Consider the following 57671-nt stretch of genomic DNA (forward strand, 5'->3'; position numbering starts at 1 on the left):
ACGAGCCGCATATTCCATGTTTCGGGCTTATTTTGATAATGCACATTATCGTACGCAATAGACAAAATGGCGGCATCGTTAAGTAAAGCAAGCATCACTATCATCACGGCTGTTAACGGATAAAAGTTAAAAATTAATATCGCCATGGTCATAAACAGTAATACGCGAAGTGTTTCTGCAACGCGGTAAATTGCATAACTGTTCATGCGTTGAAAGATTTTTCGGCTCTCTTTAACTGCATCAATAATAACCGACAAGCCATCGGTCATTAATACGATTGATGCCGCTGAACGCGCTGCATCTGTAGCACCCGATACAGCAATACCACAGTCAGCTTTTTTAAGTGCTGGCGCATCATTTACGCCATCTCCGGTCATACCAACAATGTGCCCTCTATGCTGTAGCACATCAATAATATGGTATTTATGCTCAGGGAATACTTGCGCAAAACCATCCGCGCTCTCGATAGAGTCATCTAGCTGCGTTGTTTTATGATGCTCAACGGCACCAAAACCACTGGCATCTAAAATATTCGTTCCTAAACCGAGTTTACTGGCAGTTTCGCGTGCAATCGCCACTTGGTCGCCGGTGACCATTTTAACGCTCATACCCATTTCTTTTGCATCGGCAATGGTTTGTATTGCCTCTTCACGCGGTGGATCAAAAAGCGGCAATACACCTATAAATTGCCATTTATCCTGACCGTCTGTTTTAGCAACCGCTAAAGAGCGAAACCCACGTGCTGCAAATTCATCTATTGACGCCTCAACTTGAGTTTTAACTGTCTCAATATTAGCCGACAAAGCTAAAATAACCTGCGGTGCACCTTTGGTCACTTTAAACGTTTTGCCATCAGCATTTTTAACTGACGCTTCAGTGCGTTTGCTTATAGGATCAAATGGTTGAAAATGCTCTATATGGTAGGAATCTAGATGATGCTCAGCTTTTACACTTTGTAATACTGCTAAGTCAATCGGATCGTTATTTTCTGAGCGAGATGCTAATGCGGCGTTCAATATAACGTCATCGCGGGTTACTCCATTAAGTGCATTATCAACACAGAACGGGTCGCCTAACGTTAATAAATTTTGCGTAAGTGTGCCTGTTTTATCAGAGCACAAAATATCAACACCCGCTAGCTCTTCAATTGCAGCTAAGCGCGTTACAACCACTTGCTTTTTAGCCAATAAACGAGCGCCTACAGCCATGGTAACTGATAGCACTGTTGGCATGGCGACTGGTATTGCCGCAACGGTTAATACGAGTGCAAACTGTAATGTGGTGATCATTGGATCATCGCGAAACAAAGCAACAATAACTATAAGCAGTACTAAAGCCGCAGCAAGCATTATTAAATAATTACCAATTTTAAGCACTGCTCGCTGAAAATGACTTGCAGTTCGCTCCCCTTGTACTAACTGTGCTGTTTTACCAAAAAAGGTATTTGCACCGGTCGCGTATACTATTGCCTCTATTTCACCTTGGCGGATAATAGAGCCAGAATAAACAGTTTCACCCGCCGACTTTATAACCGGTAACGACTCACCCGTAAGTGATGATTGATCGACCTCTACTGTATCGCCATCTAACAAACGCGCATCAGCAGGCACTATATCGCCCATACGCATTCTTATAACATCGCCTGGCACAAGGTCACTGGCATTTAAGTTTTGCCATTGAGTATCGCGGCGTACTCTCGCCTTATTTGCTAATTTTGCTTTTAATGCAGCAATTGCATTGCCCGCTTGGTGCTCTTCCCAAAAACCTACCAATACGTTAGATAACAATAAAACCAAAATAATAAAAAAATCAGCCCAGTGTTTAGCAAGTGCCGATAAAATAATAGCGGCCTCGATCATCCACGGTATTGGCCCCCAAAAGTAAGATAAAAATTTGAGTAATAAGTTTGTTTTTTCTTCGACTAGTTCGTTAGGCCCGTATTGTACCAATCTTTGTGTTGCGTCAATTTGGCTTAACCCGTCGGGTGATGTTTTTAGTTTTTCTTGAAATTGTGCTAAATCGAGGTTACTCCATTCATCACTATTTTGATTGTTTGTTGGTTTATTTGCTGAACGATTTAATGACTGATGCGCCGACGAAATTTTGACCTTTTTCATGCAAGCCTTCTATACAACATTGAGTTGAATAATTTTTAAAACCGACTAACCATATAGCTAACATAAACTAAAGCAGTCGATATTGTTCTTAAAAATGTATTAAATTTGATCTAACGCAATATTGAGACTGAAATAAAATGAAAAATTTATTTTAAAAGGATGACTAAGAAATTGGGTTACGAGGAGAATTGCCGAAAGGCTATATACGGGGCCGAAGTAGTAAATAACTTAGCCCCGTGTACTTTTTAGTTACAGCTCTGTCGGCTTATAACGATTAGTTTTGATTACTTTACAGTAAATTTAACGTCTTGGTCACGTAGTAAGTAAAGTGCAAAACACGCTGCCCACATTGGCCACGCTGTAAAGAATAATAAGTTGTTAAAACCGTCTATATACTGATTGTACGAAGAAAGCGTAGATAAGCCGTGCATTACAAAAATGATACCGTAAGTAACGCGCTTTTTAATACCCGCTAAAAATGCCAACACTAAAACAAGTTGAAGAGCACCAATTACATAAGCAACAATATCAGATGAGCCACTAATACCGTAAAAATGTTCAAAAATACGTGCGCTATGACCAGGATTTACGAATTTATCAAACGTCCACATAACCATTACAATAAACACGCCTAAACGCAAAGATAAAAGTGACCATTGTAAACGGCTTTGAACATCAGAATTGATTGAGCCTGTCATAAAACTTCCTTAAATAAATATTAATAAACGATGAAGTAACCTAGACCGTATAACTTAATTTTTATTTCAAAAAATAGTAATTATTTTTATTAACGATCCGCTTTAAGTCTTTGTTGATAAAACTTAAACAGTGCCGTACATGCTTTATAAAAGTATACTATGCTTAAAAATATCTTAAAAAGCAGTTATTTACATAAACGATTAAATTAAAGCACTTAAGTACTACTTTAAAATACTTGCTTAGGCTTATGTTCTAAAAAACAAAAAAGAAACACAAATTAACTGAAAGTTATTTTTATAGCCTTCGGTCTTTATCGCCAACAACATTTTAACCGTAGAGAGAAAACGTTTGAAACACGCATATTTAGCACTTTCCCTAGCCACAATACTAAATACACCACTTAATGCTTTTGCAGCCGAAGAATCAAAAACAACAAAAGATGGCGCAATAGAGCGTATTGAGGTGGCAGGCCAAGTTATTAAATCTCAAGGGCTTTCGGTTAAGGATGCAACAGTTGATGGACCTTTTGGTGACAACTTAGCCCTACAAGATATAGCACGCTCAGTAACGCCTATTTCAAGCGAATTAATAGAACAACTTAATATTACGAGCCTACAAGACGTACTCGCAGTAAGCCCAAATACGTATTCAGCTAGTGGTTTTGGCGCACCCAGTTTACCTACTATTCGTGGACAACTGGGTGAGCTTTTTCAAGATGGTACACGTCGTCAAGCTGGTAATAATGGCTTTGGTGTGCCGTTATCGTTCAACTCTATAGAACAAATAGATGTAGTTAAAGGCGCGCCGCCAGTATTATTTGGCTCAAGCCAACGCAACGGTGGTTTTGTAAACTTACATTCTAAAAAAGCATCTACGGATGAAAGCAAAGGCAAAGCAACTGTATCTGCAGGTCGATGGGATCAATACAGCGTTTTAGTTGATTACAGTGCACCCATTGTAAAAGACAAAGTAGGTTTTAGAGTAAGCGCTGAACATATTGATAACGGCAGTTACTACGACTTTTCGGGCACAAAAAGCGACAGCTTATTTGCATCATTACGTGTATTACCCGATGACAAAAGCAGCTGGGATATTAACTTTGAGTTATACCAAGTTGAATTTACCGATAACGCTGGCATTAATCGCCCTACTCAAGCGCTAATAGATAGTGGCCTTTATATTACCGGCCAAGGCGTGCAAGCAAACGGCAGCACGGTACCAGCAGCAGGTTCAATTATTTCACCTACTGGACAAGTTAAAATTGACCGTAGTACTGTACTTACCGACCCTGATAATCAAAACGAAGCCACCACGTATTTACTGCACAGTATTTATAAGCGTGAGCTTTCTAACAACGCATCAATTAAAAACATTACCTATTTTCAGCACTTACAACGTGAAGAAATTGCGCAAAATAGCTTTGTTGAAATTATAGACGGTGCTGATACAGCGCAAAACCGTACTGAGCTTACTTACCTTTGGAATAGCGAACAGCAAACCATTTTTGCATTTGATGTACGTTACAACCGTGTATTAGGTTACAGCCAATTTACCTCCGAAGCCGACTTACCTATTGACTTAACAGGCCCAATTTCAAATCGTCGTATTCCTTTAACAACAGAACAACAAGCGCGTTTAATTGAAATTAGTCCTGGTGTATTTGTATCTCCAGGTGGTCAGTACGATATTAATAACGACGGCAACGGCGACTTTAACTTATCAGACACGACAGATTCACGTTCATGGCAAACAGGTTTTGCTATTCAGCAAGATTCAGATTGGACAGATAAGTTTCATACGAGTGTTGGCTACCGCATTGATTTTTATGATGTAGACGCACATGACCCAATAGCACCAGAGGGTGAAATTGCAGCCAGCGATAGCATTAACGATAAACTACATTCGGGCCAAGTGAGTTTTAACTACCGATTAAACGCTGATTACACCACTTATGGCGCAGCAAGTTATAACGAAGCCACATCAAATAGTATGGCTGGCGGCACGTCTCTTGGTGGCGACAACACGATTAGCGCGCAAAACTTTTCAACCGAAAATACCTTAGTTGAATTTGGTTTAAAATACGCACCAACCGACAGTGATTGGTACGCCGACGGTGCAGTGTTTAGCCAACGACGCAGCTTACGTAATCGCGATGGGAGTAATACCGGTATTCGTACTACCGGTTTTGAAAGCCAAGTATTTTATGATGCTTACCCTTATTGGCTAAGTGCTGGCTACAGCTATATTGACGCTCGCTACGATAATTCTGCAAGTAGCCAAGATTCAGCACAAGTCGCTGATGCATTTGACAACTCACGTCCAGATATTATTGAAGGTACCAGTGTTGGCGCACCTAGCTTTACCGCTTTTGCACCATCAAACACCCGTGTGCAGGGCATCCCTGAGCAATCGTTCAGCTTTAACGGAAATTATTCAATTAATTCGAAATGGCAAACGGGTTTTTCAGGTCTATATACAAAGAGTTACCCATTAGACTTTTTGGCGACGGTAAAAATTCGTGATCAGTACACACTAAACGTAAATACTAGCTATGCTTTTACACCTAGTACCAAGTTACGATTAGATGTGAACAACATAACGAATCAAAAAAACTGGCGCCCAGTATTTGAAGGCGGTTACTTTGGTGCAACTTTAGCTTTTCCTGAGTTGCCAATAAACGCCAAGCTAACGCTTACACATAGTTTTTAAGAGAGAGAGCATGATTAAAAAAATATTTTTATTATTGATTGCAGCGGCCGCCGTCGGCCTGTTCTTTCATTTTGACTTACACCAACTACTCACGCTTGATGGCTTAAAAGGGTCGATGGATCAGTTTAGCGATTACAAAGAGCAATCACCGCTACTCGTTATTGGTGGGTTCTTTTTATTGTATGTAGTGGTAACGGCTCTCTCTTTACCGGGCGCCGCTATTTTAACACTTGCAGCAGGTGCATTGTTTGGTTTAGTTGAAGGCTTATTGGTTGCATCTTTTGCATCAACTATTGGCGCAACACTTGCCTTTTTAGTATCGCGCTACTTACTACGTGACACTATTAAGCAACGCTTTCCTGAGCGCTTAGCTGCAATTGACGCAGGCGTTGAAAAAGAAGGTGGATTTTACTTATTTACTCTTCGTTTAGTACCGGTGTTTCCGTTCTTTTTAATCAACTTACTAATGGGTGTTACCTCAATAAAGTCATGGACTTATTACTGGGTAAGCCAGCTAGGTATGCTAGCAGGTACATTTGTATTTGTTAATGCAGGTACGCAACTGGCCAAAATAGATAGCTTATCTGGAATTTTATCATTCAACTTAATTTTATCATTCGCTTTATTGGGTATATTCCCTTTCATTGCAAAAGGAATCTTAAACGTGTTTAAAAAACGTCGCGTATACAAAAACTACACTAAGCCTAAAAAATTCGACCGTAACATGATTGTTATTGGTGCCGGCGCAGGTGGTTTGGTAACAAGTTATATTGCTGCTGCTGTTAAAGCAAAAGTAACCCTTATTGAAGCGGGCGAAATGGGCGGCGACTGTTTAAACTACGGTTGTGTTCCAAGTAAAGCCGTTATTAAAAGCGCTAAAATTGCAGAGCAAATTCGCCATGGTGAAAACTACGGCCTAGAAAATGCGACACCGCAATTTTCGTTTAAAAAAGTAATGGCACGTGTACATAAAGTAATTGCAGATGTAGCACCACACGACAGTGTTGAGCGCTACACCGACCTAGGCGTAGACGTAGTAAAAGGTTACGGTAAATTAATAGACCCGTGGACTGTAGAAATTAAGCTTAACGATGGCGGCACGCAAACGTTAACCGCTCGTACCATTGTTATTGCCACTGGCGCACGCCCATTTGTACCGCCACTACCTGGTATTGAAGAAACAGGCTATGTAACAAGCGATACATTGTGGAATAAATTTGCAGAGCTAGATGAGGCACCTAAAAAGCTTGTAGTGCTTGGTGGTGGTCCAATAGGTAGCGAATTAGCACAAAGCTTTGCACGTTTGGGTTCAAGCGTTACGCAAATTGAAATGAGCGAGCGCATCATGATCAAAGAAGACCTTGAAGTGTCTACTTTTGCTCACGAAGCGTTAACCGAAAGTGGCGTTAATATTTTAACATCGCATCAGGCACTGCGCTGTGAAGCCCGCGATGGTAAAAAATTCATTATTGTTAAACATAACGACCAAGAAATCGAGATTGAATACGACGAGCTATTATGTGCTGTTGGCCGAAGTGCGCGCCTTAAAGGTTACGGTCTTGAAGAGCTAGGCATAGAAACAAACCGTACTGTTGTAACTAACGAATACCTAGAAACGTTATACCCAAATATTTTTGCAGCAGGCGATATAGTAGGCCCGTACCAGTTTACACATGTGGCAGCCCATCAAGGTTGGTACGCAGCGGTAAATGGCTTATTTGGTCACCTTAAAAAGTTTAAAGTAGATTACCGTGTTATTCCGTGGACTACGTTTATTGACCCAGAAGTTGCACGTGTTGGCTTAAACGAGCAAGACGCAAAAGACAAAGGCATAGACTACGAAATTACTCGCTTTGAATTTGAAGAGCTAGACCGTGCAATTACCGACAGCGCTACAAAAGGCTTTATTAAAGTAATTACACCCAAAGGCAAAGACAAAATACTCGGTGTTACTGTGGTCTCTGAGCACGCTGGCGACTTAATAGCTGAATTTGTTTTAGCAATGAAACACGGTTTAGGCCTTAATAAAATACTCGGTACTATACACAGCTACCCTACTTGGGCTGAAGGTAACAAATACGCAGCAGGCGAGTGGAAACGCGCTCATGCACCTGAAAAAGTGCTTAACTTGCTTGAAAAATACCATACTTGGCGTCGAGATTAATTATGTTTAAAACACCTCTAAAGGCATTACTCCTTGGCTCGGCTTTAGTTGCAACATCGTTTGCAACGTCATTCGCAGCCCAAGCACAGAGCATGCACGATAGCTGGAATACATTATTAAATAAGCACGTTATCGAAATTAACCAAGGTCACAGTACTGAGGTTGATTACACTGCAATAAAACGTGAGCATGCACAGCTAAAAGCGTATTTAGATTCGTTAACGGCTGTAACGCAAAGCGAATTTGATGCGTGGGAAAAGCCTAAGCAACTTGCGTTTTTAATCAATGCTTATAACGCCTGGACTGTTGAGCTTATATTAACTAAATACCCAGATCTTGAGTCTATTAAAGATTTAGGGAGCTTTTTTAGCTCACCGTGGAGTAAAGAGTTTGTGCCATTACTTGGCAAAACTCGCAGCCTTGATGATATAGAACATGGTTTAATACGTGGCAGCGGTAAATACAACGACCCACGCATTCACTTTGCAGTAAATTGCGCGAGTATTGGTTGCCCAGCGCTTCGAGAAGAAGCGTATACAGCCACTGATTTAGAAAGCCAATTGCAAAAGCAAACAGTGCGCTTTTTATCAGATATGACACGTAATATGGCTCAAGAAAAAACGCTAAGCGTGTCTTCAATATTTAAGTGGTACGGCGATGACTTTGAAAAAGGCTTTAGAGGTGCAAACACGCTACAGCAGTTTTTCTTGCAGTATCCTGATGCCCTTAAATTGATACCCGCTCAACAAAAAGCACTTAAAAATGATGACATGAAAGTTAAATTTTTAGACTACAACTGGGATTTAAATGTTCGCCATTAAGTTTTGGCAAACACTGACGCGATACAGCTTTTGCTGTGTCGCGTTTTGCGTTTGTACAATCGTAAATTTAGCTGTTTTTTCGAGCACCGCGTTTGCTAATACCGTTATTAACTCAAATAGTAAAAGTAATTTAGTAATAAATACACAACAGGGATCTCGCTGGCAACAAGTTAAAACACTTGGTAGCAATCAAGATGTATACTTTTATGCATGGGGCGGCGACGCGCAAATAAATGCTTATATTCAATGGGCTGCGCAGCAAGTTAAAACTAAGTACAACATTAATCTGGTACATGTAAAATTAAGCGATACCAGCGAAGCAGTAAGCCGTGTACTTGCCGAAAAATCAGCAAACAATAACAACCAAGGCAGCGTAGATTTAATGTGGATCAACGGGGCTAACTTTGCCACCATGAGTGAACACTCTCTGCTTTTAAAGCAATGGGCGAATAAACTCCCCTATTTTGCATTAACCGATCCGGCTAATAACCCTGCTGTAACATTTGATTTTGGACTACCTACCAATGGAATGGAAGCACCATGGGGGCAAGCGTCACTTACGTTTTATTACGACAGCATTGCAATAAATGGTAATGCAAACAACAAATTGCCGACTACATTAAACGAATTATTAAACTGGAGCGCACAAAACCCTGGTCGCTTTAGTTACCCAAAGCCGCCTGACTTTTTAGGTATGAGCTTTTTAAAATACGCCTTAGTTGTACTGCATCAGCAAAGCAGCGAAAACATTAAAGCGCAGTTAAACCAACCAGCTACCGCTTTAAATACTGCACAAGTGCTAAACCCTTTGTGGGAGTTTTTAAATAAACTACACCCAACACTTTGGCGTGGTGGCACTCATTTTATGCAAAGTGGTGCTCAAATGCGCCGCCTAGTAGACGATACAGAGCTGAGCTTAGCCTTTACTTTTTCTGCACCAGAAGTACCGGCAGCTGTAAAACGCTATGATTTGCCAAACAGCATTCGCAGCTATGCAATGAGTGATGGCAGTTTAAGTAATACCCATTTTGTGGCAATCCCTTACAATGCAACCCACCAGCAAAGTGCGCAATTAGTGGCTAATTTTTTAATGAGCCCAGAGGCGCAAGCTGAAAAACAAAAAGCGCATATATGGGGCGATAAAAGCGTACTTATTCAATCAACGCTAACGCCTGATCAGCAAGCCTTATTTAAAACAGCTAAACCGCATCCAAGTGCACTGCCTTTAAACAGTATTAAACGCACATTGAGTGAACCTCATCCAAGCTGGGTAAACGCCATTATGCAAGGTTGGCAAACCCGTTATGGAGTAAGCCAATGAGCGTTATTTCAAAAAGTGTCCCGGTAAATACCAAAGCAACAACGCAGTGCAGCATCGATATGTTTACGCGCATTGTAAAATTTAGCCCGCGATTTTTACTCGCTTTACTTATACTACCCGTACTTGGTGGCTTAATTAGCGTATTGCTGCCTGCCTTTGGTTATGCACCCGTACTTGAGCAAACAACGTTTAGCTTGCAAGGTTTTAATGCCCTTTGGCAAACACCGGGCTTTACCCAAATGGTTACCCTAAGCGTTGCAACAGGCTTAATAAGTACTTTGCTTGCATTTATCATTACCTTAATGATTTTAGCTGCGTTTTTTAACAGCCCGTGGCTTGACCGAATACAACGTTTATTGAGCCCTATATTAGTGATACCTCATGCCGCAGCGGCTATTGCAGTAGGGTTTTTAATTGCCCCTTCAGGTATGATTTCACGCTTAGCGTCGCCTTGGTTAAGCGGCTGGGAACTTGCGCCAAACGGCATGTTTCCGCATGATTCGTTCGGTATTAGTATAATTTTGGGCTTAACACTTAAAGAACTTCCCTTTTTATTATTAATGGCACTAGGCGTGCTTGCTCAACCTGAGCTTGGCAAAAAATTACGCCAACAACATAAGGTTGCGCTTAACTTGGGCTATTGCCCAATGACCGCCTTTTTTAAAGTAATACTGCCCAGCCTTTATCCGCTACTGCGTTTGCCCCTTTTAGCCGTATTGGCTTATGCCAGCGCAAGCGTAGAAATGCCTCTTATTTTAGGCCCAAATACACCACCCACGTTGGCCGTTGCAATAATGCATTGGTTTAACGATGTTGATTTAAACCTGCGTATTAAAGCCTCAGCAGGTGCTTTATTACAACTGGCTGTTACAGGCGGGTTATTAGCCCTTTGGCTTGGAGGCGAAAAGGCTGTAAAAGTGTTATTTAGTGACTCTCTTACTAACGGAGTGCGTGAATACGGCGGATTTTATTGGCAAAAAATAACGGTAGTACTCACCGCATTAGTAATTAGCTTTATACTGTTGTCACTTATTGGTTTAGTTATGTGGTCGGTTGCAGGCTTTTGGCGCTTTCCAGATGCAATGCCTGAACAATTTACGCTACTGCATTTTAAAAGTGCGTTAATGCAAATGGGCAGCCCACTTTTTAATACGCTAGCAATTGGTTTAGTAACCACACTATTTGCCATTATCCTTACTTTATTGTGTTTAGAATCAGAGCAGTTGAGTGACAAACCTATTTCTCGTTTTACCAGTTTAATTATTTACTTACCGTTATTAGTACCCAGTATTGCCTTTTTGTTTGGGCTAGTATGGATACAACAACTAGTGAATAACCAAGCCGCATTTTTTAATGTAGTACTTACTCATTTACTGTTTGTGTTGCCTTATGTGTTTTTGTCGCTTGCGAGCAGCTATAGGCGCTTAGATCCTCGTTTTGCTCATGTTGCAGCAAGCCTAGGTGCAGCGCCATGCAAGGTGTTTTTTAAAGTAAAACTACCTCAGTTGTTTGCTCCTATTTTAATTGCAGCCGCACTGGGCTTAGCCATTAGTTTTGGGCAATACCTACCCACGCTTTTAGCAGGCGGCGGGCGCATTGCGACTATAACAACCGAAGCCGTTACGCTTGCCAATGGCGCAAGCAGACGTACCAGTGCCGTGTACGCTATTATGCAAATGGCGTTGCCGCTTATTGGATTTATATTGGCATGGGGTTTACCTAAATACTTTTTCAAAAGCGCACGTATTTAAAAGTGCGCAAATTTAAAGCACCCATGTTTAACATTATCAGGGTTAAGGTTTTTTAATGCAGTCATCATTACAGATTAAAAATTGTCAGCTTTATCGCCAAAAAGAGCTGTTACTTAGCTTAAATGAGCAAGTTAATGGCGGTGAAATTCTAACTATTATGGGCCCTTCAGGCAGTGGTAAATCAAGCTTATTAAATTGGCTTACAGGTACTTTACCAAGTAGCTTTAAGGCCAATGGTGAAGTATGGCTTAACGGCCAAAATATCGATAACACCCCTCCACACTTACGCCATATTGGTGTACTTTATCAAGACGCTTTATTATTTTCGCATTTAACTGTTGCTGGTAACATTGCCTTTGCAATGCCCAAAGGTAATAAAAAACAACGCCTTGAGAAAATAGAACACGCGCTTGAGCAAGTAGGTCTTAAAGACATGGGCAATCGCCACCCCGATAACTTATCGGGCGGCCAGCAAGCCCGTGTTGCATTATTACGCATGCTACTGAGCGAACCTAAAGCCATTTTACTCGACGAACCCTTTAGCAAGCTCGACACCCAACTGCGTGTTGATACACGCGAACTCGTGTTTAGCCAAATACGGGATCACAAACTACCCGCAATAATGGTAACCCACGACCACAGCGACGCAGAAGCTGCGAATGGCACACTCATTACTTTAAGTAACGCACTTTAATACATGACTTTAATACATGATTTTAATACATAGCTTTAAACGCATAAGGCACCAAACATGTTAGACAAATATATTACCCCTGTAATAAAGCCGCTGTTAACCCCGGTTGTAGCGTTAATGCACAAGCGCGGTATAACGCCCGACCAGCTTACCGTAGTTGGCTTTTTAGTGGGGCTATTAGCCGTGCCGTTACTTGCATTTGAAATATGGTATGGCGCATTAGTTGCTATTGCTTTAAATCGAATTTTAGATGGACTTGATGGTGCATTAGCACGCTATGCAAACCAAAGTTCAAGCGCGGGTGGCTTTTTAGATATCACACTCGATTTTTTATTTTACGCGGCTATTCCACTTGGGTTTATTTTGGAAAATCCTGAACAAAATGCGATTGCAGGCGCTATATTGCTTGCCACATTTATTGGCACGGGTTCAAGCTTTTTGGCATTTGCGATTGCAGCCGAAAAATTTAAACTCGAAAAACCGCAATTTAAATACAAAAGCTTTTATTACTTAAACGGTTTGACCGAAGGCACTGAAACAATAGCGCTATTTATTGCATTTTGTATTTGGCCTCAGCACTTTGCGGTTATGGCGAGCATTTTTGCTATTGCGTGTGGCATAACTATTTTTACCCGTATACATGGCGGATATCATACACTTAAGCAACAAGAAGCCGATGCTAACAAAGCAGCTGAAGACACCCTTCGCAGTGCAAATTCTGAGGTAATAAATGACTAACGAAATATGGTGGCGCTTAGGTTTCTTTTTTAGCATTTTAGTTATTATGATGCTGCTTGAATCGCGTATGCCTGCGCGTACATCTCCCATTAAAAGCAGCACTCGTTGGTTTGCTAATTTTGGATTAGTGTTTGCATCATCAGTTATTGCGCGCTTAGTGGTCCCTATTGGGTTAACTGCCGTGGCACTTTATAATCAAGAACACGGCATAGGCTTATTTAATCAAATCGCCATGCCAAGCGTAATAACTATTGTTTTAAGCATGCTATTACTCGATATACTCATTTACTGGCAACATAGGTTATTTCATAACGTGCCTATTTTATGGCGTTTGCACCGCGTACATCACGCCGACGCACACGTAGATACCAGTACAGGCCTGCGCTTTCATCCTATCGAAATTGTGCTGAGCATACTTATAAAACTCATTGCAGTAACTGCTCTTGGCGTACCTGCCATTGCGGTACTTATATTTGAAATAGCACTTAATGGTTTAGCGCTATTTAATCATGCAAATATACGCCTACCTAATGCCATTGAAAAACCACTGCGCTTAATACTAATGACGCAAATATTGCATCGAATTCACCATAGCCAAGTAGTTAGTGAAACTAACTCAAACTATGGTTTTAGTGTAATTTGGTGGGATAAATTATTTGGCAGCTACAAAGATAAAGCAAAAAAAAACGACGCAGATATAAACATTGGCTTAAAAGAATACCCCAGCCAAAAGCAAAATGCCTCGCTTTGGGGTTTACTGTTTATGCCATTTAAGAATAAATGAGTGGTGGACTCATTCGAGAATTAAACTACGCAATTAAACTAGACACACACCCTAATTTTACTGCGCTAGGTAAACTAGCGCCTACAGCAGTGATGTTATATTTGTAGGCGCGGCTTTATGCCGCGTTTTTGGTGCTAGTAATAATTAAACTAAACACTAACCTTAATGAAAGAATTAGGATGGGTGTCACGTTAATTTTTTCACCCATTTTTCTATAATCGTTTTTCTAAAGTGATATCTAAAAACCTAAACCCACCTGTAGGTAACTGAACATTAATCTTCCCATTTGTGATTTTAAACTCATCCCCTGACAAAATATCTTTAATTTTTTTAGGCGATATAGTGTTAAAGGTTACCTCAGCTAGTGCTGTTTGTGGATTAATATAACCACCATCAACCAAAGTTAAACGTAAGTTAGTCGGTGAGGTTTGCGCGACAACCCAAGCTACATTGCCCTTTACTGTAATGGGTAATAGCTTTGATTTATCCTTAATACTTTTTTCTACCGTTTTATAAAATTCTTTTGCTGAAAAACGTTGTTTACCATCTGCAGAAACATACTCTCTACCGTCAGTTAAGTACTCTTGCATAATGTTTTTATAAATAGGGTGTAAATGATCAACTAAAGCACCTCTAGCTGCTTTATCATCAGCGAATACGCCCTTTTGTGGTGGTGTAATTAACACTAAACCGTTTGGGTATTGAGGTAAGAAACCCAAACGCCTTTCTTTAACACCTGCGGCATAACGTGAAAAATCCCACTCAGTCACAGGAGCACCAGGCCATGAGCCATTTAGTCGGCTGAATACCATTGGATTTTCATCTTCGACCTTTTGATCATACAGCGACGTTGTTTTAACATTATTCCCTTCATCTAAATAATGATTATCTGGTGGCAACATGCCAATATTTACAGGTGAATAGCTTAAAATTTCATTAGGTTTAGGTATGTACAACGCGCCTTTGCCAATTAAATCCCAAAAGGTTTTCATGTGTGTTTGGTCAACAGGAAAATTATTAATATAAGTCGCGCCATTGGCTGCACTATAGATGTACTGTCGCAGAGCATGATTAGGCAACATTTGATGCGAATTTTGTCTTAATCGATCATAACTTGTGTTATCTCGAGCTAAACGCGCTCCCCAATTGTTAACCGAACCACTAGCCCACAAACCGACTCTACCGGCAATGCTTAATTCCATCGATTTATCAGTAGTTTCTTCCATTGCAGGTACAAAAACATCGGCAAATTCACCGGAAATTAGCCTTGACCACCCTTTTTTATAAACCATTGATTGCCAGAACGTGTGCTTGTTCCTTAAAAACAAGTTGCCGTTGAGTTTTTGTGCCGCCTCCGCTAAAGGAAAAATTAAAACAGATTTTTTCCCATTGGCTACTTTTAAGGTTTTAATATTAGTATCTAAACTACGGTAGTATGGATCGTTACCATGACCGCCCCAATAGGCCGCACCAACATCACCACTATAGAGTTGTTTGGCTTTTTCTAATATTTCGGCTTGCGATAAATCATATTTTTTTCTTCGGTCACGTTTATTTTGATAAACCTTGTTCGGTATTGCAGAACGATCCCAATTTTCAGTACCCAGGTTGCCTGAATCAAGAAATATAGGGCTATCGTATTCATTCGTGATGTGTTTAACCACTTTCTTTGATGTCTTATTTATATCAGACATTAAATATACAGGTAATGGTTTATGTTTATATGTCGTTTCTTGGTAATGCGTTAACTGCTGGTTTACCTTGTCAATATTATTCAAAATAGCAGCAATTTTTCCAGGAGGATTTAAGTTTTTAAATTGATTATCCCATCCTTTTTTCGCAATATCTAAAACGTGAATGCTGCTACCACCACTTTGACTACTGGCTAAAATAATTTTATTTGTTGCAGGGTCTTTCCACATATCGTTATACGAATACTTTCCTGTAACCACATTAGTTTTAGTTTTAACTTTAGCTTTTTTCATAGTGGCAGGAATAATAGTTAAACTATTACCGTAAAGGATAAATATACTTTTTTCACCTTGATATTCAACTAGTTCGGTTTGAGCTATTCGATAACCAAACTTACCGAATATAGGTGATATTGTTTTTAATGGAATAACGGTTTCAGACTTTGTTTTAGGATCATATAAGGCGATGCTTTGGTTTTTCATTTTAGTGCTGCCCAAAAGCACCTCTTGATTTGCGTCGTCATCAATATCTACTACACGTATATCACCAATGGGTGAGCGCATCGCTTTTAATGGGTCAGCAATAAATGGTTTATCTGCGAGTGGTTTAAATAAATATATAGCGCCAGATCCTTGCATTGAATTAACAACACCTAGCACCGCTAAAACATCACTACCGTCGGCTTGTTTAAGTGCTCTTAAAAAGTTGATTGAGTGACGTTTAGCTGGTTGAGAGCGCGCCTGAGGGTTATCTTTGGTTGCTTTGTTTGGGCGCGATTTTTCAATTGAATAAGTTGAAGATGCAATGGTTTTTATTAACTTACCTTGAGTGTCTAAATAATAAAAATTATTATCAAAACCACCGGCGACCACATATGAAGTATTATCTTTTTTTATAGCGGTAACAGAGTACATAGGTGCATCATTAATTTTAAATGACCATTTCAATTTACCTTTGTTGGATAAACAATACACATGACCATCTGCATTAGCGGTCAATATTTCATCATTACCATCACCGGTAATATCTTGTGTCCAAACATCATGGTTCATAAAACCAGACAATTTATTTTCCCATAAAACTTTACCGTCATAATCTACTGCAAATAAAGTCCCCTCGTAACTTGAGCCTACGATGTATGAGCCAGATTTGCGATTAGCTGATCTCACTTTACTAATAGTGTATGGGGTTTCAATACTATACAACGCAGACGTTACATCAGGCCCTAATCTACTAGGACTAGCGGTAGTGCAACCGCTTGTTAGCAATACACATAATACAAGGTATGACATTTTTTTGATTATAATTTTCATTTTTATCCCTGAATTAAGTATTTACTCAAACATTTTATATTTCTATTATGCGGAATAATTAAACAAGAGAACCACTTTAATTACTATAATTAAATAGACAAAGCCGAGTCACTAAATTTACTTTTGGACTAAGCGTTCATCTTTTTACTGAACTAGACTGCCACCCTAATGAAATATACAAAACGGTGCCATTAAATTTAATTTTAGATTAATAATTTATCTTTTATCGCCGGGTTATTTCATTTCATCCATTAAATAAGTCATTAGCGCTCTTACTACAAAACAAGACTGTTGTGGTCAACTAATTCCGGACAGTGGGTTAAGTTTGTCTTCTGCTACAGCAGGGGCAAGCATTCGATTATAGCTATATGGCCCGCGCCAGTTATAGTAATTCATCAAATAACGTTACCCATAAAGAAAAAAGCACTCTATAAGAGTGCTTTAATTTAAGTTTTCAATCAGGCTATTCGTCTAGCCAATCTATGGCTGCGGTAGCATTTTCAAAGTATTGAACCTCACCCGATATAAACCAGTTACCTATTTTTGCCATTCGAGCTTGCCAATCTTTATTGCCGTAAATAGCTACTTTTTTAAATTCTTTAGAGTGCTTAACACCTAACTTGAGGTCATCCCACGCTGCGCGTAGTTCCCAGCCTTCAAGTTCGCTGCCATCTATTAAAACATTTACTACAGGATGATTAACTTCGCTAAGTGCTGAATTTATCATTGGGGTAATTATTTTATAGTCGTCATGAGTAAGTGTACCAACGGCTTTAAGTTTTAAAAAAAACTCTCGTCCTGCACGTTCAAGACCAATAGATAAACCATGTGTTGTGTGTACCATTGCCACTCTCCTTAAATAGTAAGTAACAAAAATACACCTTCTAAAGTTAATTAGTCCTGAACTAAATCAATAAATAGTCCTGAACTGGATCAATAAATAGTCCTGAACTAGATCAATAAACAATCTCAAATAAACGACTCAATTATGCGTTTTGTACACGAGATATCTGGTTTTCTACATCAGTTAAATGGCCCGTTTTAAGCCATACTTTTGCACCATTACTTCCCGCTTTAACGTTAACAGAGCTATTAATAGGCACTCTTAACCAACTGTTTTTTACAAGGGTATCGGCTTGCTCATCTAATGAGCCTTCTAGTACTAAGAACTCTGCTCCACCTTTTGCGTTTATAACCATGTCGGCATTGGGCTCAAAGTGTAATAAGCTTACGTCTTCAAAGTCGTCTTTATATAAAGGTGTTACGGCTACATTTTTAAAATGTGGATGCACCGTACTTTGCATCAAGTCTGTTTGCAAACGCACATGCGTTCGATCCTCTGGCTGAAACTGCCATAACTTTACAAATATAACGCAGCCATTTTCAGACCCCGGTTTGTGCTTTGATTGCGGTGGGTTACGGATATAAGAACCTGCCGGAAAGTCACCATGTTCATCTTGAAATACCCCTTCAAGCACAACAAACTCTTCACCGCCTGTATGTACATGCGGTGAAAACTCACTGCCAGGTGCATAACGAACAATGGTCGTTGCGCGAGCAACTTCGTCGCCCACTCTATCGAGCGCTCGTCTATCAACGCCCGCCATTGGCGATGCAACCCACGGTAGCGTTTCGCTATGTACCACAACTCGTTTACTAAAATCGGCAGCAATTTTCATATTTGGCTCCTAACCGGTGTTTTACTTAAACCCTAACCTAAAACAAGTAAATTAAGCAGCAACACTTGGGCGTTTTGCTACTTTTTCTTGCCATGCTACTAAATGGGTTAACTCATTTGGGATTGCTATTTGTGCAAATCCAGCAAATACCAGCCCAGCATACAATGTAATATCAGCAATACTAAACTGCTCACCACCAACAAATGCTGATTTCGCTAATACATCATTAAAATAGCTAAACCCTTGGCGTGCCTTTTCGCCTTGTTTTTCACCCCACGCTACGTTTTGATACGTTTCTAGCTCTGGGCCTAAACCATCAGTTGCATGATGAAAGTAAGTTGCCACAGCGTCAAGCACCATAGATTCTGCGCGCTTTTGCATCATATTAATTACTGCACGCTCTTTTGCGGTTTCACCCATTAAAGATGGGCCTTCAAATGTGGTATCAATATACTCAGTAATAGCGGTACTTTCTGATATAAACGTGCCGTCATCCAGCTCTAATACGGGTACACCTGCTAATGGGTTTTTAGCTAAGAAGGCTTCTGTTCTGTGCTCACCATTTAATAAATCAACAGGCACAAACTCAACATGTGCAGTGGCATTTTTTTCAGCTAAAGCAATACGAACACGAAGTGGATTTGGAAAGTTTTCTACATCATAAATTTTCATAGCAGTCTCATTCTTTATCGTTTAAAAGTTAATTAATGGCAGCAACCTACCTACCGATAGGTAATTTATATTCCTAAATTAAATGTAAGTCAATTTTTAAATTAACCCCTCATTTGGTCATAATTTAATAACCTTTAAAATCATAAAGTTGCTTATAAAAATAAAATGGCTTGTAAATGACTACCTACTGGTCGATAATTTTATTATTGCAATGGGGAAGTATGTAAATGAGTAAAAAAGAAGAACTATTAAAAGCTGCGCAGGATAAAGTACGCCTTGGTGGTTACAGTAACTTTAGTTTTAGAGAGCTTGCGAGCGAAGTCGGTATTAAAAGCGCCAGTGTGCATTACCACTTTCCTACAAAGGCTGATTTAGGTGCAGAGCTTGCTCATCACTATACCAACTCGTTTTTGGCTGCGTTAGGTGAGCCGGACGAGCTAAAAGCGAGCGGTAAAAACCCTATTGAAGTGTACACGCAGCTTTTTAGAGGGGCATTAGTAACCGATAAAAAAATGTGTTTATGTGGTTTACTAGGGGCCGAAAGCGATAGCCTACCTGATAAAGTTCGCCTTGAAGTGCAGCGATTTTTTAATCATAACTTACAGTGGCTTAAAGCAGCTCATTTAGCTAATGATGAACCTAATCCCGCCCAAGCTGCTATTAAAACTGTGAGCTTACTAGAGGGTGCGATGATGATAAGCAAAACACTCGACGACAATAGTTACTTTGAACTTGCAACTCAAACTGTTTAATTTAGCTTTAATTTAAACGTAAAAAACGAGCTATAAAATAGCTCGTTTTTTTGTTTGGCTAAGTTACGTAGTTTACTTTACGCAACTCATAAGTAACTAAACCGTTGTTGGTTTAACTTTATGCTTAGAATGCACAATCACCAAAACAATTAAGCCAATCACTGTAACTACAGCGCCAATAGGTTTGCCATAATCGCTTGATAAGTTAAGACCAATTGCGGCAGTACCAATATAAGAAACCGTTACCGCAGTTGCTATAACAGCCGGAACACTGGCAATCCAATGGAATGTACCACGGTCAAATAAGTACTTAGTGGCAAGCCATAATACGCTTGTAGAAAGTAACATGTTTGAGAACGCGAAGTAGCGCCAAATTAATGAGAAATCGAGCTTCGTCATAAAGTACGCAATAGTAAGTATAGGCACCGCTACCAATAAGCGATTACGTAAACTTTGCGGAATATTAAACGCATCAACAACGGTTAAACGTAGTGAACGGAACGCTGTATCACCAGAAGTAATTGGGAACACGGCTACAGCAATAATTGCCATAATACCGCCAAATACGCCTAAGTAAGTATTAGCTACATGGTTTACAACTAAACCAGGGCCACCTTGGTCAAGTAATGTTTTTAAGCCAGCGTAACCATCTGGGAACGCTGCAATACCAGCAAGTGCCCATACACAGCCAACAATACCTTCACACGTCATAGCACCGTAATAAACTGGGCGTACGTATTTTTCGCTAGTTAAACAACGCGCAACAATAGGTGCTTGAGTAGAATGAAAACCACTTATAGCACCACAGGTAATTGTTATAAATAACAATGGCCATGTTGGTAATCCGTCGGGGTTTGGCTCTAAAAAGTCATGTGCGTGGTCGGCTTCAAAGTAGGCTAAAAAGTCACTTGGTATCGGTAAGTGCGGCGCATTAATTAATAACGAAACAGCAATTGCCACTGTCATTACAATCATTAGCGCACCAAAAATTGGGTAAAACTTAGTGATAATTTTATCAATTGGTAGCAAGGTCGCTAAAAAGTAATACGCTAAAATAGCAAGCACCCAAAAGGTGTTGTTTGCCAGTATAGTACCTTCAAAAAAATCAAGGTTACTTAGCAAACCTGCCGGGCTCATAATAAATACTACGCCTACAAAAAATAGTAGCATGGCAGTAAATATAAGCATAAAGCCTTTAAATACGATGTTGTAATAATGGCCTGCAATTTCAGGTAAACTTTTACCGTCTTCTTTTATACTCATTACACCTGAGAAGAAGTCGTGTACAGCGCCACCTAAAACATTACCAAGTACAATCCATACTAGTGCGACTGGTCCGTATAAAGCACCTAAAATTGGGCCAAATATTGGGCCTACACCAGCAATATTTAAAAATTGAATTAAAAATGCACGTACAGGGTGAATAGCTACGTAATCAACACCTTCGCTAAAGCGTTTTTGTGGTGTTTCGGCAGTTGAATCCAAACCGGCTTGTTTTTCAACAAATGGGCTGTAAAACTTATAGCCCAGTATTAAAATAGTGAGGCAGATAAAAAAGATGATCATAAAGCACGTTTCTCTTTTTGTATTTTAGTTATAGAGCGCATTGTGTGTCGCCCCGCCTTTTCAATCCGTGAATAATCGACGAACAATAACAAAGCTTTACCCCGCAAACAATAAGACGTTTAGCTAATACTATAGTCGATATAAGCCACTATTTACGCAACCTGCGCACTTAACGTTCCACATTGAATATTTATTACACACGTCTTATTTTGGGCACAAAAAAAGCGGTTAAACTTTTACGTTATAACCGCTTTCACACACAATGTTTTTTTAAAGTGGGTTCATAAACTCACTAATTTGTTGATGCGTTAAAGTAGGTGTTGCACCAGAACTTTCAGCGACCATAGCTCCAACGGCACATGCAAAGTCAACGGCATATTGCGCATCGTCGTTGCTACAAAGCTGATAAATTAACGAACCTAAAAACGAATCCCCTGCGCCAACAGTATCAATTACGCTAATTAAATAACCTGAATTATAAAAATTCTCGCCTTTGATTGTTAATAAAGCACCGTGACTACCTTTGGTTACACATAAGTAATCGGTATTTGTTTGCTGTGCTATAAACGCTAAATTTTGTTCAAGCGAATGAAACTTACAACCCATCGCTTTAGCAATTTCGTATAGCTCTTCATCGTTTAATTTAATAAAATCTGCTTTATTCATTAAATCTACAAGTGTTTCTAGCTTGTAATGCGGTGCACGTAGGTTTACGTCAAATACTTTAAAGTTTGCTACATCAACTAGTTCATTTAATGTTGCTAAAGACGCTTCGCTTCGCCCAATTAGGCTGCCAAATACAAATACATCGCTACTTTTAACTTTACTAAGTAACTCATTGTTAAGCGCTATATTATCCCACGCAGTGTCTGCCACTATTTCATAACTAGCTGAGCCACTACTGTCGAGTGTTACCTCAACCGTGCTAGTTTTTTTGTCACTATTAATAGCAATGTATTCGCAGCTTACGCCTTTGCTCGTAATTTCGCTTAGTAGCTCAGCGCCTAACTCGTCGTTACCAACAGCGCTTAACATGTCGGCTTTAATGCCAAGTGAGTTAATACGCACACACATGTTAAGTGGAGCGCCACCTAAACGTTTACCTGAATCAAAACAATCCCACAGCACTTCGCCAAAGCAGCTTACGCTTACGTTTTCGCCTGATTTATGATTAATTAAAATACTCATAATTAGTTACTCTTTTGATCAAGTACGTTATTCATAATGGCTTTAACTTTACTTGCAGGTGCATATAAAGCTTCAATATTATTTTTGTAATGAATAGTAAATTCATTTTGCTCGCTTAAGTTACCAAATAAACTAGTAAGCGATAAAAATGCTAGCGGCTGTGTATGAGTTTTAACTGCGGCTTCATGCAGCTCACTTTGCATTGCATCAATGACTTCTAACTTATTGCCTTGCTCATCAACTTCTTTATCACTGTAAAAACACCATGCAGCAATTACAAGCGCAGCAAGAGAAACATCACGCCCTTGTGCTAGGTTTTCGTTAATAGTAGCAATTAAAAATTTAGGAAGCTTTGCGGCACTTTCTGAGCAAATGCGCGAAAGGCTGTCTTTAATATTAGGATTAGCAAAACGCTCTATTAACGTATCTTTGTAGCTTTCAAGGTCAATGCCTTCAAGTGGTTCAAGATTTGGGGTTACTTCTTTATCCATAAAAGCACGTAGGTATGTGGCAAATAATTCATCAGATACCGTTTCATCAATAGTGCCGTAGCCATGGATTGAACCTAATAAACCAAGTACAGAATGCCCTGCATTAAGTAAACGTATTTTCATGGTTTCATAAGGCGTTACATCAGTAACAAACTGTGCACCAACAACATCCCAATTTGGACGAGAGTCACTAAATGTGTCCTCTATTACCCATTGTGTAAACGACTCACAGGTAATTGGCCACTCGTCGCTAACACCATATGCATCAACCACGTAATCAATATCACTCTTTTTAGATACAGGTGTAATGCGGTCAACCATCGCATTTGGAAACGATACGTTTTGTTCAATCCACTCACTTAGGTCTTTGTCTTGCTCTGTAGCAAAGGCTAAAAGCATTTTGCGTGTTACGTTACCGTTGTGCTGAATGTTATCGCACGACTGCACTGTAAACGCGCCTAGGCCTTGCTCTTTGCGCAGTTTTAACGCAGCAGTAATGTAACCAAACGCTGTAATTGGGTCGTTCGGGTTATTAATGTCGTTAATAATATCTGGGTTGTTGTAGTCAAACTCACCCGTTGCAGGGTTAAAGTTATAGCCGCCTTCAGTAATAGTAAGCGACACAATTTTAGTATCGCTGTGCGCTAGCTTATTAATTACCGCTTGTTTGTCCTCTGGGGCAAACAAAAAGTCGATCATTGAACCAATAACTTTATTATCTATTGTACCGTCTGGGTGTCTTACCGTTAAGGTATAAAGGTAATCTTGCTGCTTTAAAATATCACGCAGCCCACGGTTACCTTCTAAAAGACCAACACCACAAATGCCCCACTGCTCAGAACCTGGCGTTTTTAAAAGCTCGTTAATATAAGCGGCTTGATGGGCGCGATGAAAACCGCCCACACCTATATGTACTATGCCCGCTTTAAGTGCGCTACGATCGTACGTTGGTGTATCAACATGGCTTGGTAATTGAGCCAAGCTCTGTTGGTTTAGCCCTGTTACAAGAGCGTCAGTGTGTTGGTGTTGCGTCATAGTGCGGCCTTACTCAAACAAAAATAAAATGTAAATTATGATACGAAACGAATATTTTAAGCACCGTAATTACGATGCTGTATTTAATACCTTATGGCGTTTTAAAGACCAGTAAGCTGATGCAAAGTAAATAACAGTACAGATAAAACACACTATTTCGAATTGCGATTTATTCTCACCGTACATGCTCATTGTTTCGCTAAAAAACATCACTTGGCTGGCAAATACAAAAATAACAAATAACGAAATAGTAGAGATGGCATTAAGCACCTTACTAAACATAGAACTATCTATAACTGGTTTTGGAACATCTTTAGCTTCTGTAGCTTGGTATTCTTTAATTGCTTTTAGCTCTTGCTCGTCTGCAGCAATCTCTTGAGTGTAATCTTCACCCGCACCGTATTTTTTAGCTAATAAAGTATAAATAACGATTGTGAAAATCCACGTAGGAATAAATAAGTAGTAAAACGACATAACATCAATAGCATTTAAGCCAAAACCAAACACAAGCGCCAGCGCCCAAGAGGCAATAGCCGGTACACTGCGGGTAATATTTTTATACTTAGCCCAGTAACGTGTTAAACCAATTTTAGGAAACAATACATGCTCAGCAAATACAATGCCGCCTACTGGTACTACTAATAAACCAGCGTAGGTAAGTAGCGGTAGCATTTGTGAAAATACAAACGGGAAACACGCAATAATCACCGTAACAACACCTACAATAGCGGTTGTGCGTTCACGTGATTGATTAACAAATATAGATTGTGCTGCAAGGCCTGCACGGTAAAGGTTTGCGTTTGCTGTAGTCCAGCCCGCTATTATTACAATAACAAATCCAGTCCAACCTAATGCATGGTATGCAACATCACCTGGATCAAGCGATGAAATAGTTGTTTTAAGTAATACTGCAACACCTGCGCCCATAATACCGGCAGAGATCCACGCTAAGTAATGACCAAAAAACATGCCCACACCCGAGAACAAACCGTAGCTTTTACGCTTAGCAAATCTAAAAATAGCCATGTCAATCAAACCAAAGTGAGTGATTGAGTTAGCAGCCCATGCAAAACCAATTACTTCTAATAGGCCAATGCCCTTTTCACCATCGGCATTGGTGCCCGTCCATATGGAGGAGTCGCCTATGGTCATAAAGTCGCCAAAACTACTTAAAGACGTAGAACCTAATACATGGTTTGAAAGCTCAGGGAATAATGCGAACGAACCTGCGATAAATATAACAAATAGCCACGGTGCACACAGTTTCGAAAAGTCAGCAACCGTCGAAAAACCATACATAGCCACAAAAACAACAATAGAGCCTACCGCTAAAACAATGGCCACAAACCAAAAGCTATTAGGGTACCAATCAAGTTGTGCCGGTATATCAAACAAAAACCGTACGGCGGTGGAGGATACCGTGATCATGGCGGCCGATATAACACTAAAAATAACCACATTAGCCCAGTTATAGAGCTTGGTCATTGAGTTACCAGCAATTTTATTAAGGTAGTTATATAAACTTAAGCGAGTTTCAACAGCTATTGGCGCGGTAATTAACCACCAAGAACACATGGCTAAAAGGTTACCTATTAATAAACCAAGTAGAATATCAATAGTTGAAGCGCCCAATGCAACAAACGTTGCACCAATAACAAATTCAGTAGCTGCAACATGTTCGCCAGCATATAGCCCTGCAAAATGTTTCCAACCGTGTAATCGGTTATTAGCAACAGGAAGCTGCTCTTCGTTTACATCTTTAAATGATTGTGTGTGTGGACTCGTTGCCATGGTATTTCCTATTGTTAACAGCAAAGTATTTAATACCAATCAGCATAACTATTTGAATAATTTAACAAGTTAAATCACTCTATATTTAAGCAAATTGGTATAGTACTTACATACTTTGCCTTTTATAATTTGGCTTATAAACGCATGATGTTTTGCCATGTTTTGTTTTATTTTTAGTAAAGCAAAACCATCTACATTTATATTTTGCGTTTGCTTGCCTGTCAGTGAGTAAGGCGAGCAAATCGCGTTTAAAACTTTGTGTATTTAAAAAGCTGCGTGTTTACTGCTTTTTAAGTGCAGGGTATGCACTAAAAAAACCTTGCCAATGCGTTAAATGATCAACATTTGGGTAAGCACTGTGCACATGATTTACCGACCCTTGCATATGTTGCCCACCGCTGTAATGCAGCACCTGCATATTGGCGTCAATTGCTGCATTTACGCCTGCTTTACTATCTTCAATCACTAAACAATGATCTGGCTTTACACCCATTTGTTTAGCTGCATGTAAAAATAAATCGGGTGCTGGTTTACCACGCTTAACTTCGCTGCTGGTAAAAACCGTATCGCTAAAGTATTTACTTAAACTCACTACGCTCAACGCTTTTGCTGTGCGTGCTGGGCTGCTGCTAGTAGCTATACAAATAGGCACAGCTAAATTGTTAAGTACGTCTTTTATACCGTCAGTCGTGGTTAGCCCTGTTTCAAATTCGTTTAACAGTGCCTCGCGGTAGTCACTTTCAAAGCTTTCAGGAAGAGTGACATTAAATGCATCCGCTATTTTTTGGCTTACTGTTTTAAAATTGCAGCCTAAAAAGTGTTGCTGTACATAAGCACGGTCAATATCAACGCCTTTTTCAACAAGCATATCAATGAGTACTTGTGCGCTTAAAATTTCGCTATCAATAACAACGCCATCACAATCAAATATCACTAATTCAATTTTAGTATTCATCTTGTCACCTTATTAAAACTATTTGGTTTAGCTAATTTAAGTATAACGAGTTAAGCGCGATTAATAGTGTGCAGCTTTTTAGTGTAACTTAATGGTGAGCATAAGCCCATAAGTTGAGCATATTCCCTTTATTACACGAATATGTCAACACACTGTAAGTATAAAACGCACCAGCTTGGTGAAAATACACTCTGATAAAACTAAAAATCGTTGTATTTAATCAACTTTATAAAAATGCCTATCGACTAAGGTCGTAGATGGTAAGGCTTAAAAGCACCTCTGAAATTTATTTCATCTATTTTACAAATCATATCAATCTAATTAATCAGTTTTACCGAAGTTAATAAAATCAATACTATCGTTAACAGATTCACAGCCTGCACCACTGCCGGCACTTTTAAATAGATGAGGTCGACAATGAATACTCAAATAAACAAAACAAAATTAACACTAAGTGCGCTAGCACTTGCAATGGCATTACCGGTAAGCGCAGCAACAACACTTACTAAAGATAACGGCGCAGCTGTTGGCGACAACCAAAACTCGATTACTGCTGGTGAGCGCGGCAGTGTATTACTAGAAGACGTACAACTAATTCAAAAACTACAACGCTTTGCACGTGAGCGTATTCCTGAGCGTGTTGTTCATGCCCGTGGTGTTGGTGCACATGGTGTGTTTGTAGCATCTAAAGAGTTAGACGATTTAACAATTGCAGCCCCTTTTTCAGAAGTAGGTAAAGAAACAGACGTATTTGTTCGCTTTTCATCAGTAATTCATTCTAAAGGCAGCCCAGAAACACTGCGTGACCCACGCGGCTTTGCAATTAAGTTTTATACTGATGAAGGTAACTGGGATTTAGTCGGCCTTAACTTACCGGTATTTTTTATACGTGATGCGATTAAATTTCCAGATATGATCCATTCTTTGAAACCATCTCCGGTAGATAACATTCAAGATCCTAACCGTGTATTTGACTTTTTCTCCCACGAACCAGGTTCTACACAAATGCTAACGTGGGTTTACAGCGACTACGGTACACCAGCAAGCCTTCGTAAAATGGACGGCTGGGGTGTTCATTCTTACAAAATGATTAATAAATCGGGTGATGTTAAATACGTTAAGTTTCATTGGGTAAGCCAACAAGGCATTGATAACCTTGACGCAAAAGAAGTAGCAAAGGTGCAAAGTAAAGATTTCCAGCACTTAACTCACGATTTATACACTGAAGTTAATAAAGGTAATTTCCCTAAATGGGATCTGTACATTAAAACGCTTGATCCATCACAGCTTGATGACTTTGATTACAACCCGTTAGATGCAACAAAAATGTGGTTAGATGTAAAAGAAGTTAAAGCGGGAACACTTACGTTAAACCGCATGCCAACTAACTTCTTCCAATCGACGGAACAAGTAGCTATGGCGCCATCAAACATTATTCCGGGTATTGAGCCTTCAGAAGACCGCTTATTACAAGGCCGTGTATTTTCTTACGCAGACACACAAATGTACCGCCTAGGTGCTAACCACCAGCAATTGCCAATTAACCGTGCAAAAGTTGAAGTAGTTAACTACAACCAAGACGGCGCAATGAATTACGGTAACACTACAGGCAATGTAAACTACCAGCCAAGTCAAGAAAACGTTGCTGAAAACCCAATTGCACGTAGAAGCCAAACCGAGCTTAAAGGCTACGTACAGCAAGCCGCGATTAAAAAGCAACAAAACTTCGCGCAAGCCGGTGTTTTATACCGTGGTTTTAGCAAGCAAGAACGTACAAACCTCGTTAATAACCTTGCAGGCGATTTAGGTAAAGTGCAAAACAGCAATGTTAAACACAAAATGCTTAGCCACTTCTACAAAGCAGACAGTGAGTACGGTACACGTTTAACTAAAGCTGTAAACGGCGATCTTAAAATGGTTAAACAACTAGCAGCTAACTTGTAAGTAGCTAGTTGTAATTAACTAGCAGCTATATAAGCAACCACAATTATGAGGAAGGGATAACCCCCCTTCCTCTTTTTATAAGAGACAATTGTTATGCGTAATTTATTAATTATAGTCGCTCTACTACTGAGCTTTACCAGTAGCGTTTACGCTCAAAATACCCCAAGTACACAAACACCCAGTACGCAAGTTGAAAGCCAACATTCTGCAAAAACACAATACCAAAGCTTATTTGCTTATTACTTTGCCGCAGCTCGTACAAACGATACAGCCGTAATAGAGCAATTTGTAGATGCCGGTATTCCTATCGACAGTTACAACAATAAAGGTTACACCGCATTAATGATTGCCACTTACCACGGTAATAAAAACACGGTTAACACGCTTTTACACTTAGGCGCTAATGCTTGCATGGAAGATAACCGGGGTAACACAGCACTTATGGCCGCTATATTCAGAGGTGAATTTAGTATAGCTAAAACACTCGTATCACTTGATTGCGACAACGCGCATCAAAACAAAGCAGGTCAAACGGCAGAACAATTTGCACAAACATTTGGTCAACAAAAAGTTATAGAGTTACTAGCAAAGGTAAATAATGGAAAGTAATCTGCACGCAACAAAAAGCCCTAAAATAATAGGGCTTTTGATTTACTAAATATATGTTCAAATTAAACGTACTTACTCTAAAAACAGTGTGTTTATTAAGCTTTCTTGTTCTTTTCCAGCTTCATGTTTTAATGCTCGTATAAAATCCATAGAATTGGCGGGACTGTTTGGATAACCATGATTTTTCCAAACCAACTTGAGCGCATTAATAATGGGTTCATCCCCAATAGCAGCGCGTAGCTTAGCAAAGACAATGGTTGCTCGCGAATATTGGTCAAAGCTTTGTGTAGCATCAACTAAGGCTGATCGCTCCTTTATGTTCATCAACATACTTTGCTCATAGCGTGTTGTTTCATACTCAACCAGCGCTTGCATGGTCGCTTTCCCATAACGCTGCTCTATAACAACAAGCTCAATATACTTTGCCATAGACTCCACTAAAAAAGCGCTATCTGAAAATACTCCATTACCAATATCATGGCCAAACCATTGATGCGCAGTTTCGTGAACTGCACGGCGATAGCGTTGATCAAAGCCTGCATTAGCGCTTGGCTTTGATCTAAAACCAACACTGTCTTCAATAAGTATAAGTTGCGGCAATGCATAACCTGTAGCACCAACACTAGGCGAGCCTATTAAGCTCAATTGTTTTGCTCTATATGGGCTTATATTATTAAGCCATTTTATTGTGTCGCCCATTGCACTGAGGTTCATGGCTATAGACTCCGCTCGTGCAGGCTCGCTTTTGTCTTTAGCAAACACGTTTAACATCACGCCGTTTTGCTGCTTAGTAACAGGGGAATAAGGCACGGTCACCCAAGCTGGGATTGCATTTATGGGTGTACGAGTCTCAAAATGAAATATTTCGCGGTCATCTTTGCTGGTACGTGATATTTCCTCTCCTTGGGTTATAACCTGATAACCCCTTGTTGTACTCACTTTACTCGACATAGTAAGCCACTGGTAATGAGTACTTGCTTTCGCCGTTTTAGCAAATAGCTTCGTGGGTCTAATCACCGACTTCACTTTAAGTGCGTGTTGCTGACGAAGTATAGGATCGGTTAACTCATAATTATCTTGATAGCCAACAGTCGGCAATAAAGGCACTGATCGTATATAGCTAAATTCAGGGGTTATTATCTGATGGCCTCTTACTGGCCAAAGCTTAGCTTGATGAACATCAAACCGTGTAACTAGTTTACGTATTTCTCCTGGCTGCATTTCATTCTCAAACTTAAACACAGCTTGATTAAGCAAGGGAAAGCTTTTAGCCCTTTGCGCGCCATCGATTTCAATATCGGCCCATTTATAAAAACCAGAGCGCCCAACCAATATCTCTTTAATAGGAGCTTGATGGGTGTTTTTTAAGGTATATATTAAGGAAAAATGAGCTTGCTGCTGATGCGGATAAAAGTCTACATTAGCATCAATGTGTACAATGTTTGGCTGTGCTACATTGCGCCATTGTGAGAATGCTTTTTCGTATTGTGCTTTAAATGCCTCGCGTTTATGTGAGTTGGTTAAAGGCTTCTCCTCAACCAGTCTTAAATGTAATTGAGTAAATAGTGCCACACTGATAAGTAAAGGAATAAGTAACCAAAAATGTTTAACCCCCATTACTCTTCGGCTCAATCCGGCACCTCGGTGATTAAAAATTCCCGTAATTATAACTAAGCTTATACACGCAACTAACCAAACTGATATATAAGGCCAATAACTACTTATACTTGCACGATAACCCCAAAAGTTATCAGGTGCCTGCAAAGGCGTCCAACCAACACTCCACAATGTATGCGTAAGACCAAGATAAGTCATTATCGGTGTAAATTTGATCAGTAAAATAACAGCAATTAGCAAACCCGCAATAAGCTGCGAACGACACAAATTAAATACACACAAAAATACACACGCAATAATGGCAAGCACAATTGCCATCAAAAATAAAATGGTTAAATGTACTTCAAATTGATATGCACTATGTAAAAACCACTGAGCTGCACTTGCCCCTAATAAGCTCATTGTTAAAAAAACCAATATCATTGTACCTAGGACCAATAACTGACTGTTTAAAAAGTAATATGTTTTGAGCGGTGTGGCAGCGATCAGCTCAGCTATATTATAGTATTTAGCAAAGCAGCTTACTTGCCAGCTCCACAAAGCCATTAATAAAGTGCCAAACAACAATTGCATATCAAATGCATAGTAACTAATCGCATCAAGGCTTGTGGTGCTCATAACACTCATTGGTTCAACATAACCAGACGACGAGGCAACACTATTAAAAACCATCACCGGCCAAACAAAAATAATCAGTAAAGTAACTGGGTGTGAAACCAAATTAACCAGCGTAGTTTTGTATAAACTGGCCATCATCAAAAATGGCTTTTGCGTGACTCTCGCTGTTTTATATTCAGCGGGTTTTAACGTGTTGTAACGAATGTATTCGTTAGTATTTTTACTTTTTTTACTCTTTAATAATGTGTGTTTTTTATTTTTACTAAAAGTAATATAAAAAATACCAACAGCAAGCATACTCACAACAACGCGATTAATAGCAAATGAAGCCCCTAATGAATTGGTTAAACTGTTTATTACGGCGGTGTATGCAAAAGGGTCAAGCCAAACAAATAATGTATAAAAGCGATTGCTTATAATACTACTTCCAGCAAGCATGGGATTTCCGGTAATACTTGCAAGCATTATGTAGCCTATCCACAACACTGTAAAAACAACATAATTGGGTAATGAATTAGCTGATTTATGGCAAACAAAAAAGGCAACCACAACTAAAAAGCAGCTATTTGGTAACAACACTAAAAAGCTATTAAATACAGTAAAAGAAACCATATTTGGTATATAGCCCAATTGCCTTACATGCATGTATATCATTACTAAATTACTGATTAAGCTGATAATAAAAACCAAGCAAATCAGTAAGCATACCCTTGCTAAACTGCGCTTAAATAAACTAGTTTGCGTAGCATAAATAAGCTCCTGCATTGACGCGTGCTGATCTCGTAAAAATATAACGGGCGCTAATACTCCTACAAGCACAGGTAACTGCATCATTTGTAGCATTGTAATATTTAACTTAAATTGTTTTAACGAATCAACTTCAACTGCTGCAAGCCCAGAGGACAACATAACCGCAAATACCAAAGGGATAATAATGCACAGACAAACAAGTGGTTGGCGCACTGCATATCGCCACTCATTAAAAATTAACATGTTTGACTCCCTTCATTAAGTGCAAAAAAGTACTTGTCTTGAAGCGTAGCGGGCGAGTTTATTGCATTTTGTGCAGGAGCCGTGTCTGCATACACACGAAATGACGATCTACCATAGCGATGGCTCTTACTTAATACATACTGATTCGGTATGCCCGTGGGTAAACTTTCGAGCTGCCAAATCTTACCTTCTAAAGGAACTAGTAACTCTTTTACGTCACCGCTTTGTATGAGTGCTCCTTGATCTATAATGGCCACGTAGTGACATAAATTTTCAACATCTTCTACAATATGGGTCGATAACAATACCAACCTATTTTGACTAATACTAACGAGTAAATTATTTAAACTTTCTCGCTCTACAGGATCAAGCCCAGCAGTGGGTTCATCCATAATAATTAGTTTTGGGTTACCTAACAAAGCCTGAGCCACGCCAAAACGCTGCTTCATTCCTCCCGAAAAATTAACAACTTTTTTATTAGCAAACTGAGTCAAATTGGTTAGTTCAAGTAAGCTATTAATTTGGTTTTTGCGTGCATTACCATCTATACCTTTTAATACGGCAATATGCTCAAGTAACGCTCGACAACTCATATTGGGATACACACCAAAATATTGTGGTAAATATCCTAGCTGCGAGCGAAGCGCATCTGGTTGGCTAATCACATCAAGGCCATTAAAATTAATATGTCCGGAGTCGGCATTTTGTAAACACGCGAGTGTGCGCATAAGTGTTGACTTACCCGCCCCATTTGGGCCAAGTAGACCAACCATACCGGCGGGTAGAGTGATTGTCACATCATTCAAAGCCTGCGTACCATCTGCGTATTTTTTGTTGATATTTTTCAGTGTAAGCATTAGTTTCTTCCTTAATTGGTATAGCACCAGCTTAAGAAAACAAGTCAATACAAGCGAGAAGATAATGGTTAACGTCTTGAAATAAATGATGAACATAAAAAAGTAACGTTGGTCATTTAAATATGACCTTTCATCATTTAAATAAACGGCCTAGTATGCTTAAAACGGTTTCTAACCCTATGAAATAAAATAATTATTTTAAAAATAAATTATGATTGAAACAGTTTTATAGATAAACTAGCGCGCTCAGCGTAGTGAATTGTGCAAAGGTAATGTTTAAAATAAAAAGACAATTTTATCTGAGCGTACCCGCTCAGAAACTATAATAAAAATGGAGTCACATATGCAGCAAGCCAATACACCAATATGGCAACGCTTTAGCATTACCCAGCTAATAATTTTTTTACCGCTAATTGCTGCTATTATGCTCGACTCTCATATACGCTTTTTGTCATCACATATGGATTCAACGAGCCAATACCTGGCTATTAATATTCAACTTTTTTTACAGTGTATTCCCTTTTTTATAGCCCATGCGTTTGCATATCGTTTATTACTTACACCCGCAATCATAGTTTGGCTGTCAGGCTTTTTAGCCTATCCATCTCTCTTGCTAGTATTTAATAACCAGCTTCTTAACTTTTCGCAATGGCAATACCTTGATGCACAATGTTGGACACTGTGCGCATCTGCAAGTGGTATATGGCTTATTGCTAAACGCACTAATAAAAATAACAATGTGTTGAGTAATAAATGGCTTAAATCCTTGTTTTCACTTGATACAGTCGTGTTTATAGTACTTTTAGGTTGGGCAATAGTTACATCAAGCATACTCAATACGCATACTGATCCTATGTTAAACCAGCCTATTGAGCCTGTTATTGACGTTTATAAAGTATTCACACAGCTTGATACTTTTTTGGGTTACCTTTGGCAAATTACTGTTTGTGCCGGATTAGTATATGGAGTGTATTTATTAAATAGATATTTATTAATACGCTACGTATTAACCTATCATGGTGTACTGATGTTTTTGTTTGCAAGTTTAATAAGCCTCGTTGCACTTACACCTATATTAACATCGGGCTTGCTACTGTTACCTATTAACGATTTACCTGCAGGCATTGCTAACTTAACACCTGGCGGTAATAATAATATTTTCAGCCCTGAAAATTATCAGTTTGTATTTTTATTTTTAGCCATAAGCACACCGATTATTTTAGCGTTTGAACGTCAGCAACAACACGTTCAAATTAGCAACATTGCTCAGCAACAAACAAAAACAGAGCTAAAGCTACTTCAGCAGCAAATTAACCCTCATTTTTTATTTAATACATTAAACAATCTTTACGCGCTGACATTAAAAAAAGCAGATAATGCACCAGATCTTGTTATGCAATTAGCTAATTTACTGCGTTACAGTGTTTACGAAGGTCAAAAAGCACAGGTGAGTTTAGAAAAAGAAATCAATTACTTAAAAGGTTTTATTGCATTACAGCGTTTACGAAGCGCTGAGCGCTGTAACTTTGATGTGCAATGGCCTGAATATCAACAACACTATTTAATTTCGCCACTACTGTTAATAATGATTTTAGAAAACGCGATAAAGCATGGTGTAGAGCCGACGTCACAAAAAGTAACGGTTGTGTTTAAAATCACCATGGTCGATAACATACTAACGCTATTTTCCTCCAACCCTATTCTACCTAATAACAATTCAGAGCATGGGATGGGACTTAACAATTTACGCCGTAGGTTGACTCTTTTATATCCAAATAAGCACACATTAATTATTAATGAAAATAAAAACCTTTGGCAAACCACACTTAAATTGGAGCTGGCTGCATGCTAAACACAATAATTGTTGATGACGAGCCGCTCGCGCATGACGTTATACTGCATCATTTAAGTGCCCATAAAGATATTAATATAAGCGGACAATACCTTAACGCTAAAGATGCATTATGTGCTTTAGCCACATCATCTATTGATTTGTTATTTTTAGACATAAGCATGCCCGAACTATCAGGGATTGCATTACTAAAAGTGCTCGCGAATCGACCACAAGTGATTATTATTAGTGCGTATCAAGAATATGCTTTAGCCGGTTTTGAACTTGACGTAACTGACTACCTACTAAAACCAGTATCTGCGCAACGCCTTGAACAAGCACTCAATAAAGTACGGAAAAAAAGAAAACACATAACGCTAAATCCCAAGGCACCTCTGACTATTACGCTTAAAATCGATCGTGAAAAACATAAAATTCAATTAAGCGATATAGACATGTTTGAAGCGTATGGAAATTACGTAAGAATATGGCAAGGTGAAAAATCATTACTTGCAAGCAGTACTCTCAAATACATATTGCAGGAACTTGATACTTCATTTATTCAAGTCCACAAATCTTACGTGATTAACAAACACAAAGTGGTCGCGTTAAGTACTGAAAGCGTTCAACTAGCATCAGGCGTGTCAGTTAAAATTGGCAAGTCATTTAAACAACAAGTGCGCGACATTATTTAATTTAAGCTCGGTTAAAGTTCCCCTTTATTTAAAATGTTGTGGTCAACTAATTCCGGACAGTGAATTAAGTTTTTCTTCAGCTACAGCAGGGGCAACCATTTGATTATGGCTATGTGGCCTGCGCCAGTTATAATAATTCATCAAATAATTGCTAATATCTTTTTCAGCTTCTTGATAATTACTATAACCCAATGAGGGAACCCATTCTGTTTTTAAACTTCTAAATAGGCGCTCCATCGGCGCATTATCCCAACAATTACCTCGGCGGCTCATACTTTGTTTTATCCGGTAACGCCATAGCCTCTGCTGAAACCTCTTTGCGCCGTATTGGCTTCCTTGATCTGAGTGAAACATCAATTCAGATGGTTTGCCTCGTTGCTCGTAGGCTCTATCTAATGCTTTAATAACCAATTCTGTATCAGGCTTATCTGATAATGCCCAGCCAACTACGCGACGAGCAAACAAGTCGATAATAACTGCCAGATAAGACCATTTATTACCCGTCCAAATATAGGTAATATCCCCACACCAAACTTGGTTTGGGCTATCAACGTTAAACACACGATTAAGTATGTTTGGAATGTCTGGCCGCTCCACAGTCGCCAACTTATATGAATGAGGTCCAGGTTGTTTACATACCAACTCCATGTCGCGCATAATACGGCGCACCTTAAACACACCTATCGGTAAGTCAACGTCATTGAGCATCGCTACTAACGTGCGGCTACCTGCTGACTCACGACTGAGTAAAAATAACTCATTAATCGTTGATCTAAGTTGCACCTCTTCAAGCTTTATCGATGTTACACGCTTTTTAAAATCATAAAAGCTCGAACGTGGAACATCAAAGACGCTACAGAGCATTTCCACAGACTCATGCTCACTTAATTGGTCTATCAACGAATATTGTTCATCTCGTCTGACATTAAGAGAGCTGTAGCCTTTTTTAGAATTGTTTTTTCTCTTTCAAGTCGATTAACTTTAGCTTCAAGTTCCTTAATTTTCTGTTGCTCAGGGGTAAGTGCTTTGGAGTTTGGTGTTGTGCCACCACGCTCTTCTTGTAGTTGCTTAACCCAACGGCGAAGGGCTGTTTCACCGACTTCTAGTGAACGAGCAGCTTCAGGAAATGAGTACCCATCATCAAGGACTAATTTTGCTGAATCAAATTTAAACTCTTGAGAAAAAGAGCGACGTTGTTTTGTCATAGAACACCTCTGTTTGAGTGGTAATAATACCACCTAGATTAGTGTCCGGTTTTATTGAATCACAACAAAAGCCCTAATGCTTTAGGGCTTTAGGGCTTTAGGGCTTTAGGGCTTTAAATTATTTTACCTTTAAAAAGTAGCGTTACAATTTCCAATTCATTATTTTAGAAGCACGTTAAAAACGATACGTTACTGAAGCACCTAACGTTTGAGGATTCACTACCGCAACATAACCCGTTGGGTAACGACCACTTGCAGGCTCAACTGACGTAAATGCTTCTTCATCTAATGCATTATTAATAAAAGCACTCACCAACCAATGATCGCTATTATAGCTTATTGTTGCACGCGTAATTGTATAACCTCCGGCAACACGCTCTTCTGTATTAGTTAAATCGCCATAGTAATCGTCTACATAATTAGCGCTCACATTTAACTTTAAGCTATCTGTAAACCAATGCGATAAACCTAAACTTGCAGTTAGCTCTGGTGCTGAGTTTAATTCGTTACCCACTGCATCTGAATAAGTCGCTGATTCATCTATTTTAGTTTTTAATAAACCTAGCCCTGCATGTAACTGCCATTGCTCACCTAGCATGCTATATGCTTCAAGTTCTAAGCCATAGCTATGCGCATCGTCAATATTAGTGATTTTTCGACTTGAGCTTAAAGCTTGATAACCATTAAAGTTATTGTAAAAAATATTAGCACTAATATTTAAATCACCATTATTTAGTACGCTACGCGAGCCTACTTCATAGGTATTTACTGATTCTTGCTCGTAGTAATAGTATTCTTGTGCAGCAAAATCTAAGGCACCACCACCAGCGTTATAACCACGACGAGCACTTGCCGATAAGGTAGTGTTATTAGTTACTTTATATTGAACAGCTACCGTAGGTAGTTTTATCGTATTAGAATTATCTAATTGCTCAACTAATCTGCTGCCACCAAAAGCCATATCAAAATTACGAAGTTGTTCTTCACGCTCAACTCGCAGCCCCGCTGTTAACGTAAGCTCATTTGTTAACTCAAAGCTTGTTTCGCCATAAATTGCTTTAGAGTCACTACTATCGTCACCAAAATAATTGGTTGCACCAACGCTTTTAAAGTCTTGTTCACGGTCAAAATAAGCAATACCTACAAAGCCCGAATAAAAATCACTATTTAAGCCAAAGTTTAATTTACTATCAATTGTGATATTTTTTTCATCCATAGAAATATCAGACTCCGCACTGGCAAGTGCCTCATATGCTTCAAAGCCCCATTCATAATCCATATATGCGAGTAGTATATCGAACGAAAAGTTATCATTTATTTTATAATCAATATTTACCTGAGTCGTGTCTGACTGGGTATCCATATCGCGCTGAAATAAAGGCACATAATCAAACGGTTCATCACCTTCAAAGTACTTACGACCTGTATTACCCTCTTCACTGTAGGTAGAGTAAGTTAGCTGTACAGCTAAATCTGTTGTTGGGGTATACAGTAATTTTGCACGCGTACTACTGGTATTAAGCTTATTTAAGTTTTTATCTGTTGGATTGGTTTCATGTATCGTTGGGTTGCTAAAGGTTTCACCATTTACATATTGAGTAGATAAACGAAATGCTAGTACATCCTCAATTAAAGCCCCCGAAACAACAGCGGCTGTATCAAGGTAACTATCTTGATTTCTATACCCAACGCGTACAGCACCTTCAAAATCTTGTGTTGGTGCTTTGGTTGTCATATAAACTGCACCACCAATGCTATTACGACCATTGCTAGTTGACTGCGGTCCACGGTATACCGCTATTTGATCTATATCCCACAAACCTGTATCACCGGTTAAATCAGCTACAAATGGCTGACTTACACCATCAACAAGCGTTGATATTCTTGCTTTAGAGCCTCCACTAAATGAGTTAAAACCTGTTGCACCACCATTACCCGACACACCGCGCATATCTGGCACGGCTCCAGTAAGTACCACTACATTTGCCATTTCTGCCAAAGCTTCTGAAACCGAACCTAGTTGTCCATTTTCTAATAGTGACTTATCTACCACTGCAACCGATGTAATCGTATCTTTGAGTGACCTTTCGATTTTTTCGCCTGTTACAATAATTGTATCTATTGATTCTCGACTTGTTTCATCAGCAAATGCATTACTTTGAGCCAATAACAAAGAGCTTGTAATCAGTAGTGAAAGTTTATTAGGCTTAAATGAAGCTACCACAGTTATTTCCTTTTATGGATAGTTGTTTTATTTTTCGAAAAAATAGCACAAACACACACTTATTGCAATTGAGTTTAGTTATCATTTAGAATAGCAACATCATTAATAAGTGTTTTAATTTATGTTGCAACTTACCCTTTCTCTTATTTTATTTACTGCTACATCCCTGTTTTATCTTAGTAACCGCCACCAACGACTTCTAAGCAAACCCATTAACAAAAGCTGGCGCAAGCTCGCATTTATCCTTTTTGTTATTGCAATACCATTAGCCTTATATGCTTTTTCTAATGCGGCAGCCGTATTTTTTATCATTTTAATGATAATGCTCGCTTTAATAATAATTCCGATCGTAAGCCTGATTAAACACAAGGAAGTAAAATAATGTCATCTGCACAAAGGCAAAAAATAAAACCAACTTGGCTTGGCAAAAGTTTGGCTGGTTGTTTTTTAGGGCTAGCGCTAGCGTTTATTCTCGTTGCTTTTTTTGCATGGTACGGAGCGGGAGGCATAGATGCGCCCGATAAAGTGCAATTTAATATGTGGATGATACCCATTTTATGGTTAACTATTTTTAGCTTCACCTACCTGTTTAGTTCAGCAAAAAATGCTTGGCTGACACTTGGGGGCTTAAATATAACGCTATATAGTTTATTTATAATTTTAAGGAATTGGCTATGAGAGTAAGAGCCGATATTTTGCGTACCTACCAAGGCGTGCATACATGGACTGGAATAATTGCAGGTTTAGTACTTTTTATAGGTTTTTATGCTGGTAGTTTAACCATGTTTAAACACGAATTAGCACAGTGGGCAAACCCCGCCAGTGCACCAGTGACTAAACCACACACTAACAATCACCAAACATTGGTTGATCAAGCAATAGCTAAGTACCCTGAGCAAATGGGTAATGGTTTTTCTCTCGACTTATTAACAAATCAAGCGCCACTATCTTGGTATAGCCAAGGTAAAGAGCGCGGGATGAAACTTGATAATCAATTACAGGTGCTCTATCTAAACCAGCAAAATGATCTTGTAATACAGCAACAAAGTGAGAATAAACTTGCAGATTTAATAGATTACTTACATCGAACCGCAGGGTTTGCAGGCGAAATTGGGCACGACCAATCAGGCGTATATATACTCGGTATAGCATCTGCGCTGTACTTTTTAGCATTGGTGTCTGGCGTAATTATTTTACTACCTACGCTTGTAAAAACCTTTTTTGCGATTCGAAAAGAAAAAGGCGCCAGTCGCTTTTGGCTCGATAGTCATAATTTAGTTGGGATCGCCAGCTTGCCTTTTCATTTAATTATAGCGTTTACTGTGGTGGTATTTGCATTTCATGATCTGGTTTATGATGGTCTATCAGCATTTTATGACGATAAATCCTTTTTTCAACGTCCTGCCCCAGCAGCACATAATTATCATATTGCAAACTTACCAAGCATAAATAAGCAGCTCCTAGCGGCAAAAAACTACGCCCCAGGTTATGAGCCAATTCACATTACATTTAGTCGTTTAAATACAAACAGTCCGACTGCAACATTAAAAATGAGTAATAGCAGCGCTGTCGTTCGCGGACCTGATACCGACTACTTATTCTTACACCCCTATACATTAGAAGTACTTAACTCAAGCTATCCGCAAGGAGATGATGGTGTTTGGGGTAATATAGTAGGAAGTTTCTTTTCACTTCACTTTGGTACTTATGGAGGTGAATGGGGACGTTGGGGGTATTTTGTTATGGGGCTACTTGGCGCATTCTTATTTTACTCTGGTAACTTATTATGGCTAGACAAGCGCTTTAAACAAGATGCCAACAAACGAAGTACACGATTTATGGCAAATTTAACAATTGGTGTTTGCTTAGGGTCAATGATTGCAATGGTTGCCACTTTATTACAAGCTAAATGGACTAACCAATATATGGGTAACGCAAATTACAGCTATCTCTATAGTTACTATTTGGTATTTTTTGCCTTTGTTGCTTATACCTTTTTTAAAGGAACTCACCACGCTAGCTATTGGGGCTTAATGGGTATTACACTTTTATCTGCTGGTATGGGAGTTTCAACACTTATACAGGCTTTATTAGCTGATGATTTTTTAAAATATTATCAAAGCGGTTTTGTTGATATTAGCGCTGCAGTATTTGCATTAATATTTTATTATTGTGCAAAAAAAGTTAGAAATAAATCAGTAAGCTATGCAGTTATACCTGCAAAATTATAAAGAAAAACTTAATGAGGCGTATTGCACGCCTCATTAAAGGTATAAATTTAGATTTAAAATATAAAACCATTAAACCATTAAATATCAGCACCTTAAAAGAGTTAACTAAAGTAGATTAGTTTACTGTGCGTTTAGGCTTTTCTCGCGTTACAAAGTAGCAAATTAGCGAGCCCACTGTTACCAGTACAACCCCTTGCCAAAACGAAGCACTCAGCGTAATAGATAAATACAACGCCGAAATAATACTAGAAAACACCGGTGTAAAGTACGAAAGCGTGCCCAACAGCATTAAGTTACCGCCAATAATAGCTTGATTCCACAGTGCATAACCGCTCCCCACGACTACACCAGCTAATAATAACGTCATGCTTGAGCTGAGTGAAAACGTTAATGGCGCTTCATTACTAAAACCATATTGCGCCCACAAACTAATTGCCGTAACAGTAAAAAATAACGTAATGGCATTTTTACCATTACTCAGCTTTTGCGTTACTACGCAATAAATAGCCCATATAAACGCTGCAGCTAATGCCATTAAATACGTCGCTGGGTTATCGGCAAAGTTATTAGTAAGCGTATTTACTGAAATACCGGCATCGCCAGCTATACACCAAGCAACACCTAAAAAGGCAACAAACATACTCGGGTAAACCCAGTAACTTACTTTTTTACGCCCTACTATAATGGTCAATAAAATAGTGAGAGTGGGCCATAAATAGTTTATTACCGCCATTTCCATGGCCTGATGCCTATTATTAGCCATACCAATAGAGAGCGCTAAGCACACCTCGTAAAATACAAATAATAAAGTACCTATCACTAAGTAGCGTTTAGAAAACCCTTTTAACTTAGGTAACCCCATAACAAGTATTAAAAACACAGCACTTACTGTGTACATAGCTGCTGCACCACCAATGGGGCTAAACAACTCAGATACATCCCTAAGTAACGCAACTAAACAGCTCCACAGTAAAATAGCGGCAATGCCATAAAGCGTGTATTTATTTTTAGTTAAAAATCCCATATCAAACCTAAAGTACTACTTTATAATTTGAAGCTAAACTAACAATAATTATTTAATTAAACAATGTAAGTTAATAAATTTTATCCAATTTCAGTTATTTAATAAAAATCCTGCACATACACTTAATCCTGCAATGGCAAATTTAGCGATGGTCGTCGCCTTCCTACGAAACAATGGGCGATGAAGGCCAACCACAAACCCAAGTCGCTACTTTTGCGAGCTACGCATAGCGAAATAAGCCAATAAACCAAGCAATTAGCTACCCTCGCTGGTTACTAGGATCAACGCGGGGAATGCGAGTACAAATTAAAAAATTAAAAAAGGTTTAGTTTTTCATATAGAACATGAATTAAATCAACGTGACCATGATTGGATAAGCGTTGATAATAATAACGAAATAATGAGGTACGCTGGGGCTATTTTAGATACACCTTGAAGCTGCAACAGATCCTCATTCAAATGGGCGCGCAACAGTAACTACAGCAGGAACACAATGTCAGAAATAATTAACCAATGGCCAATAGTAGTGGCCTTAATAGCAACCGGTATTTTTGCCGGAATTTTAGCAGGCCTTTTTGGTGTAGGCGGCGGTATTGTTATCGTGCCTGTGCTGTACTTTTTACTGCAAGGTTTTGGCGTAAGCCCAGAGTCGGCAATGATGATAGCGACCGCCACATCGCTTGCCACCATAGTACCTACTTCACTTTCATCTATTCGCTCGCATCATAGCAAAGGCAATATTGACCTTGCGCTAATAAAGTATTGGGCACCGTTTATATTAGTGATGGCGGTTGTCGGTAGCATTATTGCGCACACTGTTCGCGGTAACGCATTAGTACTCATGTTTGCCTGTATTGCTATTTTAGTCAGCTTAAACATGTTATTTAGAGCTGGCGCACCTGCGCTTGTAAAACAACTACCAGGTAAATTTGGTCAAGGTATGATGGCAAGTATTGTAGGCGGTTTGTCGGTCATGATTGGTATTGGTGGCGGTACTATTGGCGTTCCTATGTTAAACGCATTTAACGTACGCGCACATGTTGCGGTAGGTACTGCGGCTGTTTTTGGCTTATTAATTGCGCTACCAGGCGTAATTACCTTATTAAGTATTGGCACAACGCCAACCGATGCTCCCTTAGGTACGTGGGGTTTAGTTAACCTTCCTGCCTTTTTTCTTATTATTCCGCTGACCATTTTGTTTGCCCCTATTGGCGTAAAAATTGGCAGCAAGTTGGATCAAAAACAACTAAAACGCGCTTTTGCCATTGTCTTAATGATAACCGGTATTCGCATGCTTATTCTGACATTGGGAGTCTAAAACATGTTTAATAATACCAATCTGCTTATACGGGGTCTATTTAACGATGAGAAAATCACGCTAGAACTAGGTAAGTATTTTTGTATCCAATTGTTCTAAATGAAAATTTTTAGCGGTATTATAGGGCAATTTAATTCGTTAAATTGCCCAAATATTTATGCAGGTTGGTATTACACCCAAACAAAAAGTGCATTAAAATGAGCAAATAAAAGCCTCAGTGGACTGTGCAGGTAAATTCTTATTACAACATTCACAATTAGGTTTTAAATCTAGTATTTAGAGCTCCTTCTTATCCACCCAATGCTGAGTAAATATCTATTACCTTTTATAACTTTTGATACCTGATGCTCACTTACATCAGGGCGGAATAGCTTAACCCGCTTTGTTTCAAATATCGGATTACTGCAAATAAACTCACCACCCAAATCTGCTTTTTTAAGCACTATATTCAATCGATAGTGTTTACCAGATTCAACTTTGTCTGTGTGTGGTGCTATTTCACTCCCTTGTGGGAATTTAAGCAAATATGTATCAAATTTAATTGGCCACGTAGCACCACAAATCAACATTTTATCGTAGCCTGACTTTTGCCTACCTCGCTCCCAACGAAATAACTTACTCAAAAAAAACATACAACCCCTCGAAACACCTAACAAGCAGCCGGTTAAATCGTTTTTTATTTATTTTTATTGGTAAACAAACCATAGCCGAGTTCATATTTTGGTTCAATCGTTTACTGTATTTTTACGTAAAATACAAAAAAGTGTTCGGTGTTGTTTTAATTAGTATTTTAGAAGGGAACACTGGTGTTTGAGTGACTTTATTGAGGAACTAAGGGCTTATCTTTCTTAATACATCGCGCTTTGCAGCTTTTCTACATTATGAACAAGGCAATACAGTTGCCGCAGCGTAAAGAAACAGCTAAACAGGACAGCCATTCTAACTTAATGAAAAAACTTAGGCTGGCGTCACTGTTAATTTATCAAAAATTGAACATGTTTTCGAGTGCCGCCTCTAAAGACATGGGCATATGACGTTTATTCATAATTCGGTTGTTAAGCTCATCTTTAAGTGATTTAACCGTAGTGCAATACTCTAAACGTTTAGCAATTTCATCACATTCATTATTTAGCGCCGCTAAATGGTTTACAAAATTATCTTTAATTTGCGCTTTACTACGACCATTAAACTTACGCCACACAATTGTATATTGGTCATTACTTTCTTTTTGTTGGCGATGCTGTTCATTTAGCTCGATTATTTTATTTTGCAGTAACGGTATTAAGTTTGCTTTGGTTTCTTCATCAAAATCGACATCGTCGTCAAAATGGCTTATGTAAAGCTGTAATAAAGTAAAACCGTCTTTCTCTTTTCGAGCTTGTACTAACTGTTGCATTAGTTCGTGTTTTTCTGCTTTTTTTGCAAGATCAGATTCTTTATCTGGATGCAACTTAGATGCTAAACGTTTATACATTTTGTTTAGCTGCGAGCCTTTAAATAACTTTTCTAATTTTGAGTTGTTTTTTTGTTGTTTAATTTCATCGCGATCAAATCGTTCGTGTTGGTCAAAAAAGTCATCCCAATCTTCATCTTGTTCATAGTGCATATTATCTGCACTAAACGCTTCATCATCTTTCTCCTCACCAAAACCTTGCTCGTCAAGGTGCTTATAAAGCAATGAAGGCTCAGCTGTTATTTCTCTCAGTTCGTCATCTGTTAATTCTAAACCGGGGAAATCTTGCTGTAACATATTACGTAATATATTTAACTCTGAAGAAGGGATTGTACTAACCGTATCTTGGTTATATTTATTTAGGTAAGATTGAAAAACTTGAGACACTTCCTCAACATTCAACTCGCCAATGAATGGATGTTCTGACAAATAATCTAAATCTTCATTTATCCAATCCACAAGTTCATTACGCTGTTCAATAGTTAAACTTTTACGTTGGATAAACTTACTAAAATGAATGATTTGTTCTGCAATCATTTGAGCTTGACGTTGCTCATGGTGCTCTACTTGTTCTTGAAATTGAGAAAACAGGGTCTGCTTTTTAATATCAAAGTTTGCGTTACGCTTAGTATGTTTTTCAATTCGCTGCCATAAACGCTCTAATTCAGAAGGCGTTTTAGTCGCCGCTTGTTGCTTTACATTTTTTAAAAATGTCATATTAAGTTCCACTAAAATTTGTATCCATTACTTTTTATGCACGTAATTTGTATGCTTTAATTATAAATTTAATTAAAGCATACATAAAGCCAAGCATTAAAAAAGTAACTAAACAATTATTTAATGCTTTAGGTCAATAAGAAGAATAAGGATAAAAAGCGCCTGAGTTCATTTAAGAACAATATGCTAAACAGTTACTTTAACTAATATTTACTCGTAACGCTCGATTAAGTAAATATTATGGTGGCTATAATTACGAAGCAAATCAAAATATAGCCACCCGTTTTACTTTAAGGCTTATTCAATCGTTACCTTTGCATCACTTACCCATATTTCGGTTATCGCGTCATCATTTTTATCAACTAAATACGCGCGAATGCTTACTGGATCGTTATTAGTCTGTTTATAGTCAAACGCTAATCGCCATTGGTTTGTACCTACAACCGGATAAACTCCAATAGGCTCTAGTATTTCACCATTACTGGCTTCAACAATCGGCTTTATACCACTTTCGTTATCTAAGCCATTAAATACTGGGCCCTCAAAATCAATCACCATTTTGTTAACACCTTCAGGAATAGGCTGGCCAGGAATTCCCCCCAAGCCTTGGCGAGTATTCACAACGCTTGCAAGCATTTTTGATTTTGGATCGAGTGGACGCCACTCAATATCATAAGAAAAGGTAAACTCATCACCTTTGTGCGCCTCTTTTTCAGGCACCCAATAAGCAACAATATTGTCGAACGTCTCGTCTTTTGTTGGAATCTCGATTAGCTGAACAGCTCCCCTTCCCCAATCGTCAGTGGGCTTGATCCACGCTGATGAACGCTTATTGTAAAATACGCCGTCGTCTTGGTAGTTATTAAAGTCACGATCTCTTTGAATTAAACCAAATCCTTTTGGGTTCTCATCAATAAAGCTATTGGTCGACACCGACTGAGGATTATTTAATGGGCGCCAAATGTATTGACCCGATCCTGTGTGAATAGCCAGGCCATCGCTGTCGTGAATTTCTGGGCGCCAGTCTTTAGCAGTTGTTTTATCTTTTTGTGAGTACCAATACATGCTGGTTAGCGGTGCTACGCCTAAGCGTTCAACATCGGCGCGCATATACAAATTAGCCGTTACAGAGGTAATATGCCCTTTGGCTTCTTTGTTATCTTTGCTTAAACCAAACCGATAAGCACCAGTGATAGAGGGTCCTTCAAGCAATGCCCAAACAGACACACTTTCACCTTTTTTTTCTGCGGGGCCAATCCAAAATGCAGAAAAACGCGGAAATTCTTCTGGCTGATTCATACCCGTATTAATTGCAATACCTCGAGCCGACAATCCATATTGCCCCTCTGGCCCGTCGGTACGAAAATAAGACGCGCCTAAAAAAGATATCCAATCTGGTTTCATATCTGGGCGCATTATTCTAAAGCCTGCAAATCCAAACCCTTCAGGGAGGTCGTGAGCTGGGCTGTTATCAGGCATATCAAAAACGTCATTACTAAAAGGTACATTTTGAACCTGATTTTTATCGTCTCTGATGTAAATACTTACTGGCTCAGGAAAATACCGCCCAGGGTAAAATAATTGTACAGGTGCGTTTTTTCCACTTGGGTATAAGGTTTCATCTTCTTTAAAGCGTATTTTCCAGTGTTCATCATACGTAATTTTATCGATTAACTCCGGCGCTGGCACCTTAGTTGGCGTATAGGGCTTTTCGGCTGAAGCTTTTGCCAACGCTCTTAAGTCTTCGAATGAAAACTCCGTTTTATCTACTGCTTCTGTCGCGTAAGACGACATTGAAGTGCTAAAAATAATTGCGATAAATAACTTTAATTTCATAAAAAGAATGTCCAATAAATTGAGTCTAATAAAAATGGGAACGCTGCACGAACGTATGTTTAACTTAAAGTTCTGCATGGATATTACGTGACGTAATATGAACTAGCGTTTACTAAACTATTGTTATTTGGCTCTTAGTTAATTGGTTTTTGGGGCGGCGCGTTTGATGATATCGCCGAAGTGAAAATAAGTGGGGATAGCACAATTTATTATTAGATCGCTGATATTCAAATGGATAAGGGGTGTATTTATATGTTAGAAAACGAAGAGGCTCATCGCTTTAAAATTTGCAATTAATGGCTAAATTTTACTTGGCCCTGACTTCTGGGAATGTTGTTATGTTTTTGAAGTTAATTTTTCAATGGCATCTTTAGCTTCTTTCAAACTTACACCATGAACAGATCTATAATATTTTATTGCTCTAACTTTGTGACCTGATTTTAAAGCAACAATAATATCACCTTCAGTTATGCTGCCATGCTTAGGTATTGAGTTACCAAATATTAATATAAATAAAACTGCAATAACCGCTAAAACACCCCAAATATATTCAATTTCCATAAATATCCTCGATGCAAAATTAAACTAGACAGCCATCCAAATTGAACAAACAAGACATTGGCCAAACTGCAAAAATTAAGGTGGATGTCTAGTTTATTCTAGTGTTTTTAGGTCAAAGTAAAGTCCGTGATCTTGCCCTGTGCCAAGAGATGGTGTTTTATGGGAAGCGCCAAAAGTTATAAATTAACTATTGACGCCATAGTCTCTTATTATATTTTTATGCTTCAGCAAAGTTTACTGAGTGGACATTTGTTAAATTGACTTGTTGTTTAGCGTGCCAAAGATCATAATTATCTTGCATAGACAACCAACTCTCAGGTGTTCTACCTATTGCTTTAGACAAACGAAGTGCCATTTCAGGAGATATAGCACTTTGACCTTTAAGAACTCGATTTAAAGTTGAAGATGCGACATCTAATTGTTTAGCTAAGTAACGACAACTAAAGCCAGCTGGCTCAAGGTAAACGTCATAAATAAATTCGCCTGGGTGTGGTGGGTTATACATAGTCATTAGTGATAGTCCTCATAATTGAGAATATAAGCATTACCATCGATAAATTCGAAAGTAATGCGCCAATTACCATTTACAGTAATAGACCAAACCCTGTCACGATCCCCTTTTAGAGGATGCAATTTGAAACCGGGTAAATTGATATCATCAATTGCTTGCGCAGTATCTATTGCTGTGAGTTGCATACGTAATTTACGTTCATGCTTGGCCTGAATTCCAGCAACACTTCCTGTTTGGAAGTATTTTTTGAGGCCTTTATGTTTGAAAGATTTAATCATGAAATGAGTATAGCGTGATGCGCATCACTCGTCGATAAAAATATAACGCCCTGTTATATGCCCAGTTGCTTCTGTAAAAAGTAACTAGTGTGACCTTTAGGCATATCAGGTAATTCGCCAAAAACTGAGTAACCAGCTTTGATGTAAAAATCTAGAGCTTGGAAAGTAGTTGTTTCAAGACGAATATTAGTGGTGTTTTGGGATAAAGCATATTATTCCATACAAGAGAGTAACTTAGTTCCCCAGCCACCTTTACGGATATTTTCATCAATCCAAAGACCTTGAATATGCATCCAATTCCAATTTATTTCACCTAAGACTCCACCGACAATTATACCTGAATCATTTTTAACGAATGATGAAACCTTCTCTCTAAACACTGAGCCTGTGTATGATTCATTATATTCTGTTAAACCAGCTTTTAATGATTAAAATTTATGATCTTGAGGTGGAAGCGGGTTAGTTAATTCCATGATTATGCTACGAACTCCATTTGAGCATATAAAGAGCCTGTAGATTAACTCGTTTTTTATTTGTTTTTATTGATAAATAAACAATAGCTGCGTTCCTATTTTGGTTCAATCTATTACTATGCTTTTACGCAGCATATAAAGAAGTGTTTGGTGTTGTTTTAATTGGCGTTTTGGAAGGTATTACGGGTGGTTGAGTAGCTTTAATTTAGGTTAAAAGGGCTTACCCTTCTTAAAGTATCGTGTTTTTCAGCTTTTCTATATTATGAACAAGGCAGTACAGTTGCCGCAGCGTAAGGTAAAGGCAAACACTTTCGTTTGTCCTCGCTAGGTCAATTTATTCACCCCTCTATTCACGCCTTTCTTCACAATAATATTCCGCTTTTTATTAAAGGTAAGCAGGCTAAATAAAGCCGAGTTGTTTACCATTTTTTAATAATAGTTACTGTCGCCTATCGAGCTACCTATTTTGATTTCATCTTGTCAATGTAGCTCAGACCTTTACGTGATTCATTTTTATGAACCAAACCTAACCAGCTGATATTATTGCAATTTACTTAAAAACCAGAATAGGCTTCATCTTAATTTTGTTTCTGTATTTCTCATTAAATAACCATTTCATTTATTTTTTAAGTGTTTTTTGACCTTTGCTTGTTTTGGTTTATAAAAAACCATGATGCACATGGTCACAAATATTCTGTGACCACATTGGTTGCCAAGTAAGCGGGTTTAACGTTGTAAAAAAACTTATCCAAGCAGTACGCTAAATAGCTTTTTGATAGCGGCTTGCCTCTGTTCGGTTAACGGATGGATATAGCTTAAACGTAAAAAGTTTTTATATTGACCCGATGCCGAGAAAAGTGAACCAGGGGTCATGATCACACCTTGCTCTAATACTTTGTTATAACTGTGTTGTGTGTTGATGGATTCCTCTAATTCTACCCACATAGAAATCCCCCCCTGGGCGTGGGTATAGCGAATTTTGTCACTCCAATGGGTATCTAATAAAATCATCAACTCCCTTTGTTGTTGCTTTAGCTTATTGACCTGTTGAGAAAGGTAGCGACGGTAATGGCCTTCTTCTAAAAATGTCGCAAGCCCTTGTTGAGTGGATTCGCTAGAGGATAACTGGGTAACCAGTTTCAATTGAGTAATCTTGTCGTGCCATTTACCTCCAAACACCCAACCAATCCTTAAATCTCGTGATAAACTTTTCGAAAAAGAGCTGCACAGAATAACTTGACCATTAGTATCGAATTTCTTCAATGGTTCAGCGGTAAAAGGCGGAAAAGCCAAATCCCCATAAATATCGTCCTCTATGATACAAAAATCTTTCTCGACCGCTAAGTTGATTAATGCTTGGCGTGCCTTTTCAGGCATGAATGCCCCTGTGGGGGTGGCGTAGTTTGGGGACACAATACAGGCTTTAATTGGCCACTCTATTATTTTTTCGGCCAAATCTTCAACGCTTAAACCTTCTACGGGGTCAGCAGCAACTTCGATAATTTTCAGTTTGAGTTGCTCCATTATTTGCAGTACGCCATAAAATGCAGGCGATTCTACAGCCACAGTATCACCAGGTGAGCATGTTGCCATGAGGGAAATGAATAAGGCGTGTTGGCAACCACCGGTAATGCAAACCTGTGATAGGTCTTGGTTCAAACTACGGTGGCGATAGTGATTTACAATGGCATCTTTTAAGCGTATGTCGCCGCTAGAGTCGTTGTAGTACAGAGCTTTTTGAGAGGGCTTGGAGCGCAGTGCTTTGCTTAAGTGTCGGTTCAACGTGATGAGGTGGTTCGCATCATTAGTCGTGCCAATCGTTGGTAAAATATCGAAGGCGGCACTGCGTGTCATGATGTCTTTTAAGATGGCTGGAACGGTTACCTTTCTGGGAGCTGCTGGTGGGTCAATGCGCTTTGGTGATAGGCGCTCACCTAGTGTCGCTGCTTTGACAAAGTAACCTGATTTTGGTTTAGAAAAGATCAATCCCTCTGCTTCGAGTCGATGCAAGGCATGTAGCACGGTGGCCTTGGAAAAGCCCAAGCTCTGACACATTTCTCGGATAGAAGGAAGCTTTCCACTTGGCAAAAAATGATTGGCTTTAATGTCTTTACGTAATAAGTGTTCCAGCTCTAGGTATTTAAATTGACTCATGGCTGTGCCCTTAATAATAAATCTGTGCCTATTATAAATTAATTTATTGTGCCTGTTCTGTATTTTTTTAAGCCTTACACTTAACAACGTAATTATTTTTAGCTTTCTGGCAGTGTAAAGGGTAGACAGAGCACAATGATTGATTTAAATGCTATTGATTTGGCGCGAATACAATTCGCTTTCACAATTTCGTTCCATATTATTTTTCCTGCTATTACCATTGGTCTTGCCAGTTATTTGGCAGTATTAGAAGGTTTATGGCTGTATACAAGAAAGCCGATTTACATGACCTTATGCCGGTTTTGGATGAAAATATTTGCTGTTAACTTCGCTATGGGCGTTGTTTCTGGCATTGTGATGGCGTATCAATTTGGCACCAACTGGAGCCAGTTTTCTAACTTTGCTGGGTCCATTACTGGCCCATTACTGAGTTATGAAGTTATGACGGCTTTCTTCCTTGAAGCTGGATTTTTGGGTGTTATGTTGTTTGGCTGGAAAAAAGTCGGCGAAAAGCTACATTTTACCTCTACTATTTTGGTCGCTATTGGGACCTTAATCTCGATGACTTGGATTTTGGCGTCTAACAGTTGGATGCAAACCCCTCAAGGTTACGACATTGTTAACGGCCGCGTTGTACCAGTCGATTGGTTTGAGATCATTTTTAATCCTTCTTTTCCTTATCGTTTAGTTCACATGGGCTTGGCTGCTTTCCTAGCAACCGCTTTGTTGGTCGGTGCTTCTGGCGCGTTTCATTTGCTGAAAAGATCTCATACACAGGTAGCGAAAAAAATGTTGTCCATGGCAATGTGGATGCTGCTTATTTCGGCGCCTTTGCAAGTTATGGTTGGTGATCAACATGGTTTAAACACTTTAGAGCATCAGCCAATTAAAGTGGCTGCAATGGAAGGGCATTGGCATCAAGCTGAAAAAGGTGAAGGCGTTCCGCTGGTCTTGTTTGGTTGGCCGAATATGGAAAAGGAAAGAAATGATTTTGCGATTGAGATTCCAAATGTTGCTAGTTTGATTTTGACTCATTCTTTGGATGGGGATATTCCACCGCTTACTTCTGTCCCACCAGAAGATCGTCCTTATGTTCCTGTGGTCTTCTTTAGTTTTCGCATCATGGTGGCGCTTGGTATCTTGATGATTGTGCTGGCCGTTACCGCATTGATTCTGCGTAAAAAGGGCAAAATCTACGAGAGAAAATGGTTTCTGCGCTTCTGTGTGGCGATGGGACCATCCGGCCTAATTGCCATGCTTACAGGCTGGGTTGTTACAGAAACAGGTCGTCAGCCTTGGGTAGTTTATGGTTTGCAACGCACTGTGGATGCAGGCTCGCCCAATAGCATTACTGCTATGAGTATATCATTGCTAATTTTTGTGTTGGTGTATGTCTGTGTATTTGGTGTAGGCGTGCGCTACATGTTAGCGCTAATTAGCAAAGGTCCAGCTGACGATTATTCACTTGAAGACGATGAGCATTTAAATAAACGCCCAGCCCGTCCGCTATCTGCCGCTGATGGCGTAGAAATTTAGGAGACAGTATCATGCATTTTGATTTACCGACTATTTGGGCCTTTGTTATTGGCTTTGGTTTGATGATGTACGTGTTCTTAGATGGCTTTGATTTAGGGATTGGCTTGCTGTTTCCTTTTATTAAAGACAAACATGAGCGAGATATTATGGTGAACTCGGTTGCCCCCGTTTGGGATGGCAACGAAACTTGGCTTGTATTGGGTGGCGCTGGCTTATTGGCCGCGTTTCCTGTGGCGTATTCGGTGATTTTATCCGCCTTGTATGGGCCAATTCTGCTGATGTTATTTGGTTTGATTTTGCGTGGCGTCGCCTTTGAGTTTCGTTTTAAAGCCACGGAGTCTCATCGGTCAATGTGGGACAAGCTATTCTTTGTTGGCTCCTTAATGGCCACCTTTGCTCAGGGTGTGGCAATGGGGGCTGTAATCCTTGGTTTTCAGGTAGAAAATTTCGAGTTCGCAGGCGGTGGATTGGATTGGTTGAGTCCATTTAGCCTGTTCACCGGCTTTAGTTTGTTGTTTGCTTATGGGTTGCTGGGTGTTACTTGGTTGGTCATTAAAACAGAGCACGGTTTACAGAAAAAAATGCGTTCTTTTATTAAGCCATTAACTCTGTTGCTCTCGGTTTGTATGTTTATCATCAGCATTTACACACCAATGGTTAATGAAAGCGTGCGTGATTTATGGTTTAACTTGTCGAATATTATTTATTTGGCGCCTTTGCCGATTTTTACTGCGACTTTTGCGTTGTTGCTCATGGGAGCGGCGCATTCCAAAGAGGAATATCGAGCTTTCATATGTGCTTTATGCATGTTGTTTCTGGGTTATTTAGGGTTGTGCGTCAGCCTTTGGCCCAACATTATTCCACCGAGTATTACTATTTATCAGGCTGCAGCACCAACTTCTAGCCTTAAATTTACCTTAGTTGGCGTCGTGTTTATTGTGCCTGTCATCTTGATTTATACATTCTGGTCTTATCGAGTTTTCCGTGGAAAAGTCGTAGATACTGACGGTTATCATTAGAAAGCAGATAACAAAAGGGCTGGTGTTTACAGTGAGCCAGTCTTTTCTATGAGTAAGTTTGGAGAAAAGTACGATGAAAAAAACTCTTCATCAATTTAAATGGTTATTGATTTTTTGGGTGCTTGGCGTTGGTTCGCTTTTAGTAGTCGCGACGATTATACGCTTTGGTATGACCTTGGCTGGGATGGAATCAAAGTAAAGGCCTCTTTTAAATAAATAGATGTAGAAGGGAGCACTAACACGCTCCCTTTTAATGCATGACTTTGGCTAAGTACGCAGACTGGTTGAGTAGTTCAGATAAAATAGTCATTCCTCTTGGCAATGTTGTCTGAAGATGGGTCAACAAAGCAAATTCTTAATGCTTATGGTGGATTGTTATCTGCCGAAAATGCTGGGCTAGCAACAGCATTGACGCCTTGTGAACGAAGCTTTATGACCAAATATGATAGATTCCAACCTAGGTATTTTGACCGTTTTATCCAAAAATGAAAGGCGTTGGCTGCCGTGTACTTATGTCTAAGTTCAGTGGGCGCTGTAAAATATTCTTAAACAAGAACCAAATGCTGTTTATTTGTATTTTTTGACTCGCTCTGGAGAGCTTGCGAATGGCGGGATCTTTAAAAAAGATATTCAGCTCATCATCTGTGATTAAATCTAGTGGTTTATTAAAATAATGGCTGAGTTTAAGCAAATGCTCGCAGTAACTTTTACAGGTACTTTGTGAATAGCCTCGGTAGGCTATTTCAGTTTTAACTTGTTCAATGAGTGTATTCATGACTTACCTCCAACTGAAGGGATAACCTCAAGGCAAGTGTGGCTCAAATGGTCAGAATAGGATCTCCGCTTCAACAGCTTTATCAGAGGACACTTTGGGGGTTATAACCCCCCAAAACAGCGTGTATTACTTTGTTCAATAATTCCACTAAATAACTTTAATGTAAACAAGTGATAAGGCATGTTATAAAACGGCCTTTGTTATTTTTCACCAAAACGGCGTTTAATAATATTATTGGACAAAATTAAACTAGCTGTTTATAAAAACAATTGCTTCTGTAAGTTAGCTTTATTTATGTAGCTACCTTTTACGATCATAATTAACAAACGTACGGATACTAAGCGCTACACAAAAGCTTATTGAGGCTTACTTATAAAGTCATGATTTTATAAGTTTTAATAATTAGCGTTTAGCCTTATTCTGTAAAAACGTTATTAAAAAATTAAGAGACGTTATAGGGGAATTTTGGCTTTATGTATCTAGCGTGTAATTAGCTAAAACATTGGTTAGATAAGCGAGCCTTAACATATTAATGATACAGGCTCGCTGAGGTGTTTATGATAAAAACGAATGAATGAGGTGCTTACTTTACATCAAAGTTCACGTGGTCAAAGTATGGATTTTTCTCACGCGCTTTAAGTACGCTGATTGTAGTGAGCACAATGAGTTGCAACTCGCTATTTACGTTAACAACTATGCATTCGTCTCTATTAGCATTGCGTTTTGTGTCAGTTGCTACGCCACATACACCATCACCATTTTTTAATATAAGCTCAATGCTTAAACGGTGCATACAGGCAATTTCGATATAGTCGTATTGGTGGCAACTGATCATAACGTCCTCTTTATATGCTATTTAGTCGGTTTAAATATCATTAAAGTCGCAATAACGATTAAGTTACCTACGTACCATAAATCTTTAATTACAAACTGACCTAAACGCTCCAATAAAGTGGAAGAACTAAATGCACTGGTTGCAGTAATTAAGAATGTTTGAGTCATCATAAATACGCTTAAACACGCTAAGCCACTTACAATAATTAACTTTTTATTATTTAAAAATAGCCCTAAGCCCAATAACACAGCAAATAATACATCAAACCCGCCAATCACGTTAGATGCGCCTTGTACGCTAAATACCGTGTATAACCACGACATAAACGGTGAAGTTTCTACTAAACTTACAATGCCTTTTGCTTCAAACTCATAAAACTTCATGCCGCCAATCCACAGTAAAACCATAGCAACCGGTATAAAGTTTAAAAGTACGTGTTGTTTGTCGGTAAGTTTGTCTTTATAAAATAAAAACAAATATAAAGGCACTACAGCAAAGTATTTAATTATGCCCTGCCCGCTACCAATAATTGGAAAGCCGCCAAGTTGCGCCATCCAACGGTTGCTGGCAAATAATGTTAGTAACGGGACGATGCTAATTACAATAGCTAACACGAGTGCCGCTGTAGGCTTTATTAATTTAAAATGCGCAGCTAAGGTTGTTGTCACTAGTGCAAGCATAGTTGAGCCCGCCAATAAGCCTAATGTATTTACACCTATTAACGCATCAAGCTCATAAAAGCTAAATGTAGCCGTTAACGTATTAGGATTTGCACCTAACGCAAACGATAAGCCAAGCAGTAGAAAGCTCAATGAGAGTAAAAAAGAAAGTGCGTTGTTTGTGTGTTTTAAGTTCATTGTATTTCCAAGTATTCGTTAAGACTTACAAAGACCTTACAAGCCGATAAAACAATTCAAGCTAACCCTTAAAAAATAAGAGTTGATTAAGTACAACGTAAGCTCTCGTAGGGTAATTTAATCATTCACTTTAGTTTATGGTTTATTACCTCTTTATTAATAAAATTAAATAAGTCTAATATTCATATGATGTGCGTCACCTTTTTTATTATTAAATGAAGTAAAATAACGTTGCCTTTTCAATACACAGAATGCATGCATTTCTAAAACCTAGGGACATTTTTAATGAAGGGTACTGATATTCGGGTTACCTCTGGACTGATTTCTATAGCCATTGTTTTATTACTTTGGTTTGCTGTACCGCCTCCGCAGGGTGTTACCGAAAACGCATGGCATTTGTTGGCTTTATTTGTTGGTACTGTAGTTGCCATTATTGGTAAAGCAATGCCGATTGGCGCCATTGCTATTTTGGCTATTACCTCTGTCGCGTTAACGGGCGTAACTAATGACAGCCCTTCTGGCGCAATTAAAGATGCATTAAGTGGCTTTTCTAACTCATTAATTTGGT

47 protein-coding genes (2 of these 47 cut by a window edge) are annotated in these 57671 nt (G+C 39.0%); 19 read left to right on the plus strand and 28 right to left on the minus strand.

Translation table 11 applies throughout. The features are described 5' to 3' along the window. Together I6F49_RS05260 and I6F49_RS05265 are read right to left on the minus strand one after the other, a co-directional pair. On the minus strand, window positions 1-2117 hold the 5' portion of the coding sequence (locus tag I6F49_RS05260) for a plasma-membrane proton-efflux P-type ATPase (protein WP_197178905.1). It extends 400 nt beyond the left edge of the window; the window shows 2117 of its 2517 coding nt (coding positions 1-2117); it begins with the start codon at window positions 2115-2117; the stop codon falls past the left edge of the window. Window positions 2118-2401: 284 nt separating this feature from the next. After that, the gene (locus tag I6F49_RS05265; RefSeq protein WP_197178907.1) at window positions 2402-2815 is read right to left on the minus strand and encodes a hypothetical protein; all 414 of its coding nucleotides are present in this window, start codon (window positions 2813-2815) and stop codon (window positions 2402-2404) included. 349 nt (window positions 2816-3164) lie between these two features. Between I6F49_RS05265 and I6F49_RS05270 the strand changes: the two genes are divergently transcribed. Genes I6F49_RS05270 through I6F49_RS05305 form a run of 8 tightly spaced genes read left to right on the plus strand, consistent with a single transcriptional unit; the run spans window position 3165 to window position 13798 of the window. Next, window positions 3165-5525, plus strand: coding sequence for a TonB-dependent receptor (locus I6F49_RS05270; RefSeq protein WP_197178909.1), 2361 nt, complete (start codon window positions 3165-3167; stop codon window positions 5523-5525). 10 nt (window positions 5526-5535) lie between these two features. Next, window positions 5536-7689 (plus strand): FAD-dependent oxidoreductase, encoded by a 2154-nt coding sequence (locus I6F49_RS05275; protein WP_197178911.1) that lies wholly within the window; start codon window positions 5536-5538, stop codon window positions 7687-7689. Between the two features lie 2 nt (window positions 7690-7691). Then, on the plus strand, window positions 7692-8510 hold the full coding sequence (locus tag I6F49_RS05280; protein ID WP_197178912.1) for a DUF547 domain-containing protein: 819 nt from the start codon (window positions 7692-7694) through the stop codon (window positions 8508-8510). Then, a complete protein-coding gene (locus I6F49_RS05285) occupies window positions 8497-9831 on the plus strand; it encodes an ABC transporter substrate-binding protein (protein WP_197178914.1) in 1335 nt (444 codons plus the stop codon). Before I6F49_RS05280 ends, I6F49_RS05285 begins: the two co-directional genes overlap by 14 nt. Continuing rightward, window positions 9828-11582, plus strand: coding sequence for an ABC transporter permease (locus I6F49_RS05290; protein ID WP_197178916.1), 1755 nt, complete (start codon window positions 9828-9830; stop codon window positions 11580-11582). Before I6F49_RS05285 ends, I6F49_RS05290 begins: the two co-directional genes overlap by 4 nt. A gap of 55 nt (window positions 11583-11637) precedes the next feature. Further along, entirely contained in the window at window positions 11638-12276 is a 639-nt protein-coding gene (locus tag I6F49_RS05295) for an ATP-binding cassette domain-containing protein (RefSeq protein WP_197178924.1), read from the plus strand. Between the two features lie 57 nt (window positions 12277-12333). Next, window positions 12334-13014: a CDP-alcohol phosphatidyltransferase family protein gene (locus I6F49_RS05300; protein WP_197178926.1), complete on the plus strand. Its 681-nt coding sequence runs from the start codon at window positions 12334-12336 to the stop codon at window positions 13012-13014. Next, window positions 13007-13798, plus strand: a complete 792-nt coding sequence (locus I6F49_RS05305) for a sterol desaturase family protein (RefSeq protein ID WP_197178928.1) — start codon at window positions 13007-13009, stop codon at window positions 13796-13798. The genes I6F49_RS05300 and I6F49_RS05305 overlap by 8 nt, the downstream gene beginning before the upstream one ends. A gap of 212 nt (window positions 13799-14010) precedes the next feature. Here the strand turns inward: I6F49_RS05305 and I6F49_RS05310 are convergent, their stop codons facing one another. The 4 genes from I6F49_RS05310 to I6F49_RS05325 all read right to left on the minus strand — a co-directional run bounded on the left by I6F49_RS05310 (window position 14011) and on the right by I6F49_RS05325 (window position 19154). Then, entirely contained in the window at window positions 14011-16803 is a 2793-nt protein-coding gene (locus I6F49_RS05310; RefSeq protein ID WP_197178930.1) for a PQQ-binding-like beta-propeller repeat protein, read from the minus strand. A gap of 463 nt (window positions 16804-17266) precedes the next feature. Continuing rightward, window positions 17267-17647, minus strand: a complete 381-nt coding sequence (locus I6F49_RS05315) for an STAS/SEC14 domain-containing protein (RefSeq protein ID WP_197178932.1) — start codon at window positions 17645-17647, stop codon at window positions 17267-17269. 142 nt (window positions 17648-17789) lie between these two features. Further along, on the minus strand, window positions 17790-18482 hold the full coding sequence (locus I6F49_RS05320) for a cupin domain-containing protein (RefSeq protein WP_197178934.1): 693 nt from the start codon (window positions 18480-18482) through the stop codon (window positions 17790-17792). Between the two features lie 51 nt (window positions 18483-18533). Next, window positions 18534-19154: a glutathione S-transferase family protein gene (locus tag I6F49_RS05325; RefSeq protein ID WP_197178936.1), complete on the minus strand. Its 621-nt coding sequence runs from the start codon at window positions 19152-19154 to the stop codon at window positions 18534-18536. 227 nt (window positions 19155-19381) lie between these two features. Here I6F49_RS05325 and I6F49_RS05330 point away from each other — a divergent pair, with 227 nt between their 5' ends. Further along, the gene (locus tag I6F49_RS05330; RefSeq protein ID WP_166420381.1) at window positions 19382-19906 is read left to right on the plus strand and encodes a TetR/AcrR family transcriptional regulator; all 525 of its coding nucleotides are present in this window, start codon (window positions 19382-19384) and stop codon (window positions 19904-19906) included. 96 nt (window positions 19907-20002) lie between these two features. Here I6F49_RS05330 and I6F49_RS05335 read toward each other — a convergent pair whose 3' ends face one another. From I6F49_RS05335 to I6F49_RS05355, 5 genes are all read right to left on the minus strand, one after another. Next, window positions 20003-21472, minus strand: a complete 1470-nt coding sequence (locus tag I6F49_RS05335) for a carbon starvation CstA family protein (protein ID WP_197178937.1) — start codon at window positions 21470-21472, stop codon at window positions 20003-20005. A gap of 270 nt (window positions 21473-21742) precedes the next feature. Continuing rightward, window positions 21743-22660, minus strand: a complete 918-nt coding sequence (locus I6F49_RS05340) for a carbohydrate kinase family protein (RefSeq protein WP_166420383.1) — start codon at window positions 22658-22660, stop codon at window positions 21743-21745. A 2-nt stretch (window positions 22661-22662) separates the two neighbouring features. Beyond that, a complete protein-coding gene (locus I6F49_RS05345; RefSeq protein WP_197178939.1) occupies window positions 22663-24186 on the minus strand; it encodes a mannitol dehydrogenase family protein in 1524 nt (507 codons plus the stop codon). 69 nt (window positions 24187-24255) lie between these two features. Beyond that, a complete protein-coding gene (locus I6F49_RS05350; RefSeq protein WP_197178941.1) occupies window positions 24256-25977 on the minus strand; it encodes a purine-cytosine permease family protein in 1722 nt (573 codons plus the stop codon). A gap of 280 nt (window positions 25978-26257) precedes the next feature. Beyond that, entirely contained in the window at window positions 26258-26932 is a 675-nt protein-coding gene (locus I6F49_RS05355; protein WP_197178942.1) for an HAD family hydrolase, read from the minus strand. A 417-nt stretch (window positions 26933-27349) separates the two neighbouring features. Between I6F49_RS05355 and I6F49_RS05360 the strand changes: the two genes are divergently transcribed. Further along, entirely contained in the window at window positions 27350-28876 is a 1527-nt protein-coding gene (locus I6F49_RS05360; protein ID WP_197178944.1) for a catalase, read from the plus strand. 93 nt (window positions 28877-28969) lie between these two features. Further along, complete coding sequence (locus tag I6F49_RS05365) at window positions 28970-29485, plus strand: ankyrin repeat domain-containing protein (protein WP_197178946.1); 516 nt, start codon at window positions 28970-28972, stop codon at window positions 29483-29485. Between the two features lie 72 nt (window positions 29486-29557). On the opposite strand, the gene I6F49_RS05370 is transcribed toward I6F49_RS05365, so the two are convergent. Beyond that, window positions 29558-32713 carry a M1 family aminopeptidase gene (locus I6F49_RS05370; RefSeq protein ID WP_197178948.1) on the minus strand — a complete coding sequence of 1052 codons (3156 nt, stop codon included), beginning with the start codon at window positions 32711-32713 and terminating at the stop codon, window positions 29558-29560. Then, complete coding sequence (locus I6F49_RS05375) at window positions 32707-33570, minus strand: ABC transporter ATP-binding protein (RefSeq protein WP_197178950.1); 864 nt, start codon at window positions 33568-33570, stop codon at window positions 32707-32709. The genes I6F49_RS05370 and I6F49_RS05375 overlap by 7 nt, the downstream gene beginning before the upstream one ends. Window positions 33571-33913: 343 nt before the next feature. Between I6F49_RS05375 and I6F49_RS05380 the strand changes: the two genes are divergently transcribed. Next, on the plus strand, window positions 33914-35422 hold the full coding sequence (locus tag I6F49_RS05380) for a sensor histidine kinase (RefSeq protein WP_197178952.1): 1509 nt from the start codon (window positions 33914-33916) through the stop codon (window positions 35420-35422). Next, window positions 35416-36096, plus strand: a complete 681-nt coding sequence (locus I6F49_RS05385; protein ID WP_197178954.1) for a LytR/AlgR family response regulator transcription factor — start codon at window positions 35416-35418, stop codon at window positions 36094-36096. Before I6F49_RS05380 ends, I6F49_RS05385 begins: the two co-directional genes overlap by 7 nt. Window positions 36097-36138: 42 nt before the next feature. On the opposite strand, the gene I6F49_RS05390 is transcribed toward I6F49_RS05385, so the two are convergent. Next, window positions 36139-37301 (minus strand): IS3 family transposase gene (locus I6F49_RS05390; RefSeq protein ID WP_197178956.1). Its coding sequence is split into 2 segments (ribosomal slippage): window positions 36139-37046 and window positions 37046-37301, totalling 1164 coding nucleotides; the frame shifts between segments, so codons are not numbered across the junction. Window positions 37302-37476: 175 nt separating this feature from the next. Further along, window positions 37477-39525 (minus strand): TonB-dependent receptor, encoded by a 2049-nt coding sequence (locus tag I6F49_RS05395; RefSeq protein WP_197178957.1) that lies wholly within the window; start codon window positions 39523-39525, stop codon window positions 37477-37479. 674 nt (window positions 39526-40199) lie between these two features. On the opposite strand from I6F49_RS05395, the gene I6F49_RS05400 reads away from it, so the two are divergent. Then, entirely contained in the window at window positions 40200-41756 is a 1557-nt protein-coding gene (locus I6F49_RS05400; protein ID WP_166377437.1) for a PepSY-associated TM helix domain-containing protein, read from the plus strand. A gap of 115 nt (window positions 41757-41871) precedes the next feature. Here I6F49_RS05400 and yddG read toward each other — a convergent pair whose 3' ends face one another. After that, complete coding sequence (yddG, locus tag I6F49_RS05405) at window positions 41872-42780, minus strand: aromatic amino acid DMT transporter YddG (RefSeq protein WP_197178966.1); 909 nt, start codon at window positions 42778-42780, stop codon at window positions 41872-41874. A gap of 493 nt (window positions 42781-43273) precedes the next feature. Between yddG and I6F49_RS05410 the strand changes: the two genes are divergently transcribed. Beyond that, the gene (locus I6F49_RS05410; RefSeq protein ID WP_197178968.1) at window positions 43274-44098 is read left to right on the plus strand and encodes a sulfite exporter TauE/SafE family protein; all 825 of its coding nucleotides are present in this window, start codon (window positions 43274-43276) and stop codon (window positions 44096-44098) included. Window positions 44099-44290: 192 nt separating this feature from the next. Here the strand turns inward: I6F49_RS05410 and I6F49_RS20555 are convergent, their stop codons facing one another. The 9 genes from I6F49_RS20555 to I6F49_RS05450 all read right to left on the minus strand — a co-directional run bounded on the left by I6F49_RS20555 (window position 44291) and on the right by I6F49_RS05450 (window position 52081). After that, on the minus strand, window positions 44291-44374 hold the full coding sequence (locus I6F49_RS20555; protein ID WP_197179136.1) for a DUF1272 domain-containing protein: 84 nt from the start codon (window positions 44372-44374) through the stop codon (window positions 44291-44293). Next, on the minus strand, window positions 44368-44730 hold the full coding sequence (locus I6F49_RS05420; protein WP_197178970.1) for a 2OG-Fe(II) oxygenase: 363 nt from the start codon (window positions 44728-44730) through the stop codon (window positions 44368-44370). Before I6F49_RS05420 ends, I6F49_RS20555 begins: the two co-directional genes overlap by 7 nt. Before the next feature lie 350 nt (window positions 44731-45080). Next, window positions 45081-46268, minus strand: a complete 1188-nt coding sequence (locus I6F49_RS05425; protein ID WP_197178972.1) for a hypothetical protein — start codon at window positions 46266-46268, stop codon at window positions 45081-45083. A 297-nt stretch (window positions 46269-46565) separates the two neighbouring features. Next, window positions 46566-48104 carry a glucan biosynthesis protein gene (locus I6F49_RS05430; protein ID WP_197178974.1) on the minus strand — a complete coding sequence of 513 codons (1539 nt, stop codon included), beginning with the start codon at window positions 48102-48104 and terminating at the stop codon, window positions 46566-46568. Between the two features lie 336 nt (window positions 48105-48440). After that, window positions 48441-48665 carry a hypothetical protein gene (locus I6F49_RS05435; RefSeq protein ID WP_197178976.1) on the minus strand — a complete coding sequence of 75 codons (225 nt, stop codon included), beginning with the start codon at window positions 48663-48665 and terminating at the stop codon, window positions 48441-48443. 217 nt (window positions 48666-48882) lie between these two features. Further along, complete coding sequence (locus I6F49_RS05440) at window positions 48883-49176, minus strand: HigA family addiction module antitoxin (protein WP_197178977.1); 294 nt, start codon at window positions 49174-49176, stop codon at window positions 48883-48885. Beyond that, window positions 49176-49454: a type II toxin-antitoxin system RelE/ParE family toxin gene (locus I6F49_RS05445; RefSeq protein WP_197178988.1), complete on the minus strand. Its 279-nt coding sequence runs from the start codon at window positions 49452-49454 to the stop codon at window positions 49176-49178. Before I6F49_RS05445 ends, I6F49_RS05440 begins: the two co-directional genes overlap by 1 nt. Before the next feature lie 212 nt (window positions 49455-49666). Then, window positions 49667-49834, minus strand: coding sequence for a GNAT family N-acetyltransferase (locus I6F49_RS20560; RefSeq protein ID WP_331460787.1), 168 nt, complete (start codon window positions 49832-49834; stop codon window positions 49667-49669). A gap of 837 nt (window positions 49835-50671) precedes the next feature. Next, window positions 50672-52081: an aminotransferase-like domain-containing protein gene (locus I6F49_RS05450; protein ID WP_197178990.1), complete on the minus strand. Its 1410-nt coding sequence runs from the start codon at window positions 52079-52081 to the stop codon at window positions 50672-50674. Between the two features lie 135 nt (window positions 52082-52216). Here I6F49_RS05450 and I6F49_RS05455 point away from each other — a divergent pair, with 135 nt between their 5' ends. From I6F49_RS05455 to I6F49_RS20630, 3 genes are all read left to right on the plus strand, one after another. Beyond that, window positions 52217-53617, plus strand: a complete 1401-nt coding sequence (locus I6F49_RS05455) for a cytochrome ubiquinol oxidase subunit I (RefSeq protein ID WP_197178992.1) — start codon at window positions 52217-52219, stop codon at window positions 53615-53617. Between the two features lie 11 nt (window positions 53618-53628). Further along, the gene (cydB, locus tag I6F49_RS05460; RefSeq protein WP_197178994.1) at window positions 53629-54636 is read left to right on the plus strand and encodes a cytochrome d ubiquinol oxidase subunit II; all 1008 of its coding nucleotides are present in this window, start codon (window positions 53629-53631) and stop codon (window positions 54634-54636) included. Window positions 54637-54709: 73 nt separating this feature from the next. Beyond that, a complete protein-coding gene (locus tag I6F49_RS20630) occupies window positions 54710-54835 on the plus strand; it encodes a DUF2474 family protein (RefSeq protein ID WP_197178996.1) in 126 nt (41 codons plus the stop codon). A 276-nt stretch (window positions 54836-55111) separates the two neighbouring features. Here I6F49_RS20630 and I6F49_RS05470 read toward each other — a convergent pair whose 3' ends face one another. The 3 genes from I6F49_RS05470 to I6F49_RS05480 form a co-directional block, all read right to left on the minus strand. Beyond that, complete coding sequence (locus I6F49_RS05470; protein WP_231615041.1) at window positions 55112-55411, minus strand: phage integrase N-terminal SAM-like domain-containing protein; 300 nt, start codon at window positions 55409-55411, stop codon at window positions 55112-55114. A 583-nt stretch (window positions 55412-55994) separates the two neighbouring features. Beyond that, the gene (locus I6F49_RS05475) at window positions 55995-56246 is read right to left on the minus strand and encodes a Rho-binding antiterminator (protein ID WP_197178998.1); all 252 of its coding nucleotides are present in this window, start codon (window positions 56244-56246) and stop codon (window positions 55995-55997) included. 17 nt (window positions 56247-56263) lie between these two features. Next, window positions 56264-57103, minus strand: coding sequence for a DUF417 family protein (locus I6F49_RS05480; RefSeq protein ID WP_197179000.1), 840 nt, complete (start codon window positions 57101-57103; stop codon window positions 56264-56266). A gap of 285 nt (window positions 57104-57388) precedes the next feature. Here I6F49_RS05480 and I6F49_RS05485 point away from each other — a divergent pair, with 285 nt between their 5' ends. Beyond that, window positions 57389-57671, plus strand: partial view of a DASS family sodium-coupled anion symporter gene (locus I6F49_RS05485; RefSeq protein WP_197179010.1) — the 5' portion only. Its footprint extends 1184 nt past the window's final position; the window shows 283 of its 1467 coding nt (coding positions 1-283); it begins with the start codon at window positions 57389-57391; its stop codon lies off the right edge, out of view.

Origin of the sequence: Pseudoalteromonas sp. SWN166, assembly GCF_015864485.1 — a bacterium.
Classification (GTDB): domain Bacteria; phylum Pseudomonadota; class Gammaproteobacteria; order Enterobacterales; family Alteromonadaceae; genus Pseudoalteromonas.

What these genes read in the sequence shown, in the direction of transcription:
- I6F49_RS05265 (WP_197178907.1), bottom strand. Translation starts at nt 2,815, where the DNA reads ATGACAGGCTCAATCAATTCTGATGTTCAAAGCCGTTTACAATGGTCA.
- I6F49_RS05275 (WP_197178911.1), top strand. Translation starts at nt 5,536, where the DNA reads ATGATTAAAAAAATATTTTTATTATTGATTGCAGCGGCCGCCGTCGGC.
- I6F49_RS05280 (WP_197178912.1), top strand. Translation starts at nt 7,692, where the DNA reads ATGTTTAAAACACCTCTAAAGGCATTACTCCTTGGCTCGGCTTTAGTT.
- I6F49_RS05285 (WP_197178914.1), top strand. Translation starts at nt 8,497, where the DNA reads ATGTTCGCCATTAAGTTTTGGCAAACACTGACGCGATACAGCTTTTGC.
- I6F49_RS05290 (WP_197178916.1), top strand. Translation starts at nt 9,828, where the DNA reads ATGAGCGTTATTTCAAAAAGTGTCCCGGTAAATACCAAAGCAACAACG.
- I6F49_RS05295 (WP_197178924.1), top strand. Translation starts at nt 11,638, where the DNA reads ATGCAGTCATCATTACAGATTAAAAATTGTCAGCTTTATCGCCAAAAA.
- I6F49_RS05300 (WP_197178926.1), top strand. Translation starts at nt 12,334, where the DNA reads ATGTTAGACAAATATATTACCCCTGTAATAAAGCCGCTGTTAACCCCG.
- I6F49_RS05305 (WP_197178928.1), top strand. Translation starts at nt 13,007, where the DNA reads ATGACTAACGAAATATGGTGGCGCTTAGGTTTCTTTTTTAGCATTTTA.
- I6F49_RS05310 (WP_197178930.1), bottom strand. Translation starts at nt 16,803, where the DNA reads ATGAAAATTATAATCAAAAAAATGTCATACCTTGTATTATGTGTATTG.
- I6F49_RS05315 (WP_197178932.1), bottom strand. Translation starts at nt 17,647, where the DNA reads ATGGTACACACAACACATGGTTTATCTATTGGTCTTGAACGTGCAGGA.
- I6F49_RS05320 (WP_197178934.1), bottom strand. Translation starts at nt 18,482, where the DNA reads ATGAAAATTGCTGCCGATTTTAGTAAACGAGTTGTGGTACATAGCGAA.
- I6F49_RS05325 (WP_197178936.1), bottom strand. Translation starts at nt 19,154, where the DNA reads ATGAAAATTTATGATGTAGAAAACTTTCCAAATCCACTTCGTGTTCGT.
- I6F49_RS05330 (WP_166420381.1), top strand. Translation starts at nt 19,382, where the DNA reads ATGAGTAAAAAAGAAGAACTATTAAAAGCTGCGCAGGATAAAGTACGC.
- I6F49_RS05335 (WP_197178937.1), bottom strand. Translation starts at nt 21,472, where the DNA reads ATGATCATCTTTTTTATCTGCCTCACTATTTTAATACTGGGCTATAAG.
- I6F49_RS05340 (WP_166420383.1), bottom strand. Translation starts at nt 22,660, where the DNA reads ATGAGTATTTTAATTAATCATAAATCAGGCGAAAACGTAAGCGTAAGC.
- I6F49_RS05345 (WP_197178939.1), bottom strand. Translation starts at nt 24,186, where the DNA reads ATGACGCAACACCAACACACTGACGCTCTTGTAACAGGGCTAAACCAA.
- I6F49_RS05350 (WP_197178941.1), bottom strand. Translation starts at nt 25,977, where the DNA reads ATGGCAACGAGTCCACACACACAATCATTTAAAGATGTAAACGAAGAG.
- I6F49_RS05355 (WP_197178942.1), bottom strand. Translation starts at nt 26,932, where the DNA reads ATGAATACTAAAATTGAATTAGTGATATTTGATTGTGATGGCGTTGTT.
- I6F49_RS05360 (WP_197178944.1), top strand. Translation starts at nt 27,350, where the DNA reads ATGAATACTCAAATAAACAAAACAAAATTAACACTAAGTGCGCTAGCA.
- I6F49_RS05365 (WP_197178946.1), top strand. Translation starts at nt 28,970, where the DNA reads ATGCGTAATTTATTAATTATAGTCGCTCTACTACTGAGCTTTACCAGT.
- I6F49_RS05370 (WP_197178948.1), bottom strand. Translation starts at nt 32,713, where the DNA reads ATGTTAATTTTTAATGAGTGGCGATATGCAGTGCGCCAACCACTTGTT.
- I6F49_RS05375 (WP_197178950.1), bottom strand. Translation starts at nt 33,570, where the DNA reads ATGCTTACACTGAAAAATATCAACAAAAAATACGCAGATGGTACGCAG.
- I6F49_RS05380 (WP_197178952.1), top strand. Translation starts at nt 33,914, where the DNA reads ATGCAGCAAGCCAATACACCAATATGGCAACGCTTTAGCATTACCCAG.
- I6F49_RS05385 (WP_197178954.1), top strand. Translation starts at nt 35,416, where the DNA reads ATGCTAAACACAATAATTGTTGATGACGAGCCGCTCGCGCATGACGTT.
- I6F49_RS05400 (WP_166377437.1), top strand. Translation starts at nt 40,200, where the DNA reads ATGAGAGTAAGAGCCGATATTTTGCGTACCTACCAAGGCGTGCATACA.
- yddG (WP_197178966.1), bottom strand. Translation starts at nt 42,780, where the DNA reads ATGGGATTTTTAACTAAAAATAAATACACGCTTTATGGCATTGCCGCT.
- I6F49_RS05410 (WP_197178968.1), top strand. Translation starts at nt 43,274, where the DNA reads ATGTCAGAAATAATTAACCAATGGCCAATAGTAGTGGCCTTAATAGCA.
- I6F49_RS05420 (WP_197178970.1), bottom strand. Translation starts at nt 44,730, where the DNA reads ATGTTTTTTTTGAGTAAGTTATTTCGTTGGGAGCGAGGTAGGCAAAAG.
- I6F49_RS05425 (WP_197178972.1), bottom strand. Translation starts at nt 46,268, where the DNA reads ATGACATTTTTAAAAAATGTAAAGCAACAAGCGGCGACTAAAACGCCT.
- I6F49_RS05430 (WP_197178974.1), bottom strand. Translation starts at nt 48,104, where the DNA reads ATGAAATTAAAGTTATTTATCGCAATTATTTTTAGCACTTCAATGTCG.
- I6F49_RS05435 (WP_197178976.1), bottom strand. Translation starts at nt 48,665, where the DNA reads ATGGAAATTGAATATATTTGGGGTGTTTTAGCGGTTATTGCAGTTTTA.
- I6F49_RS05440 (WP_197178977.1), bottom strand. Translation starts at nt 49,176, where the DNA reads ATGACTATGTATAACCCACCACACCCAGGCGAATTTATTTATGACGTT.
- I6F49_RS05445 (WP_197178988.1), bottom strand. Translation starts at nt 49,454, where the DNA reads ATGATTAAATCTTTCAAACATAAAGGCCTCAAAAAATACTTCCAAACA.
- I6F49_RS05450 (WP_197178990.1), bottom strand. Translation starts at nt 52,081, where the DNA reads ATGAGTCAATTTAAATACCTAGAGCTGGAACACTTATTACGTAAAGAC.
- I6F49_RS05455 (WP_197178992.1), top strand. Translation starts at nt 52,217, where the DNA reads ATGATTGATTTAAATGCTATTGATTTGGCGCGAATACAATTCGCTTTC.
- cydB (WP_197178994.1), top strand. Translation starts at nt 53,629, where the DNA reads ATGCATTTTGATTTACCGACTATTTGGGCCTTTGTTATTGGCTTTGGT.
- I6F49_RS20630 (WP_197178996.1), top strand. Translation starts at nt 54,710, where the DNA reads ATGAAAAAAACTCTTCATCAATTTAAATGGTTATTGATTTTTTGGGTG.
- I6F49_RS05470 (WP_231615041.1), bottom strand. Translation starts at nt 55,411, where the DNA reads ATGAATACACTCATTGAACAAGTTAAAACTGAAATAGCCTACCGAGGC.
- I6F49_RS05475 (WP_197178998.1), bottom strand. Translation starts at nt 56,246, where the DNA reads ATGATCAGTTGCCACCAATACGACTATATCGAAATTGCCTGTATGCAC.
- I6F49_RS05480 (WP_197179000.1), bottom strand. Translation starts at nt 57,103, where the DNA reads ATGAACTTAAAACACACAAACAACGCACTTTCTTTTTTACTCTCATTG.